This window comes from Devosia sp. Leaf64 (assembly GCF_001421945.1).
Classification (GTDB): domain Bacteria; phylum Pseudomonadota; class Alphaproteobacteria; order Rhizobiales; family Devosiaceae; genus Devosia.
In genome coordinates this window covers 1-55738 of sequence record NZ_LMLO01000017.1, presented here as the reverse complement: position 1 = coordinate 55738, position 55738 = coordinate 1, and the positions used below count along the sequence as shown (strand labels likewise).

General features: G+C 61.6%; 58 protein-coding genes and 1 riboswitch (1 of these 59 cut by a window edge). Of the genes, 27 read left to right on the top strand and 31 right to left on the bottom strand.

Translation table 11 applies throughout. From position 1 onward, the window contains the following. The 3 genes from zwf to edd form a co-directional block, all read left to right on the top strand. A protein-coding gene (zwf, locus tag ASE94_RS09010) for a glucose-6-phosphate dehydrogenase (RefSeq protein WP_062630138.1) crosses the window boundary here: on the top strand, positions 1 to 497 show its final stretch. 988 nt of this gene lie to the left of the window's left edge; only the last 497 of its 1485 coding nucleotides appear in the window; its start codon lies beyond the left edge, outside the window; its stop codon occupies positions 495 to 497. Further along, on the top strand, positions 494 to 1189 hold the full coding sequence (gene pgl, locus ASE94_RS09005; RefSeq protein ID WP_062630137.1) for a 6-phosphogluconolactonase: 696 nt from the start codon (positions 494 to 496) through the stop codon (positions 1187 to 1189). Before zwf ends, pgl begins: the two co-directional genes overlap by 4 nt. Before the next feature lie 122 nt (positions 1190 to 1311). Further along, a complete protein-coding gene (edd, locus tag ASE94_RS09000; protein ID WP_062630159.1) occupies positions 1312 to 3126 on the top strand; it encodes a phosphogluconate dehydratase in 1815 nt (604 codons plus the stop codon). 92 nt (positions 3127 to 3218) lie between these two features. Here the strand turns inward: edd and ASE94_RS08995 are convergent, their stop codons facing one another. Then, on the bottom strand, positions 3219 to 4367 hold the full coding sequence (locus ASE94_RS08995; protein ID WP_062630136.1) for a citrate synthase: 1149 nt from the start codon (positions 4365 to 4367) through the stop codon (positions 3219 to 3221). 84 nt (positions 4368 to 4451) lie between these two features. Here ASE94_RS08995 and ASE94_RS08990 point away from each other — a divergent pair, with 84 nt between their 5' ends. Beyond that, a complete protein-coding gene (locus ASE94_RS08990; protein WP_062630135.1) occupies positions 4452 to 5519 on the top strand; it encodes a citrate synthase in 1068 nt (355 codons plus the stop codon). A 2-nt stretch (positions 5520 to 5521) separates the two neighbouring features. Here ASE94_RS08990 and ASE94_RS08985 read toward each other — a convergent pair whose 3' ends face one another. Genes ASE94_RS08985 through mutL form a run of 3 tightly spaced genes read right to left on the bottom strand, consistent with a single transcriptional unit; the run spans position 5522 to position 9377 of the window. Then, positions 5522 to 7054: a VOC family protein gene (locus tag ASE94_RS08985; protein WP_062630134.1), complete on the bottom strand. Its 1533-nt coding sequence runs from the start codon at positions 7052 to 7054 to the stop codon at positions 5522 to 5524. Next, the gene (locus tag ASE94_RS08980; RefSeq protein ID WP_062630133.1) at positions 7051 to 7557 is read right to left on the bottom strand and encodes a metallophosphoesterase family protein; all 507 of its coding nucleotides are present in this window, start codon (positions 7555 to 7557) and stop codon (positions 7051 to 7053) included. Before ASE94_RS08980 ends, ASE94_RS08985 begins: the two co-directional genes overlap by 4 nt. Further along, on the bottom strand, positions 7557 to 9377 hold the full coding sequence (gene mutL, locus ASE94_RS08975; protein ID WP_062630132.1) for a DNA mismatch repair endonuclease MutL: 1821 nt from the start codon (positions 9375 to 9377) through the stop codon (positions 7557 to 7559). Before mutL ends, ASE94_RS08980 begins: the two co-directional genes overlap by 1 nt. A gap of 109 nt (positions 9378 to 9486) precedes the next feature. Between mutL and ASE94_RS08970 the strand changes: the two genes are divergently transcribed. After that, the gene (locus ASE94_RS08970) at positions 9487 to 9936 is read left to right on the top strand and encodes a nucleoside deaminase (protein ID WP_062630131.1); all 450 of its coding nucleotides are present in this window, start codon (positions 9487 to 9489) and stop codon (positions 9934 to 9936) included. A 4-nt stretch (positions 9937 to 9940) separates the two neighbouring features. Here ASE94_RS08970 and ASE94_RS08965 read toward each other — a convergent pair whose 3' ends face one another. Next, positions 9941 to 10636, bottom strand: a complete 696-nt coding sequence (locus ASE94_RS08965; RefSeq protein ID WP_062630130.1) for a helix-turn-helix transcriptional regulator — start codon at positions 10634 to 10636, stop codon at positions 9941 to 9943. A 201-nt stretch (positions 10637 to 10837) separates the two neighbouring features. Between ASE94_RS08965 and ASE94_RS08960 the strand changes: the two genes are divergently transcribed. Continuing rightward, entirely contained in the window at positions 10838 to 11173 is a 336-nt protein-coding gene (locus ASE94_RS08960; RefSeq protein WP_082461118.1) for a LuxR C-terminal-related transcriptional regulator, read from the top strand. Positions 11174 to 11272: 99 nt separating this feature from the next. On the opposite strand, the gene ASE94_RS08955 is transcribed toward ASE94_RS08960, so the two are convergent. From ASE94_RS08955 to ASE94_RS08940, 4 genes are all read right to left on the bottom strand, one after another. Next, complete coding sequence (locus tag ASE94_RS08955; RefSeq protein WP_156352084.1) at positions 11273 to 12151, bottom strand: patatin-like phospholipase family protein; 879 nt, start codon at positions 12149 to 12151, stop codon at positions 11273 to 11275. Between the two features lie 142 nt (positions 12152 to 12293). Continuing rightward, complete coding sequence (gene purD, locus ASE94_RS08950; RefSeq protein ID WP_062630127.1) at positions 12294 to 13565, bottom strand: phosphoribosylamine--glycine ligase; 1272 nt, start codon at positions 13563 to 13565, stop codon at positions 12294 to 12296. A gap of 72 nt (positions 13566 to 13637) precedes the next feature. Next, on the bottom strand, positions 13638 to 15008 hold the full coding sequence (locus ASE94_RS08945; RefSeq protein ID WP_062630126.1) for a glutamate--cysteine ligase: 1371 nt from the start codon (positions 15006 to 15008) through the stop codon (positions 13638 to 13640). Positions 15009 to 15083: 75 nt separating this feature from the next. Then, on the bottom strand, positions 15084 to 15833 hold the full coding sequence (locus tag ASE94_RS08940; protein ID WP_062630125.1) for a 16S rRNA (uracil(1498)-N(3))-methyltransferase: 750 nt from the start codon (positions 15831 to 15833) through the stop codon (positions 15084 to 15086). A gap of 121 nt (positions 15834 to 15954) precedes the next feature. Here ASE94_RS08940 and ubiA point away from each other — a divergent pair, with 121 nt between their 5' ends. Continuing rightward, positions 15955 to 16884, top strand: coding sequence for a 4-hydroxybenzoate octaprenyltransferase (gene ubiA, locus ASE94_RS08935; protein WP_082461128.1), 930 nt, complete (start codon positions 15955 to 15957; stop codon positions 16882 to 16884). 265 nt (positions 16885 to 17149) lie between these two features. On the opposite strand, the gene ASE94_RS08930 is transcribed toward ubiA, so the two are convergent. Next, the gene (locus ASE94_RS08930; RefSeq protein WP_156352083.1) at positions 17150 to 17665 is read right to left on the bottom strand and encodes a DUF6101 family protein; all 516 of its coding nucleotides are present in this window, start codon (positions 17663 to 17665) and stop codon (positions 17150 to 17152) included. Positions 17666 to 17936: 271 nt separating this feature from the next. Between ASE94_RS08930 and ASE94_RS08925 the strand changes: the two genes are divergently transcribed. Continuing rightward, entirely contained in the window at positions 17937 to 18791 is an 855-nt protein-coding gene (locus ASE94_RS08925; RefSeq protein WP_082461116.1) for a 3'(2'),5'-bisphosphate nucleotidase CysQ, read from the top strand. Between the two features lie 3 nt (positions 18792 to 18794). Then, complete coding sequence (locus ASE94_RS08920; RefSeq protein ID WP_061907796.1) at positions 18795 to 19034, top strand: DUF4170 domain-containing protein; 240 nt, start codon at positions 18795 to 18797, stop codon at positions 19032 to 19034. On the opposite strand, the gene ASE94_RS08915 is transcribed toward ASE94_RS08920, so the two are convergent. From ASE94_RS08915 to ASE94_RS08900, 4 genes are all read right to left on the bottom strand, one after another. Further along, positions 19035 to 20192, bottom strand: a complete 1158-nt coding sequence (locus ASE94_RS08915) for a glycosyltransferase (protein ID WP_062630123.1) — start codon at positions 20190 to 20192, stop codon at positions 19035 to 19037. Between the two features lie 2 nt (positions 20193 to 20194). Beyond that, entirely contained in the window at positions 20195 to 20416 is a 222-nt protein-coding gene (locus ASE94_RS08910) for a DUF2093 domain-containing protein (protein ID WP_062630122.1), read from the bottom strand. Between the two features lie 48 nt (positions 20417 to 20464). Continuing rightward, positions 20465 to 22081: an exodeoxyribonuclease VII large subunit gene (gene xseA / locus ASE94_RS08905; RefSeq protein WP_062630121.1), complete on the bottom strand. Its 1617-nt coding sequence runs from the start codon at positions 22079 to 22081 to the stop codon at positions 20465 to 20467. 70 nt (positions 22082 to 22151) lie between these two features. Beyond that, positions 22152 to 23039, bottom strand: coding sequence for a LysR family transcriptional regulator (locus ASE94_RS08900; RefSeq protein ID WP_162236071.1), 888 nt, complete (start codon positions 23037 to 23039; stop codon positions 22152 to 22154). Positions 23040 to 23179: 140 nt separating this feature from the next. Between ASE94_RS08900 and ASE94_RS08895 the strand changes: the two genes are divergently transcribed. From ASE94_RS08895 to ASE94_RS08885, 3 genes are all read left to right on the top strand, one after another. Beyond that, positions 23180 to 23443 carry a DUF1127 domain-containing protein gene (locus ASE94_RS08895; protein ID WP_062630119.1) on the top strand — a complete coding sequence of 88 codons (264 nt, stop codon included), beginning with the start codon at positions 23180 to 23182 and terminating at the stop codon, positions 23441 to 23443. A gap of 204 nt (positions 23444 to 23647) precedes the next feature. Beyond that, a complete protein-coding gene (blaOXA, locus tag ASE94_RS08890; protein WP_062630118.1) occupies positions 23648 to 24463 on the top strand; it encodes a class D beta-lactamase in 816 nt (271 codons plus the stop codon). 1 nt (position 24464) lies between these two features. Further along, on the top strand, positions 24465 to 25028 hold the full coding sequence (locus ASE94_RS08885; RefSeq protein WP_082461114.1) for a shikimate kinase: 564 nt from the start codon (positions 24465 to 24467) through the stop codon (positions 25026 to 25028). 3 nt (positions 25029 to 25031) lie between these two features. Here the strand turns inward: ASE94_RS08885 and ASE94_RS08880 are convergent, their stop codons facing one another. Both ASE94_RS08880 and ASE94_RS08875 read right to left on the bottom strand, forming a co-directional pair. After that, the gene (locus ASE94_RS08880) at positions 25032 to 25277 is read right to left on the bottom strand and encodes a hypothetical protein (protein ID WP_061907804.1); all 246 of its coding nucleotides are present in this window, start codon (positions 25275 to 25277) and stop codon (positions 25032 to 25034) included. A gap of 14 nt (positions 25278 to 25291) precedes the next feature. Next, on the bottom strand, positions 25292 to 25795 hold the full coding sequence (locus ASE94_RS08875; RefSeq protein ID WP_062630117.1) for an invasion associated locus B family protein: 504 nt from the start codon (positions 25793 to 25795) through the stop codon (positions 25292 to 25294). A 373-nt stretch (positions 25796 to 26168) separates the two neighbouring features. Between ASE94_RS08875 and coxB the strand changes: the two genes are divergently transcribed. From coxB to ASE94_RS08815, 12 genes are all read left to right on the top strand, one after another. Beyond that, positions 26169 to 27107 carry a cytochrome c oxidase subunit II gene (gene coxB, locus ASE94_RS08870; RefSeq protein WP_244484012.1) on the top strand — a complete coding sequence of 313 codons (939 nt, stop codon included), beginning with the start codon at positions 26169 to 26171 and terminating at the stop codon, positions 27105 to 27107. A 21-nt stretch (positions 27108 to 27128) separates the two neighbouring features. After that, complete coding sequence (ctaD, locus tag ASE94_RS08865) at positions 27129 to 28823, top strand: cytochrome c oxidase subunit I (protein ID WP_062630116.1); 1695 nt, start codon at positions 27129 to 27131, stop codon at positions 28821 to 28823. A gap of 95 nt (positions 28824 to 28918) precedes the next feature. Then, positions 28919 to 29827 (top strand): heme o synthase, encoded by a 909-nt coding sequence (locus ASE94_RS08860; RefSeq protein ID WP_062630157.1) that lies wholly within the window; start codon positions 28919 to 28921, stop codon positions 29825 to 29827. A gap of 14 nt (positions 29828 to 29841) precedes the next feature. After that, positions 29842 to 30006 carry a hypothetical protein gene (locus ASE94_RS08855; RefSeq protein ID WP_156352082.1) on the top strand — a complete coding sequence of 55 codons (165 nt, stop codon included), beginning with the start codon at positions 29842 to 29844 and terminating at the stop codon, positions 30004 to 30006. Beyond that, positions 30006 to 30572, top strand: coding sequence for a cytochrome c oxidase assembly protein (locus ASE94_RS08850; RefSeq protein ID WP_062630114.1), 567 nt, complete (start codon positions 30006 to 30008; stop codon positions 30570 to 30572). The genes ASE94_RS08855 and ASE94_RS08850 overlap by 1 nt, the downstream gene beginning before the upstream one ends. Positions 30573 to 30574: 2 nt before the next feature. Then, on the top strand, positions 30575 to 31411 hold the full coding sequence (locus tag ASE94_RS08845; protein WP_061907808.1) for a cytochrome c oxidase subunit 3: 837 nt from the start codon (positions 30575 to 30577) through the stop codon (positions 31409 to 31411). Between the two features lie 69 nt (positions 31412 to 31480). After that, positions 31481 to 31834 (top strand): DUF983 domain-containing protein, encoded by a 354-nt coding sequence (locus ASE94_RS08840; protein ID WP_062630113.1) that lies wholly within the window; start codon positions 31481 to 31483, stop codon positions 31832 to 31834. Next, on the top strand, positions 31831 to 32595 hold the full coding sequence (locus ASE94_RS08835) for an SURF1 family protein (protein ID WP_062630112.1): 765 nt from the start codon (positions 31831 to 31833) through the stop codon (positions 32593 to 32595). Before ASE94_RS08840 ends, ASE94_RS08835 begins: the two co-directional genes overlap by 4 nt. Positions 32596 to 32665: 70 nt before the next feature. Next, positions 32666 to 34060, top strand: a complete 1395-nt coding sequence (gene thrC / locus ASE94_RS08830) for a threonine synthase (protein WP_062630111.1) — start codon at positions 32666 to 32668, stop codon at positions 34058 to 34060. A 60-nt stretch (positions 34061 to 34120) separates the two neighbouring features. Then, positions 34121 to 35383, top strand: coding sequence for a pitrilysin family protein (locus ASE94_RS08825; RefSeq protein WP_062630110.1), 1263 nt, complete (start codon positions 34121 to 34123; stop codon positions 35381 to 35383). Positions 35384 to 35386: 3 nt separating this feature from the next. Continuing rightward, positions 35387 to 36004 (top strand): GNAT family protein, encoded by a 618-nt coding sequence (locus ASE94_RS08820; protein ID WP_062630109.1) that lies wholly within the window; start codon positions 35387 to 35389, stop codon positions 36002 to 36004. 182 nt (positions 36005 to 36186) lie between these two features. Beyond that, entirely contained in the window at positions 36187 to 39060 is a 2874-nt protein-coding gene (locus tag ASE94_RS08815) for an EAL domain-containing protein (protein WP_062630108.1), read from the top strand. A gap of 25 nt (positions 39061 to 39085) precedes the next feature. On the opposite strand, the gene ASE94_RS08810 is transcribed toward ASE94_RS08815, so the two are convergent. Then, complete coding sequence (locus ASE94_RS08810) at positions 39086 to 39661, bottom strand: YqgE/AlgH family protein (RefSeq protein WP_062630107.1); 576 nt, start codon at positions 39659 to 39661, stop codon at positions 39086 to 39088. A 109-nt stretch (positions 39662 to 39770) separates the two neighbouring features. Between ASE94_RS08810 and ASE94_RS08805 the strand changes: the two genes are divergently transcribed. The 3 genes from ASE94_RS08805 to ASE94_RS08795 all read left to right on the top strand — a co-directional run bounded on the left by ASE94_RS08805 (position 39771) and on the right by ASE94_RS08795 (position 41768). Further along, complete coding sequence (locus ASE94_RS08805; protein WP_061907815.1) at positions 39771 to 40589, top strand: protein-disulfide reductase DsbD domain-containing protein; 819 nt, start codon at positions 39771 to 39773, stop codon at positions 40587 to 40589. An 86-nt stretch (positions 40590 to 40675) separates the two neighbouring features. Next, the gene (locus ASE94_RS08800; protein WP_061907816.1) at positions 40676 to 41170 is read left to right on the top strand and encodes a peroxiredoxin; all 495 of its coding nucleotides are present in this window, start codon (positions 40676 to 40678) and stop codon (positions 41168 to 41170) included. A gap of 19 nt (positions 41171 to 41189) precedes the next feature. Further along, positions 41190 to 41768: a hypothetical protein gene (locus ASE94_RS08795; RefSeq protein ID WP_062630106.1), complete on the top strand. Its 579-nt coding sequence runs from the start codon at positions 41190 to 41192 to the stop codon at positions 41766 to 41768. A gap of 49 nt (positions 41769 to 41817) precedes the next feature. On the opposite strand, the gene gcvPB is transcribed toward ASE94_RS08795, so the two are convergent. The 14 genes from gcvPB to ASE94_RS08725 form a co-directional block, all read right to left on the bottom strand. Further along, positions 41818 to 43365, bottom strand: coding sequence for an aminomethyl-transferring glycine dehydrogenase subunit GcvPB (gene gcvPB, locus ASE94_RS08790; RefSeq protein WP_062630105.1), 1548 nt, complete (start codon positions 43363 to 43365; stop codon positions 41818 to 41820). Further along, positions 43362 to 44717, bottom strand: coding sequence for an aminomethyl-transferring glycine dehydrogenase subunit GcvPA (gcvPA, locus tag ASE94_RS08785; RefSeq protein ID WP_062630104.1), 1356 nt, complete (start codon positions 44715 to 44717; stop codon positions 43362 to 43364). The genes gcvPB and gcvPA overlap by 4 nt, the downstream gene beginning before the upstream one ends. Before the next feature lie 2 nt (positions 44718 to 44719). Next, on the bottom strand, positions 44720 to 45085 hold the full coding sequence (gene gcvH / locus ASE94_RS08780; RefSeq protein ID WP_062630103.1) for a glycine cleavage system protein GcvH: 366 nt from the start codon (positions 45083 to 45085) through the stop codon (positions 44720 to 44722). Positions 45086 to 45094: 9 nt separating this feature from the next. Then, entirely contained in the window at positions 45095 to 46252 is a 1158-nt protein-coding gene (gene gcvT / locus ASE94_RS08775) for a glycine cleavage system aminomethyltransferase GcvT (RefSeq protein ID WP_062630102.1), read from the bottom strand. Between the two features lie 146 nt (positions 46253 to 46398). Continuing rightward, positions 46399 to 46489, bottom strand: a riboswitch (glycine riboswitch). A 428-nt stretch (positions 46490 to 46917) separates the two neighbouring features. Further along, positions 46918 to 47406, bottom strand: a complete 489-nt coding sequence (locus tag ASE94_RS08770) for an ATP F0F1 synthase subunit B (protein ID WP_200913630.1) — start codon at positions 47404 to 47406, stop codon at positions 46918 to 46920. Between the two features lie 5 nt (positions 47407 to 47411). Beyond that, positions 47412 to 48050: a hypothetical protein gene (locus ASE94_RS08765; RefSeq protein WP_082461110.1), complete on the bottom strand. Its 639-nt coding sequence runs from the start codon at positions 48048 to 48050 to the stop codon at positions 47412 to 47414. Between the two features lie 101 nt (positions 48051 to 48151). Continuing rightward, positions 48152 to 48379 (bottom strand): F0F1 ATP synthase subunit C, encoded by a 228-nt coding sequence (locus ASE94_RS08760; protein WP_046103481.1) that lies wholly within the window; start codon positions 48377 to 48379, stop codon positions 48152 to 48154. Between the two features lie 65 nt (positions 48380 to 48444). Further along, positions 48445 to 49215 (bottom strand): F0F1 ATP synthase subunit A, encoded by a 771-nt coding sequence (locus ASE94_RS08755; RefSeq protein WP_061907823.1) that lies wholly within the window; start codon positions 49213 to 49215, stop codon positions 48445 to 48447. Between the two features lie 18 nt (positions 49216 to 49233). Beyond that, positions 49234 to 49617: an AtpZ/AtpI family protein gene (locus ASE94_RS08750; RefSeq protein WP_062630100.1), complete on the bottom strand. Its 384-nt coding sequence runs from the start codon at positions 49615 to 49617 to the stop codon at positions 49234 to 49236. 315 nt (positions 49618 to 49932) lie between these two features. After that, complete coding sequence (locus ASE94_RS08745) at positions 49933 to 50262, bottom strand: hypothetical protein (protein WP_062630099.1); 330 nt, start codon at positions 50260 to 50262, stop codon at positions 49933 to 49935. Further along, on the bottom strand, positions 50262 to 50525 hold the full coding sequence (locus ASE94_RS08740; RefSeq protein WP_062630098.1) for a ribbon-helix-helix domain-containing protein: 264 nt from the start codon (positions 50523 to 50525) through the stop codon (positions 50262 to 50264). The genes ASE94_RS08745 and ASE94_RS08740 overlap by 1 nt, the downstream gene beginning before the upstream one ends. A gap of 52 nt (positions 50526 to 50577) precedes the next feature. Then, complete coding sequence (locus ASE94_RS08735; RefSeq protein ID WP_062630097.1) at positions 50578 to 54039, bottom strand: AAA family ATPase; 3462 nt, start codon at positions 54037 to 54039, stop codon at positions 50578 to 50580. A gap of 56 nt (positions 54040 to 54095) precedes the next feature. Beyond that, complete coding sequence (locus ASE94_RS08730; protein ID WP_062630096.1) at positions 54096 to 54935, bottom strand: thioredoxin domain-containing protein; 840 nt, start codon at positions 54933 to 54935, stop codon at positions 54096 to 54098. 90 nt (positions 54936 to 55025) lie between these two features. Then, positions 55026 to 55544 carry a DciA family protein gene (locus ASE94_RS08725; protein WP_062630095.1) on the bottom strand — a complete coding sequence of 173 codons (519 nt, stop codon included), beginning with the start codon at positions 55542 to 55544 and terminating at the stop codon, positions 55026 to 55028. Positions 55545 to 55738 lie beyond the last annotated feature (194 nt).

Sequence of the window (55738 nt, the reverse complement as noted above, 5' to 3'; positions counted from 1 at the left end):
GCTGGGCCGGCGTGCCGTTTTATCTGCGCACCGGCAAGCGCATGGCCGAGCGCGTCTCGGAAATCTGCATCCAGTTCAAGCCCATTCCGCACTCGATCTTCGACCATGCCGAAGGCGCGCCCAAGCCCAATAAGCTGATCATGCGTCTCCAGCCCAATGAGGGCGTCAAGCTCCTCATGATGATCAAGGATCCGGGTCCGGGCGGCATGCGCCTTCGTGAAGTGCCGCTGAACCTCTCCTTTGCCGAGACCTTTGCCGAGCGTACGCCGGAGGCCTATGAGCGCCTCTTGATGGACGTGGTGCGTGGTAGCCAGACGCTCTTCATGCGTCGCGATGAGCTCGAAGCCGCCTGGATGTGGGTCGATCCGATCCGCGAAGCTTGGGATCGCTCGAGCGAGCCGCCGCAGACCTATACAGCTGGCACCTGGGGTCCAAGCGGCGCCGTGGCGCTGATCGAGCGCGATGGCCGCTCCTGGTATGAGGGTGCGCTCTCGTGACCCTCGATCGCCGCACCTTTGCCGACAGGCCGACCCTCGCCAAGGAACTGGCCGAAGCCGTAGCGGACCGCATTCGCACGGCCATTGCCGAGCGCGGCGAGGCGGCGATTGCTGTCAGCGGTGGCTCGACGCCCGGCAAATTCTTCATGGCGCTGGGCAAATTCAGGGACATCGACTGGACAAAGGTCATCGTGACCCTCGTCGATGAACGCTGGGTCGACGAAACCAGCGATCGCTCCAATGCGCTGCTGGTCAACGAGAAGATGCTGCAGGGCCCGGCGGCCGTCGCCCGGTTCGTGCCGCTCTATTCGGGTGGCGACGAGCCGACGTCCGATGCCGTGGCCAAGACCAATGCACTTGTCGGTGCGCTGCCAAAGCCTTTTGCCGCCGTGATCCTCGGCATGGGCAATGACGGTCATACGGCGAGCTTTTTTCCGGGCGGCGATACGCTCGACGAAGCGCTGACGGCAGCGGGCCCGACCCTTGCCATCCACGCGCCGGGCGCGGGCGAACCGCGCATCACCTTTACCCTGCCGCGCCTGTTGGAAACCGATGGCCTCTATCTCCACATCGAGGGAGAGGAAAAGGCCGCGGTGCTCGAAAAGGCGCTCGGCGACGGACCGGTCGATGAGATGCCGATCCGCGCTGTGCTGCGCTCGGGCGCGCCGCTTTCAGTTTACTGGTCTCCTTGAGCCCCTGGGGCGGTCCCCAATCGACCGCTCCGGCCGCGCCTGGTGGCTAGTCATCGTTGCAAGGCTTCTCCGCGCCAGCGGCCCCCCTTTGGTGCGTCCTTGCCTTATATGGAGAAATGACCATGACCGTCCGCCAGGCCATCAAGGACGTGACCGACCGCATTGCGGCCCGCAGCCAGGATACGCGCCGCGACTATCTCGCGCGCATCGAGTCAGCCCGGGAAGCAGGCGTGCATCGCTCGAGCCTTTCCTGCGGTAATATCGCCCACGCCTTTGCCGCCTGCGCGCCCTCAGAAAAGGCGGCTTTGGCCGGCAACAAGACGCTGAACCTCGGCATCGTCACAAGCTACAACGACATGCTCTCGGCGCATCAGCCCTACCAATTCTATCCCGACATCATCAAGGAAGCGGCGCGTGAAATGGGCGCGACGGCCCAAGTGGCGGGCGGCGTGCCGGCCATGTGCGACGGGGTCACCCAGGGCCAGCCGGGCATGGATCTCAGCCTCTTCTCGCGCGATGTGATTGCCATGGCGACGGCCATCGCGCTCTCGCACAATATGTTCGATGCCGGCGTCTATCTCGGGATTTGCGACAAGATCGTGCCCGGCCTCGTCATCGGCGCGCTGACCTTCGGGCATTTGCCGGCTGTGTTCGTGCCTGCAGGCCCGATGCCTTCGGGCATTCCGAACGACGAAAAGGCAAAAGTTCGCCAGCTTTACGCCGAGGGCAAGGTTGGCCGGGCCGAACTGCTCGAAGCCGAGAGCAAGTCGTACCATTCGGCGGGTACCTGCACCTTCTATGGCACGGCGAATTCGAACCAGATGCTCATGGAAATCATGGGCCTGCATCTGCCCGGCGCGAGCTTTGTCAATCCCGGTACGCCGTTGCGCGATGCGCTGACGCGTGAGGCGACCAAGCGGGCGCTGTCGCTGACGGCGCAGGGCAATGAATATACGCCCATCGGCCACATCGTCGATGAGAAGGCCATCATCAACGGGCTTGTGGGGCTCCATGCGACGGGCGGCTCGACCAATCACACCATGCACCTGATCGCCATGGCGGCAGCAGCGGGCCTGCAGGTGACGTGGGACGATATGAGCGACCTGTCTGACGCGACCCCGCTTCTGGCGCGCGTCTATCCCAATGGGGTGGCTGACGTGAACCATTTCCACGCTGCGGGCGGCATGGGCTTCATGATCCGCGAATTGCTCGAGGGCGGGTATCTGCACGAAGACGTCAAGACCGTCTGGGGTGCGGGGCTGTCCAATTACAGTGTCGAAGCCAAGTTGATCGAAGACAAGCTGGCCTTCGAACCAGCTCCGGCCGAGAGCGCGCTGCCCAAGGTGTTGACCAGCGTCAAGGCGCCGTTCCAGCAGACGGGCGGCCTCAAACTTCTTACCGGCAATCTCGGCCGCTCGGTGATCAAGGTGTCGGCGGTCAAGCCGGAGCATCGCGTGGTCGAAGCGCCGGCGCGCGTCTTCCACAGCCAGGATGGCATGCAGGCGGCGTTCAAGGCCGGCGAATTGACTGGTGATTTCATCGCCGTCGTGCGCTTCTCGGGCCCCAAGGCGCTCGGCATGCCGGAATTGCACAAGCTAACGCCTTCGCTCGGCATTTTGCAGGATCGCGGCTTCAAGGTCGCCCTTTTGACGGACGGCCGCATGTCGGGGGCTTCGGGTAAAGTGCCGGCAGCGATCCACATGACCCCGGAAGCCGTCGATGGCGGCCCGATCAGCAAGATCCGCGATGGCGACATGATCCGGCTCGATGCCAATGAAGGCACGCTGACCTTCCTCGGCGACGAGAAGGAATTCTTCTCGCGCACCCCGGCTCTGGAAGACCTGCGGCCGCAGCACTTTGGGATGGGGCGTGAGTTGTTTGCCGGGTTCCGGAGTCTGGTTGGTGTGGCCGATCGCGGGGCGAGTGTGTTCGGCTGAGGCTGAATAACCCCCACCTAACCTCCCCCTGGTAGGGGGAGGGATCTATCGAGTTTGCCGAAATTTTTGGGAGCCCAGATCCACTCCTCCCGCTAGAGGGGGAGGTTGGGTGGGGGTATCGGCACGCCCGCATACCGCGCCCTTGGCCTGATCAGGGCGCCGGTTTCGATCTGCTCTAGCGCATGGGCCAGCCAACCGACGCTTCTTGCCAGCGCGAAGATTTGCAGCGGGGCATCTTCAGGCAGATCATAGACCGCAACCAAGGCGGAGAGGGCGAAGTCGATATTCGGCTTTTCGCCACTCATTGCCTCGCCGACCTTGGCGAGTTCTGCAAAGAGTTTTGGGACTTCGAACGTCGCCATTAGTGCTGGTGCGCGGATGTCGTGGTCAGGATAAAGCCGGTGGCCGAAGCAGGGCAGGGGGCGGCCTTGGCGGAGGAGGCTCGAAATCGTGGCCTCGACGCCGTGGCGCTTGGCGTCACGGACGAGGGCGCCCATGCTGAGGCTGGCGGTGCCGTGGAGGGGACCAGATAAAGCTGCGAGGCCTGAAAGGACCGCGGCGGCCAAAGGTGCGCCGGTTGAGGCTGTGACGCGGGCGGCAAAGGTCGAGGCGTTGAGTTCGTGTTCGGCCAAGAGGACGAGGGCGCAGCGGAGGCTGTTTGCGGCGTCGGGGCGCTGCCATTGCATAGCGAGGCGCTCGTGGACTGGACCGGAACGGGCGCCGGTAATGGCCGAAGCGACGAGCGACACGACGAGGGTCGCGTCCTTGATCAAGACGCTGCGGGCGCGACCGATGGGCGGCATTTGCGTGGCGGCGAGTTCGGCGATCTGTCGATAGACCGCGATCAGGCCGGCGCTGCTGCCGCTGCTGGTGATGGCGGCGAAGTCGATGGGGCCGGACGTGTTCCAGAGTAACGCCGCCATGTCCTCGAGCGTGGCGGATTTGGCGAGCGCGGCGACGTCCTTACCGCGAATATAAAAGTGTCCATTGGCGACCGTTGAGATCGCCGTTTCGAGGACTGGCTCGCCCCAGGCGATGCTTTCGGCGGCGACGGTCGTTGCGGGGCGGCGGCCTTTTTGGCGCGCGGCGAGACGCTCGACATCGTCCTGACGATAAAGGCTGCGACGGGGATCATCGGGATCAGGACGCGCGGCGATGCGGCCGCGGCTGACATTGGCGTAGAGCGTCTGCGGCTTGGTGCCGAGTAGACTCAGGGCTTGATCGGCCGATATCCAGCTCACGGGGCCTCACATTGATCAATTGCGTCAAGATTGACGTCAATCTTGATAAGGCCAATCTATCGTCAAAGACGAAGGAGACGCAATATGTCTGGATTGGATGATGTCATCGCCGCTGAAACCACGCTGTCGGAGGTCGATGGGCTGAATGGACGGTTGGTGATCTGCGGATATACGCTCGAGGAGCTGGCTGGGCACAAGTCGTGGGAGGACGTGCTGGGTTTGCTTGGCGGCGACCTGCTGCCGGGTGCGACACTGAAATCCAAACTCGGTATGGCGCGGCTGCGCGCCTTTGCGGAGGTGGCCTGGATCGATGATGGCATCCTGGCGCTGTCGATCACCGAGGGGCTACGTGCGCTGATGGCGCGGCTGCCGGATGGCGAGGATGCGGCAACGGCGCTGCTCTTGGCGGCGGCGCCGGCCGTGTTCGTGCCAGCTTTAGTGCGGCGCAAAGCGGGGAGGGCGGCGATTGCGCCGAACCCGGAATTTGGTCATGCTGCCGATATGCTGGCCATGCTCAATGGTGCGGCGCCGAGCAAGGAGGCCGTCGCGGCGCTCGATGCTTATCTCGTGACCGTTTCGGATCATGGGCTCAATGCGTCGACCTTTGCGGCGCGCGTCGTCGCTTCGACGCGGGCGGGCTACACGTCGGCGGTCTTGGCGGCGCTCGGCGCGCTTAAAGGGCCGCTGCATGGCGGGGCGCCGGGGCCGGTGCTCGACATGCTTGATGCGGTGGGAACACCCGGCAATGCCGAGGCATGGCTTTCGGCCGAACTGGCGCGGGGTGAGCGGTTGATGGGCTTCGGGCATCGCATCTATCGTGTGCGCGATCCGCGGGCCGATGCGCTCAAGGCTGCTTTGGCGCGATTAGGTGCAGCGGGCGGGATGGATGCGGATAGATTGGCGCTGGCTGAAGCGGTGGAGCGTGAAGCGCTGAAACTGCTCAAGGCCAAGAAACCGGATCGGGTGCTTGAGACCAATGTCGAGTTTTTCACCGCACTCCTGCTCGAAGCACTGGGTTTTCCGCGGGAGGCGTTTACGGGCGTCTTCGCTGCTGGTCGTGTCGGCGGCTGGCTCGCGCATGCCCATGAGCAGGTGGAGAAGGGGCGCTTGATCCGCCCGCAGTCGCGCTATGTCGGGCCCAAGGCGGCTTAGGCTTAAAGCCAATTCCCAAACGCTGGCGCGTCCTCGTCACTGAGGTCGTGGCCCGCGGCGATAAGGCGAACCTCGACAGTTGCGCCATTGTTACGAAGCGCGTCAGCGAGTCTTTCGCCCTGAGGGCGGAAGGCATCGGTCTCGCCGAGGAGAATGAGGACGCTGGTGCCGGTGAGGTCGGTCTCCGGCACCGCGTCCAGCACCATGACGGGGCGGATCAGGACGGCGCGACGGACGACGCCGGGATGGAGAAAGAGGGCGGCGCCGAGGAGATTGGCGCCGTTGGAATAGCCAAGGGCCACGGTCTTTTCCGGGTCGAGGCGATAGGTGCTGCGGATTTCTTGGAAGAAGGCATCGAGGGCGCGGGATTCGAAACGGATATCCTTCTGGTCAAAGATCGAGGGGCCAAAGCTGCGGAACCAGCGCTGCACGCCGCTTTCGGTAGATCGACCACGGAGGCCGAGGAGAGTCGCCTTCGGCGCGGCCCCGTGCGCGAGCGGCATGAGGTCGGTTTCGTCGCCCCCGGTGCCATGGAGGAGAGCGATGGTGGTGCCGTCTGCATCCTCGGGCGTGAAGAAGCGGTGCTTGTAGATGAGGTCGCGATAAACGGTTCGCTCTTCGCCGGGCAGGCCGAACTGCGGCAGCATGACTTTCATCGCTTCCGGATCGGGCGTGTCGGGCGGCATGAAAAGCGTGTGGCCGAGTTTTTCCAGCGTTTCGTCAAGCGTGAAGCCGGGACCGTCACTGGCCATTTCGATCAGAACATTGCCGGGCTCGCGGACGTAGAGCGAAGTGAAATATTGCCGGTCGTGGAGATTGGTGAGGCTCGAATTTAGTTTTCGCAATTCGGTCGCGGTGGCTTCGACTGCTGCAGCGTCGCTGGCGCGGAGAGCGACGTGGTCGGCGGTGCCGGTGCCCGGTGCGCCAGGCCAGAAGCCGGCGGTGTCGCGGATGTCGAGGACATCGCCCACGTCAGAGACGAGGCGCTGGATGGGGCCTTCGACGGGACCGGGGCGGAAACCGAAATGGCGGGTGAGGAAGGCCGTGGTTTCTTCCTGCACTTCGGAGAGGAGCGTCACCCCGCGTATGCGGCGGATGGCGTGTTCGGCGGGGATATCGGTTGCAGGCATGGTCAGTGCGGGCAGGTTGGCGCTGACGAGTTTGACGATGACGCCATCGGGATCGCGAAGGCGGAGGACGGTCTCGCCGAATTCCTGGCTTGTCCCGTCGACCTTGACCTGATGGGTAAGGGCGCGTTCGAGCCAATAGCCGATTGAGCCGGGGGCGATGGCGAGCGCGAGTTCGCTGACCTGGCCGGCGCCGGCCTGGCCCGTTGAGCCGCCCTGCCAGACGAGGAAGGTGATGAGCGAGCCGGGGCTGGCGGCATAGTCGCCATAAAACAGATGAAGCTGGCGCGCGTCTTCATAGCCGCCGGTGCGCTTGACGAGGCGGAGGCCGAGGAAGCCGACATAGAAGTCGACATTGGCCTGGACGTCGCCCGTAATCAGGGTGACGTGGTGAATACCTGAGGTCATGTCTTTGCCTTGCGGCGCGGCCGCGCGATGATGTGTTCGATGCTCTGCGGGCGCAGGTCCTGGGCGTCGACGCCGACATCGAACTGGCGCGGGATAGGCGTCAGCTTGCCATGGGAATGGCCGTGAAGGTTGATCGACTTCTTGCCCATCTTGTTCCAGGTGCGGAAGGGATAGTGGCAGATGACGAAGAGCTGCCCGTCGATGGTAAGCTCGACATAATGCTGGATGCTAGCCCAGCCCTTCGCATCAAGCGTTGTTTGCGGATCGTTGTTGCCGATGATCAGGTGCTTCGTGCCGTTGAGCTGGGCGAGGAGCGCTTCGACCTCTTCGGTGGTGCCGCGCGCGAAGTCGCCGAGGTGCCAGACCTCGTCATCCGGCGCGACGACGGCATTCCAATTGGCGATCAGCGCTGCGTCATGCTCGGGCATGTTGCCGAAGGGTCGACGGTCGATGCGGAGGACGCGGGGATCAGCGAAATGATTGTCGCTCGTGAACCAGAGCATCAGCGGCTGCGCCCGAAAAGGCGTTCTATGTCGCCCTTTTTCAGTTCCACATAGGTGGGGCGCCCGTGGATGCACTGGCCGGAATGGGGCGTCGATTCCATGTCGCGGAGGAGGGCGTTCATTTCGTCGACGCGCAGGCGCCGGCCGGAGCGCACCGAGCCATGGCAGGCCATGCGGCCGATAATGGCTTCCATCCGGTCGCTGAGCGCGGCGGTGCTGTCCCATTCGGCAAGCCCATCGGCGAGGTCGCGGACGAGCCCGGAAATGTCGGTATTGCCGAGGAGGGCCGGGGTTTCGCGGACCGCAATGGCGCGGGGGCCGAAGCGGTCGAGATAGAGGCCGAAGCGTTCAAGTTCGGGGGCCGCCTCTTCGAGACGGGCACAGTCTTCTTCGGGGAGTTCGACGATGACCGGGATCAGTTGTGCCTGGCTCGCGATGGGGCCCGAGGCCATCTGGGCCTTGAAGCGTTCATAGACCAGGCGCTCGTGGGCGGCGTGCTGATCGACGAGGAGGAGGCCTTTGTCGCTCTGGGCGATGATGTAATTGTCGAACATCTGCGCCCGGGCGGTGCCGAGAGGATAGTCGACCGGCTCGGCGGGTTCGGTCACGGTTTCGACGCGGCCGCTGGGGGCGGTGAAGCCCGAGAGGCGGCCAGGGGCACGGTCGAGATAGAGTGGTGCGGTATCGGCGCGATAGCCGTAGCTCGTTGCGCGCGGCGCGTCGTTGAAGCCGGACGCGGGTTCGTAGACCGGAGCAGGAGCCTCGGCCATTTCCGGAGCAGTGAAGGCACCCAGAATGTCTTCTGCAACACTTGTAGATGCCTTGAAACCTGCGGCGACCAGCGCCGTGCCGATGGCGCGGATGACGGCGCCGCGAATGGCGCCTTGATCCTGGAAGCGCAGTTCGGCCTTGGCGGGGTGGACATTGATGTCCACCGCGCCGGGGTCGACGGCGAGATAGAGCGCGACGACGGGGAAACGGTCGCGAAAGACGTAGTCGGCATAGGCGGCGCGGATGGCGCCCACCAGCACCTTGTCGCGCACCGAGCGGCCGTTGACGAAGTAGAACTGGGAGAGCGAATTGGCCCGGGTATAGGTGGGCAGGCCCGCAAGCCCCGCGACGACGACGCCGTGGCGGGCCATGGCGAGGGGCACGGCATTGTCGATGAAATCGCCGCCCATGACCTGGCCGAGGCGTGCGGCGAGGGCGCTTTCGCCTGTGACGGCGGGCCAGTTTGATGGATTGCGGTCGCTGCCCTCGAGGATGAAATGGATCTCGGGATTGGCCATGGCGAGGCGCTTGACCACATCGGTGATCGCGGCCGTTTCCGAGCGGGCGCTCTTGAGGAATTTCCGGCGGGCAGGAATGAGCGCGAAGATATCGCGCACCTCGATGACGGTGCCGCGATTCATCGCCTGCGGCACGGGGCCCGAGCGGCGACCATTATCGACTGTGATGATGAGGCCAGACTCGGCGTCGGCGGGACGCGAGGCGACGGTGAGGCGGGCGACCGAACCGATCGAGGCGAGGGCTTCGCCGCGAAAGCCAAGGGTGCGGATATCGTCGAGATCGTCGGCCGAGAGTTTGGACGTCGCGTGCCGCTCGACCGAGAGGAGAAGATCGGTCCGGTCCATGCCGTGGCCGTCATCGGTAATTCGGATGAGATCGATGCCGCCGCCCGCTGTGGCGATGACGATGCGTCGCGCGCCGGCATCGATGGAATTTTCCACCAGTTCCTTGACGACGCTTGCCGGTCGCTCGACCACTTCGCCGGCAGCGATGCGGTTGATCAGGTCTTCTGGAAGCTGGCGAATGGGCAAGGGCGATTCTCCTTGAGGCCAATATAGGGAAAGCCGCGGCACTTTCCGACCCGCATCAGGATTTGTGCCCATTCTTGCTCGGCGGCAGCTTGCGGGCTAGTGAAAGGCCATGATCCCGCCTCTCTCACCCATGGACCTCGCACTCTCGCTCGCCGAAGAAGCAGCCGCGCATGGCGAGGCGCCGGTGGGGGCGGTGGTGATGGAGGGGGAGCGAATACTCGCGACGGCGCGTAACCGGATGCAGGCGCTGCGCGATCCCACGGCCCATGCCGAGATGATGGCGATCCGGGAAGCCCTAGAGGTGCGGGGCACGGGGCGGCTCGATGGGTGCGATCTCTATGTGACGCTCGAGCCCTGCGCCATGTGTGCGGGCGCTATCGCGCATGCGCGAGTGCGGCGGGTCTATTTTGCGGCTGAGGACACCAAGGCCGGAGCAGTCGAGAATGGGATTCGGCTTTTCGACCAGCCGACTTGCCACCATCGGCCGGAGGTCATCGGCGGGGTGTCTGCGTCTCGCGCCGAGACGCTGCTGACGGATTTTTTCAAAAAGCTGCGCTGACCGCTCAGAACATGCGGTGGCGGACGGCTTCGGCAACCGTGTGGGCGCGATTCTTGGTGCCGAGTTTTTCCGCGACATTATCGACGTGCTGGTTGACCGTGCGGGCGGAGAGGCCCAGGCGTTCCGCAATCTCGACGGACGTCAGTCCTTCGGCGCTTAAGGCAATGACTTCCTTTTCGCGTGGGGTCAGCGGTTCGGGCGCCGTGACGATGCCCATGCGGCGGTCGCGGCGGACATGGGCAAAGAGGGTATAAACGACCATCTGCAGCGCTGATTTCTGGCGGTCATCGAGATCAACCTCGCCGCAGAAGCCGGCCACGCCAACGATCTGGTTGCTGTGGCTCACAGGAAGCATGGTGAAATCCACCAGGTCCATACGCCGTGCATAACCGAGCAGCGGATCGTTAGGATCGGTGAAGCGGTCCAGGTTCAGCTTCTGGATCGATGCGCGGCCCATAAAATCCTGAATATAGGACGTCGATTGGCGCAACCCGCTCGATAAATAGTCTTTCCACCAATCAAGGCGCCGCGGGTCTGTATCCAGAACATGGACGACGGCTAGATGCCTCTCGCCATATTCCACCAGGAAGGCGCTGCGGAACCCGAAATCCCTGGCGAGACGACCAGCGATTTCAACGAAGTCGCCGTCCGTACGCGCTTGGGATATTGCAGTTAGATATGGTTCTGCCAGAGCAAGCATTGTGTCCGAAGTTGTTCGCGTTGGTCAGATTCGAATCAGCCGGCCCGGCGTAGAATCTGCCGCTAAGCCCCTCTCACTAGATAAAATAACGGCGTTAAAAATACCAATGTCAATTCTGACACTGGCATTCCTGACGATTCACAGACTTGTTCTTGCGCGCTACGGTGTGAGCATGGGGTTTTTCCGCTAGGAATTGATCAGATGTCTGCCCTTGGCATCGCACTAGACCGAGTTTCCACAGGCGTCTTGGACGCGCCGAATTTTGCAGAACGGCTGGAGCCGCGCGAATGGATCATTGCACGCGCTCTTGTCGACGGACAATCCATGCCAGCGATTGCCGCATCGATGCATATCTCCATGGAAGGGCTGACGTCGGATATTGCCAACATCTTCCGCCGTCTTGGTGTTGCGACGCTCGCGCATATGCTGCTGCTCTTTGCCGAAATGCCGGTTATGCAGCCGCGGGCGGATGTCGTCTATGTCGAGGATCTTGGGACGGCCTATGGGTTCGGCGCGCCATCGCGTCGGCTTGGATAGGGTCCCGGAAAGTTTGGGCCGGGTGTTCGTACAGCACCGGACCTGATTGGAGAGGCGTGTCGCGCTAGCGCATTCCCAGGCGCGCCTCTCCTCTAATCTTCAGCGCCGCGCGCTCCCGATCGGCTCCACCTTATTCTGGATATAGGCCTCGATCTTACGGGTCAGAATGTGTTTGAAGCGGTCTTTTTCCGTTTCCACATGGGTGAGCATTTCGCGCACGCGCCAGAATTCCATCGCGCCGAAGCTGGCGACATGCGGGCGGATGTAAATGTCGGGCGGATAGGCCGCCATCGAATGGGCGATCAGCGAATGCATCATGATCTGCGCTGAGCCGAACCAGATATCGAGCGGGCGGTGATCGGTCTTGGAAATGCCGGCCGAGGGGTCGCCATTGACGTCGATGCCGATGAGGAAATCGGTGCCGATATCGGCCTGATCGAGCGGCAGCGGATTGACCACGGCCCCATCGACAAGGATGTGATTGCCGTGGATCACGGGCTTGAAAATGCTCGGCATGGAGATCGAGCCGGCAATGGCCGGGCGTAGCGGACCTGAGTTGAACACCACCTGATGCCAGGATTGAAAATCCGTCGCGACCACATAGAGCGGGATCTTGAGTTCGCTGAACTCATTGGGAAAACTCGGTGGCGTGAAAGCATCGACGATATGCATGGGATCGAGCTGCATCGAGATGCCATTGCGGAGGAGCCCACCGAGGCCCTTCATCTGCGTCGACCAGAGGCGTGTCGCGATGGTGCGGAGCGTGCCCAGCACCTCGTAGGAATGCTCGCGCAATTCCTTGCCGGTCATCCCGGCGGCCCAACCTGAGCCGATCAGCGCGCCGATCGAGGTGCCCGAGATCACGGAGGGCCGAAGGCCAAGTTCGTCCATGGCCTCGATATAGGGAATATGGGTCAGCCCGCGCGCCGAGCCGCCGCCTAAGGCGACGCCGATGCGGGGGCCGGAAATCGTTGTCATTCCGCCTCGCTCCCTTCCCTTGGAGCGCAGCCGTTCAACCAATGCCTTGCCGCGCAATTGCAACGGGGTCGGCGGGCGTTCGGGCGGCGTCTCGTCGAAGTCGGTCCGCAAGGAGCTTAGGACGGTAAGATTGAAGAATGGTTCAGGCTTCGCGGGCGGCTTGACGCCATCCAATGTCGCTCCGGGCAAAGCCTTCGGGCCAATCAATCGCGTGAACGCCTTGGTAAGCACGGCCTTGCGCCTCTTTCACCGATGAGCCCAGCGCGGTGACATTCAGCACGCGCCCGCCATTGGCAATTAAACGCTCCCCTTCACGCTTCGTTCCGGCGTGAAAGACCGTCAGATCATCGGTGTCGAGGCCATCGACGCCACGGATTTCGCTGCCTTTTTCGTAGGAGCCAGGATAGCCCTTTGCCGCCATGATGACGGTCAAGGCATAGGCGTCTTTCCAGACGATATGCTGGCCTTTCAGCGCGCCCTTTGCAGTTGCCAGCAGCAGTGGCAGCAGGTCGCTGTCCATGCGCATCATCATGACCTGGGTTTCAGGATCGCCGAAGCGCGCATTGTATTCGACGAGTTTCGGTCCTTCGTCGGTGAGCATAAGGCCGGCATAAAGGACGCCCTGATAGGGTGTGCCGCGCTTGGCGAGACCCTTGGCCGTCGGCTCGACGATCCGCGTCATGGCAAAGTGAAAATCCTCTTCGCTCATGACGGGCGCGGGCGAATAGGCGCCCATGCCACCGGTATTGGGGCCGGTATCGCCATCATGGGCCCGCTTGTGGTCCTGGGCCGTGGTCAGCGGTAGCAGCGTTTCGCCGTCGCATAGGACGAAAAGGCTGACTTCTTCGCCTTCCATGAAATCTTCGATGACGACGGCGGCGCCTGATTCGCCAAAAGCGCCGGAAAAGCAATCGATAATGGCTTCTTCGGCCTCTTCGACGCTCATGGCGACGGTGACGCCTTTGCCCGCAGCAAGGCCATCGGCCTTGATCACGATCGGCACGCCTTGCGTATAGATATAGGCAAGGGCGGAGGCTTCAACTTCGAAGCGCGCATAGCCAGCGGTCGGGATATCGAATTCGTCGCAAAGGGCTTTGGTAAAACTCTTCGAGCCTTCGAGCTGGCCGGCGGCTTTCGAGGGGCAGAAGCAGGTGATCCCGGCGGCGCGGACATCATCGCCGAGCCCGGCGACCACCTGGGCATCGGGGCCGACGACGACGAAATCGACGTTTTGGGATTTGGCAAAGGCTATGACGGCAGCGTGGTCGGTGATGTCGAGGGCGACATTTTCCGCAACGTTGGCGGTGCCGCCATTGCCGGGGGCGCAATAGAGCTTGGTCAGGAGCGGCGACTGGGCGATTTTCCAGGCCAGAGCATGTTCACGTCCACCCGAACCGATGACCAAAACCCGCATTCTCGCCTCCACGCCATTGCTTTGGGCGTGATGCAGGAAAGTGGCGGGGAGGGCAAGGAATTCCTGCCTTCCCTACATTTCCGCTCCAGAAAAGACCGGCGTCACATCTTCATTCCATGCGCCGCGGAATTTTTCGAGCCAGCGCTCTGCGGGGGCTTTGCCTGTGCGGATGGTTTCTTCGAGCGGGGCGAGGTGGATGGTTTCGTCCTGGCCCTTGGCGTTAAGGCGGTTGCGGCGGACGAGGCCGGCTTCGGAAATGCCGACGGCCTGGGCGGCGACGTCGAAAATACTCGACCGATCGAAAGCGGTGGAGAGGCCCGTGCGCGGCACTTCGCGACGGAGATAGTCGCGGTCTTCATCGCTCCAGTTGCGGATCAATTCCCAGGCGGCTTCGAGCGAGACGCTATCGTAGAGAAGGCCGGTCCAGAAAGCGGAAAGGGCAACGACGTGGGCTTCATCGCCCATATCGGCGCCGCGCATTTCGAGGAATTGCTTGAGGCGCACTTCCGGGAAAAGGGTCGACAGATGATCTTCCCAATCCTTGATCGTCGGCTTTTCGCCGGGGAGCTGCGGCAGTTCACCCTTCAAGAAGGCGCGGAAACTTTCGCCGGCGACGTTGACGTATTCGCCGTTGCGAATGACGAAATACATCGGCACGTCGAGCGCATGGTCGGCATATTGCTCGAAGCCAAAACCTTCATCGAAGGCGAAGGGCAGCATGCCGGTGCGAGCATTGTCGGTATTGAGCCAGATATGGCTGCGGAAACTGAGATAGCCGGTGTCGCGGCCATCGGCGAAGGGCGAATTGGCAAAGAGCGCGGTTGCGATCGGCTGCAGCGCAACCGAGACGCGCAGCTTCTTGACCATGTCGGCTTCGCTCGAAAAATCGAGATTGGTCTGGACCGTGCAGGAGCGGTACATCATCGACGTACCGAGACTGCCGACCTTGTCCATATAGGGCGTCATGATGCCATAACGCGACTTGGGCATGGCCGGAATGTCCTTGACTGCCCAGAGCGGGGTGACGCCAAGGCCAAGGAAATGAATATCGAGCGGGGCCGCGACCTTTTTGGCGACGCGCATATGCTCGGCCATTTCGTCGGCGGTCTCATGCAGCGTCGCCATCGGCGCGCCGGAGAGTTCGAACTGGCCGCCGGGCTCGAGCGAAATTCCACCGGCGACGGCGTCATTGCGGAGGCCAATCGGGTTTTCGCCATCATAAAACGGCGTCCAACCGGTTTCTTTTTCGACGCCATCGAGCAGAGCGCGAACGCCGTTCGGACCTTCATAGGTCACGGGGCGCAGCGGATTGGTGTGAAAGACGTGCTTTTCGTGCTCGGTGCCGATGCGCCATTCCGCTTCCGGCTTGGCACCGCGCGACATGGCCTCGATGAGGTCGGCCCGCGATTCGATCAGTGGCGAAAAACTATCGGCGCCGGCCATGGCATCCTCGTTGCATAAGTGAGGCTTAAACTGGGCCGGCAAGATAGCGAGCGCAAGCCGGAATGCAATCGGCTTTTATCGCCAATCACCGATGGTCGATTGGATGACCGCGAGGGCCGCGACGGCCGCCGTGTCGGCGCGCAGGATTCGGGGGCCAAGGCTGATCGGAGTGACGAAGGGGAGCGAGAGGAGCTTTTCGCGCTCGCTGGGCGAGAACCCGCCTTCGGGGCCGATGAGCAGGCCCAGCTTTTTGGCCTTGAGACCCTGCAGCGTTTCGAGCGGGGAGGCCGAGGCTGCGGCCTCGTCGGCGAAAATGAGCTGACGGTCAGTATGCTCGGCCGGCCAGTCGGAAAGAAGCCGCTCGAGCGTAATCTCGGGGGCAATTTTGGGCACGTTGAGCACTTCGCATTGCTCGGCGGCCTCGATGGCATTGGCGTGGAGCCTGTCGGTCTTGAGGCGGTGGACTTGGGTGAATTGGGTCATCACGGGTTGGATTGTACCGGTGCCCATTTCCACAGCCTTTTGGATGACATAGTCGAGCCGCTCGTTCTTGAGCGGGGCAAAGCCATACCAAAGGTCGAGGCGCGGCGGCTGCGGCGCGATCTGTTCGACGCAATTCAGGGCAACCGATTTTTTCGAATCAGACGTCAGCCGGCAGAGCCAGGCGCCGTCGCGGCCGTTGAAAAGCACGACTTCGTCGCCCACGGCTTTACGAAGGACGGCGGCGAGATAAAGAGACTGGTCCTTGTTGAGCGAGATGGCGCTCGATTGGGCAAGGTCGGCGTCGACGAACAGGCGGGGCAGGGTAGCGTGGGTGCGTGGCATTTCTTCCTTCGGGCATGGTCGAGCCACGCCCTCGTCCTTCGACTAGCTCAGGATGAGGTCTACTTTGTCTCAAGCGTTTAGAGTAGACCTCGTGGCGAGTCGAACCATGAGGCTTGGCAAGATGTCCGAGATCCATTCCGCCCCAGTCGCCGATGCCCAGAAGGATAATTGGGTGGATCGCTATGCGCCGGCCATTGCCAAACCTTATCTGCGCCTCGCGCGGTGGGATCGGCCGATCGGGGTCTGGCTGCTGTTCTGGCCCTGCATCTGGGGCCTGGCCTTGGCGGCGGTCGCCCAGCCAGATTGGGGCTTTGGTTGGTACCATGCCATTTTGATGCTGATCGGCGCGGGGCTGATGCGCGGGGCGGGGTGCACGTTCAATGACATCGTCGATCGCGACATCGACGATAAGGTGGCGCGCACACGATCGCGGCCAATTCCATCCGGGCAGGTGACGGCCAAGGAGGCGCTGGCCTTTCTCGTCGCGCAGGCGCTTTTGGGTGCCATCATCCTCTTTCAGTTCAACCGCTTCACGGTTTGGGCTGGCGTTGCCTCGCTGGTGCTGGTGGCCATTTATCCCTTTATGAAGCGGATCACCTGGTGGCCGCAGCTTTTTCTGGGACTGGCCTTTTCCTATGGCGCATTGGTGGGCTGGTCGAGCCAGACCGGTGGCCTCGCCTGGCCGGCCGTGCTGCTTTATCTCGGCACGATCCTTTGGGTAATCGGCTACGACACGATCTACGCCCTGCAAGATGTCGAAGACGATGCGCTGGTCGGCGTCAAATCTACGGCCCGGCTTTTCGGGGAGAATGTCCGTCCGGCTGTTGCTGTGCTTTACATCGCAGCATTCCTCCTCTGGCAGGCGGCGAACCTGCAAGCGGGTGGTGGAGCGCTTTTCGTTGTGCTTTCGCTGGTCGCGGGCGGCTTGATGGCCTGGCAGGTTTATACGCTCGATCCTCAAAACCCAGGCAATCCGCTCCTGCGGTTTCAGAACAACCACTATGTCGGCATCGCGATATCCCTCGCGCTGCTGGCGGAGTGGGCTTGGTAGCCGTGCGGTATCGCAACCGCTGACTGTCATCCCCGCAAAGGCTAGGATCCATCTAGAGATTTCTGGATGCACTCCCGATCAAGTCCGGGGTGACAGCCGCGGATGAGGGACTTCAACAATCCGTCGTGCCTTAGTGCCCGCGACGGCGCTCAAACAAGTGACCAACATAAAAAACGCCAAAAGGACCAGCCGCACCACCAGCTGATCCCGTCGACGTGCCCTTGGAGGGGGATTTGTTCGTTGCGCCGTTTAGCGGCGCAGACGACTAATTGACTTCGGCTTCGCCGGGCTTGCGGCGGTTGAGGAAGCGGGGGCGGCGAGCGGCGTCGGCGGCGAGCTTGCGGCGCGGTGCCGTCTGTCCGACCATGACGCCATCGACCTGCTGGCTATAGGGGAGATAAGCGCCATCGCCGGCCTTGATGAAGAGCGGCAGGCGGAGCTTCTTGCCCCAGTTCTGCCATTCGGCGACGACGTTGTGATTGCCCTCTTCTTCGAAGACCTTGTAGGTCAGCTCACCATCGGGATGAACCAGTTCGATCGCGCTCGTCAGCAGGCCTTCTTCTGAAATTCTTGTGGCAACGGCGACACCGATGAATTCGGTGACCGGAACCTTGATCTTGATCGCGACACCGCTCTGTTCGAGCTGTTTGCGCACGGTCACTGTCTTGACGGGATCGCGCGGCCCATTGTCGTTCGCCGCAATGAAGCGGCGTTCCGCCAGTGCAGGCTTGCCGAAAGCAAGAACGACTGACGATCCTTCCATCGCTACGCCATGAACCATTTTGATGCCTTCCTGTAACTTCGAGAGCTGTTTTTTGCGCTCCGTTTGTGAGGGCAATCTAGCGCGTCGGATTACCAGCCGCCTTAATGGGTTCGGTTAAGTTTATGTTGTTTTCAGCGGTGGTTAGCGGGGTCTTGCACCCGGTCATGATGAGTTTACCCAATCGGATCGCAGCTTGTTTACCTCAACTGTGGCCGGTCTTCGCCAATCAAGAGGGGACCATGATCCCCCGGGCCTTGTCCGAAAGTCGTAGGAGGCATAAAAGCCGCGCATGCCGGCCTTTGCCCCCCCTTATGAAGACGATCTCGAATTGCTCCGCGCCACTGCCGTTTCGGCAGGCATTATTGCTGCGGGCTATTTTCGGCGCGATATAAAGAGCTGGAACAAGGAAAACGCCTCGCCGGTGAGCGAAGCCGATATCGTCGTCGATCGCTATCTGGCGGCGAGCCTTCTCAATGCGCGGCCCAACTATGGCTGGCTGAGCGAAGAAACCGCCGACAATCCCAGCCGGCTCGATTGCGATCGGGTCTTTGTGGTCGATCCAATCGACGGCACGCGAGCCTTTCTGCGCGGCGAGGATTGCTGGACCATTTGCATCGCGGTGGTCGAAAAAGGCATTCCGGTCGCTGGCGTCGTTTATGCGCCGGCGCGCGACGAGATGTATGAAGCAAGCCTTGGCGGTGGGGCGAGGCTCAATGGTGTGGAGCTCGTGCGGAACCGTCGCGCAGGATCCGCGCCGCTCATTCCTGCGCCTGGTGCCGTGCATCAGGAATTGCAGGCCGCAGGGCTCAATTATACGCGCGGGCCAATGTATCCCTCGCTCGCCTATCGGCTGATCCAGGTCGCGACCGGCAAGCTGGATGCGGCCGTGGCGCGGCGCGGCAGCCAGGATTGGGATATTGCCGCGGCGGCCGTGATCCTCAGCGAATGCGGGCTCGACTTTGCCGATGTCTGCACCGGGTTCCCACAATTTAACAGACGAGATGTGCGCCATGGTGCGCTTGCGGCGCTCAGCGACATGAGCCTAAAACCCCTCGTCCACGCGGCTTTGATCACGGTTTACGGCTGTCCCGCCGAGCCGATGGGCGAGGCCGAACACATTTCCTCAACCTCGATGGACTCTTGAGCGATGGCTGAAGCGACTGAAAAACAACTCCTCCACCTGGTGATCGGCGGCGAACTGTCGAGCATCGACGGCATCACCTTTGCCGATCTCGACAAGGTCGACATCGTGGGCCTCTATCCCAATTATGCGTCGGCGCTGGTCGCCTGGAAGCAGAAGGCGCAGATGACTGTCGATAGCGCGCAGACGCGCTATTTCATCGTGCACCTGCATCGCCTGCTCGATCCGCAGACACCCGCTGCCTGATCAGGCAGCCTGACGATCGGTAATCTCGGCGACGATCTTGTCCATCGCGCCGGGATTGCCAATTCGAATATGGCCCATCTGGGCCAGATGCCGGCGCTTGGTTTCGTTGAGCAAAAGCTCGCGCAGGGCCTCCGCCACCTCTTCCGGTTTTGCTTCCGTCACTTTGCGTGCATCGCCAAAAAGGTTCTGCTCGTCGGTAAAGCGCGAGCGCCTGTCGCGCGGATTGATGAACGTGATGGCGGGCCGTCCGAGGCCGAGCGACTGGATGGTCGCGGTGCCGGCCTGGCTGAGGACGATATCTGAATCGAGCACCAGATTCCCCATGGCGATGCCGCGGGCCATGTGGACGGTCAGGTTGCCATCGCTCAGTTCGCCGAGATCATCGGATTCGGTGCTGAGGAGCGCAGTACGCCGCAGGCTTGCTGCCTTGGCCAATTCTTCGACATTGACGCTGCCGGCAACGGCAAGAAAAACGTCGGGACGTTCTTCCTCGGGGAGAAGGCGAAGCGCGCCGACCTGGATGGCAAAGCTCTCCGCAGTCAGCGCGCGGCTGCCGGGCAGGAGCGTGACGGCCATGGGGCGTTTGCGACGGGTAGCAACGTCATAGTCGCCATAAGGAATGGCATCCATCATGATATTGCCGACGGCGCGAGCGTCTACGCCTTCGGTCTTGAGGCGATCGGCGAGGTTGGCGGCGCGGCAGAAAACCGTTCGGCAGCTTTTCTTGATGGCCCAGGCCTCGGCGGATGAATAAAGCCGGGCGGCGCCGGTCTTATAGACATCGAGATAAATGAGATCGCGCAGTCCCATGGCGAGAGCTGCAATAACGCCCACCATGTCGCCGACGACGATGGTCTTGTCATAATGGCCGCGCACGGAGCGCAGGAATTTGAGAGCCGGCGGCACAGTGAGAAGTCCGCCGGTGACGATGTCGCGGCGGAGCGAGCCTTTGACATTGCGCCAGCCTTCGGAGGCGAGCGTGGCGCGCGGGCCGACGACGCGGCAGGCGCCTTCATAGGCCTTGCCGCTGCCGATCATGGGATAAGCTTCCACTTGGGCGGATTGGGAGAGGCGCTTGACGAGCGCTGCCCCGATGGCGTCTTCGCCGTGCCCATTGGAAATGACGAGGTAGCGCTGACGCGTCGCCGCCTCTGTCACGATCAGTTGCCTCTGCCGTAGCGGAGGAACGCTTCGTGCGCGGTGGTCGCGTCGACATAGGGCTCTTGCCGGTCGACGCTCCAATAAGTCAATTCATCGAGCGCAATGGGTTTGCCGGTTATGGCGCAGCGGACGAACGTGCCTTGTTTGATAACGACATAATCGCCATCGAGGTAACGGACGCTCGCCTCGGAGGGCGTAAACCCCTTGTCGAAGATATTCACCGCCGGGCTCCTTCTAATGACTTACGCTATAGAGGCAAAACCGGAGTTTCAAAAGAGACTTTCCTGCGAGCCGTCATCGGATGAAGTTCGTCCCGGCTTGCGTTTCTGCGGTGGGGCGCCAGCAACATTGGCGCCCACTTCACCATCGGCAAAAGTCAGCTTCAAAACATCACCGGGCTTGACCTGCGCGGCTGCGCTGACTACCTCGCCAGCCTCGTCCTGCACCAGCGCATATCCTCGAGCGAGAACGCTGCGATAGGAGAGGGTATCGAGCAGTTTTGTCAGTTGGGAAAGCTGTTGGCGTCGGTCAAGCGTAAGACGTGCCGGAATGAGACCGAGGCGTTGCGCTAACGGGTGAAGTTGCGCCTGGGATTGCCGGAGTTCGGCGCGGAGCGGCTGTGGGGTGAGGCGCGGGGTGACCCGGGCAAAGAGCGCGCGCTTGCGTTCGAGCGCCTGGCCAACGCTGCCGGGAAGACGCGCGGCGCGGGGATCGAAGGTCAGCCTGGCGCGCTCGATGGTTTTATTGAGGCCCGCGAGCGCGCGATGATCGATATGGTCGAGACGCTTGGCGAGATCGTCGTGACGCTGGCGCACAAGACGCGGCTGCATGGCGCCGGCAGCCTTCGAAAAGGCCAGTCGGCGTGCTTGGACGAAATGGCGAAGGCCGCTCGACAACTGGGCTGAGGCCATGTCGAGGCTCTGACGCTGAGTGGCAACCAGATCGGTCGCGCGGGGAAGCCCGGCACCCGCGGCGCGGAGGCGGTCTTTAAGGCTCATCAAGCTGCGGCGCGCGGCCTGTCGCTGGCGGCTGCCCTGGTCCTCGACATAGGCGATGAGTTCGGCGCGCACAGGGACCGCAGCTTCGGCAGCCGCCGTCGGGGTCGGCGCACGCATGTCGGACGCATAGTCGATCAGTGTCGTATCGGTCTCGTGGCCGACGGCGGAGATCACCGGGATGCCGGAAGCAGCGACGGCGCGAACCACGGCCTCTTCGTTGAAGCCCCAGAGATCCTCGATCGACCCGCCGCCGCGTGCCACGATCAGGATATCAGGGCGCGGGATGCGGCCGCCGGGCAGAAGGGCATTGAACCCCTCAATGGCGTTGACGACTTCGGGTGCGCAGGTATCGCCCTGCACGCGCACCGGCCAGACGAGCACATGGCTCGGGAATCGATCGTCGAGGCGGTGGAGGATATCCCGGATAACAGCGCCGGTCGGCGACGTAATGACCCCGATGACGCGGGGCAGATAGGGTAGCGCCCGCTTGCGCTCCCGATCGAACAGCCCCTCCGCCAGAAGCTTCTTCCGGCGTTCTTCGAGGAGCGCCATCAGGGCGCCGGCGCCCGCCGGTTCGATCTGCTCGATGACGATCTGATATTTGGACGAGCGCGGGAAGGTCGTCAGCCGGCCTGTCGCGATTACCTCGAGCCCTTCTTCGGGCTTGAAGGCGAGGCGTCCATAACTGCCCTTCCAGATCACCGCATCGATCGCTGCGGCGTCATCCTTGAGGGTGAAGTAAGCATGACCCGACGAATGCTGGCCGCGAAACCCTGAAATTTCGCCGCGCACGCGCACATGGCCAAATTCATCTTCGACCGTCCGCTTCACCGCCTGGGCGACTTCGGAAACGGTGAACTCGGCGGCATTTGTCAGAGCTTGAGGCATGGGTTCTTGGTGGTCGAAAGCAGACGGGAGGTCAAGGGGCGACCATTACTCAACGCCGGACCTTTCGGTCCTACTCAGCGGCCTCCGCTTCAGTGGGGCGTTCGAGGTTGCCCATGGATTGGACGATGTGTGTGGCGAGCGCGTCGTAGATGCCGCCATAGGCGTGGCTGCCGCGCATGAGAGCCATTTGGGCATCCGGGAGCGGCGGCAGGCCGCGATTGTCGGAGACGACGCGCATGCCGGGCTGCAGGGCGCTTTCCGGCAGGAAGCCGATAGCGAGATCGGAGAGCACGGCTGATGAAATGGCAGTGGCGTTAGATGACGTGTAGGCGATGCGATAATCGGTATTGCTGCGCTCAAGCGCATCCATGGCGTCCTTGCGCCAGATGCAATATTGGGGCCCGCAGGCAATAGCGATGGGTTCGCTGGCAAGCGCGCGGCCACCGTGGCTTGCGACCCAGAACATCTTTTCGGTGCGGAACAATTCGCCGAAATTCTGCTCGGTGCCTTGGGTGAAGACGATGAGATCATAGCGCCCGGCGCGCATGCCTTCGAGAAGGTGCTCCGAGGCCATGCAAGAAACGTCGACAACGATCTTGGGATGGGTGCGCTGGAAGCTCGAGAGGATAACCGGCAAAAGGCGCACGGCGTAGTCGTCTGGCACGCCGAAGCGGATCGAGCCGGCTAAGTCGCCGTCGTTGAAGTGATCGAGGATTTCAGCATTGGTGCGCAGCATTTTTCGCGCGCGCTCATAAAGCACTTCGCCATGATGGGTGAGCGCAACGGTGCGGCCATCGCGTGTCAGAAGCGAGTGGCCCAGCCGCTCTTCGAGCCTCTTGATCTGCATCGAAACGGCGGACTGCGTCTTGTTCACGCGGCGTGCCGCTTCGGTGAAGCTGCCGCAATCGGCGATAGCGCAAAAACTTTGCAACTGGTCGAGATCAAGCGGCGCAGCCATCGCCATCTCCATCACTCAATTTGATTGAATGGATGAAATCTATTTGTTGGACGAATAGAAGTCCAGAGCGCTAATTCAACAGCGTCGCCAATGACGGCGATTGCCGACCTCCCCCCGGCTCAGTTTTTTGGAGATTTGAAATGGCTCTCTCGCTTCCCGGCGAGCGGTCAGTTACGGCCGCCATGCCGAATACGCCTTTGCGCACCGTCTTTGCATGGTTCGCCAAGGCCAATGCTGATCGTACCCGCCGGACCGCGCTGCAAAGCCTGCTCGAATTAGATGCCGATCGTCTCGACGATCTGGGTCTCTCCCATGCAGATATCCATGAAGCCATGACGGCGCGCGGTGGCCGCACCGCGACCATGGTTCTCAATACGGCGCGGGCTCGACGGTCCCTGCGCTAAGTTCTTCGCTCTGCCCCTCTGTGGAGCGCAAGCCTTGGAACGAACATGTTTATGCTCGTTCCATCTCCCGGGCCAGTTTTGCCGCTGGTCCCGTTTCCTGAAGACTTGCCGGGCTTGTGCTTGCACTCGCCCGGCTTTTTTTCGCCGCGAGTGTCGTCTAGAGGCTCCTCGTGCCAAGCCTTGGCAGCGTCTCCGGAGTTTTTCATGAAGCTTGCTTTCGCGGCCCTTTCTGTCTGCCTTCTCTCCGTTACGGCTGCCGAAGCGAAAACGCTCTGCACGGTTGTGGCCGATGCCAGGACGGGCGAATTGCTTGAGGAAAACGGCGTTTGCCGGACGCGCGTCACCCCGGCGTCGACCTTTAAAATACCACTGGCCGTCATGGGCTACGATGCGGGTTTTCTGAGCGATATCACGACGCCGGCAATTCCGTTCAAAGAAGGCTATGCCGATTGGGGCGGACCCGAATGGCAACAGACGACTGACCCGACGCGCTGGATGAAATATTCCGTCGTCTGGTATTCGCAGCGGATCACCGAGGCCCTGGGCGTCGCAACGCTCGAGAATTATGCGGCAAAATTCGGCTATGGCAATGCCGATTTTGCAGGCGATCCAGGCAAGAACAATGCGCTCGAACGCGCCTGGATTTCTTCCTCGCTCAAGATCTCGCCTGTGGAGCAGGTCGCTTTCCTGCGCAACCTCGTCAACCGCACGCTGCCGGTCAGCACAGATGCAATGGATATGACTGCGGCCGTGCTTGAAAGCTCGTCTACACCAAACGGCTGGACGGTGACCGGGAAAACCGGCTCGGCCTTTCCGCGGCTTGCCGACGGGACGTTCGATCGTGCCAAGGGCTGGGGCTGGTTCGTTGGATGGGCGGAAAAGGACGGTAGGACCCTTGTTTTCGCGCGTCTCAACCAGGACGAGCAGCGTCACACCGTTGGCGGCGGTGTGCGGGCGCGCGATGAGTTGCTTGAGGGCTGGGATATGATGGTCGACGCTCTTCCGGCAGAGGCACTTTAGCGTGGTCTATATAAATTGCCGTCGGCCCTGGCAGTCTGGAGAGACCCTTGTTCTCTTGGGCCCGGGTGGGGTCGGAAAGTCGACGCTCGGCTGCGAGCTTTCGCGTCAACTGGGTTGGGTGCTGATCGATCTAGACGAACTCTTCTGTTCGGTCATCGGCAATATCGGCGAGGTCATTGCCCAAAAGGGCTATGATCACTATCGCGCTGAAAATCTGGCCTTGGGCGAGCGGTGCTTTGCCGATCTCAAATCGCCTGCGATTTTCGTCAGTTCGTCAGGCTTTCTGGCCGCGCCGCCGGATTCGAGTGATTTTACGCGCGCCGCCGCTCTCGTTCAAAAGGGGTATGGCGTGACGCTGCTGCCTTCGCTCGATATCGACCGCGCCACCGACATCGTCGTCGCGCGGCAATTGATGCGGGGCTTCGGGTTTATCGAAAGCACCGAAGAGCGCAAATTCCGCCAGCGGTTTCCGATTTATCAGACGATCGGCGACGCGTTGGTGGTGTCAACTGCGGACGCGCCGGCAATTGCAGACGCGTTGATCACCACGCTCGCGATCACCTAGCGGCTACAAAAACCGCACGCCGATTTCGGTTTCCGTATGCCAGATGGTCTCGCAGGCATAGCTGCGGCCATCATGCATGGTCAGCCCAAAATGCTGGGGAATGCCGATGATGCTGGCAACGACAAGTTTTGCGCCGCTGTCGGAGTGATTGCGCACCGTGCAATCGAAGGTGGAGTGGCCGTCATTGGTGACGATGCGTCCACCCTTGAGGGTACGATTGCGATATACCTTGCGCCGTTCTTCGGTCATGGCGTTTGCCGGGATCAGGGCAGGGCGGCAAAGCCTTCCGAGAAGCCTTCAAGCGAAACGGGGATGCCGACGCCCTCTTCAGGGGTCTTGAACACGACGAAAATCGCGCTCGTGCCCTTGGAGAGCACATCAATCAGGTCATCATCGAGCTCGACTTCGGCAACACAACCATTGGGCAGGCAACGCACGAAGGCGACGCGGCCCATATCCTTGCCATCGACATTGAGCCCCAAGCCATTGGGGAGGAGCACGCCAAGCGGGGCGAGAACGCGCAGCAGCCGGGCTTCACGATCGGCGGTGCGCAATACGATGACCGAGAGGCCGACATTGGGCTGGTCCTCGGCCATCACATTCTGGATGATCGCACACTGTTCTGCGCTCGCGCCAGGAGGAGTGTCGCAGCTCATCTGCCAGTCGCCATATTCGCCGCGCACCGTGCCCTGCGCCATGGCAGGGGCCGCGCTCAAAGCAGCGGTCAGCGTGAGGGCAAGGCCCATCAGGTGCTTCGAAAATTGCATCACTTTGCTGGTCTCCTGCCGATTCGCGGATCTGCGGCACGCCCGGCCTGTTTCCGTTACAGCGTTCCGGCTGTCAACCAAGCCCGCTTTTGCGGCATTCTGGCAGCGGAACTGCGGCGCCCTTGAGGCAAAGACGGCTCAATTTGTCCAGTTTTAAACCGCAATATGTGAGCTTGGCCGCAATAGACTCGGGCCAATCAATGTGATTTAGGTCGAAATTGAGTTTTGCGCTCCGAGGTTGAGTCGGGGCGGCGTGAGCTATGCCGCTTTTTGCCCTCTTCTTCCCGGTGTGCGTGCACCAGAATTGGTATTTAGGGGGTTTATGGTGACCGGTCAGTTCGTTAGGAAGTTGGGTGCAGCAGCGACTGCCGCCCTGGCGCTGGTGCCGTCTTCCCTTTTTGCCCAGGAAATCGGCAAGGGTCATCCCGAGCCAGGTCAGTTCCATCTGCAGCAATCGGTAACGCCGATCATGGATTCCATCGTGGCTTTCCATGATGGCCCGCTGATGTGGACCATCACGATCATCGTGCTGTTCGTCCTGGCGCTCCTGATCGCCGTTGCCGTTCGCTTCAATGCCAAGGCCAATCCGGTCCCAGCGCGCTTTACCCACAACACGCTGATCGAAGTGATCTGGACCGTGGTGCCGATCATCGTCCTGATCGTTATCGCGATCCCGTCCTTCGGCGTTCTCTCCGATCAGATGACGACGCCTGATGGCGAGCGCAAGTATCTGGGCGCCAATATTTTCACCTTCGGCGAAGTCGAAGTTCCTGCTGCGAGCCTGACGATCAAGGCGACGGGTCAGCAGTGGTACTGGGACTACGAGTATGTCGATTACTCTAATTTCGTCCCCGATGCGCCAGCCGACCAGCCGCTCGGTTTCACCCAGAATATCATGCAGGAAGAAGACGTTCCGGGCGTGAATGGCGGTGCGCCGACCCCCGGTCGCAAGAGTGCGAAGCCGAACCAGCCGCGTCTTCTGGCCGTCGACAACGAGCTCGTCGTGCCGGTCAACACGACTGTCAGCATGCAGATCACAGCCGATGCTGCCGGCGTCATCCACGCGTTCGCCGTGCCGTCTTTCGGCATCAAGGTCGACGCGGTTCCCGGCCGTTTGAACGAGACCTGGTTCAATGCCCGCGAGACCGGCCTTTACTATGGCCAGTGTTCGGAACTGTGCGGCAAGGACCATGCCTTCATGCCGATCGCCGTTCGCGTGGTGACCGCAGACGAATTCCAAACCTTCATTTCGGCATATGCAGAAGGTCGTGACTATGCCGCCGCCGCTGCCCTGCTGCCGGCAATTCAGTAATCTGGGTCAGGGGAGACCATAATGTCAGAAACACACCTCGAGGCCCGTGCCACCGGGCATGACTACGCATCGCAGCACGACCATCACACCCCGACCGGCTGGCGCCGTTGGGTCCTTTCGACCAACCACAAGGACATCGGGATCATGTATCTCGTGTTCTCGATCGTGGCTGGTGTGATCGGCGGCATCCTTTCCGGCTTCATGCGCATGGAGCTGCAGGAGCCTGGCATCCAGATTTTCCATGGCCTTGCGTCCATGGTCTACGGCGTTCAGGGCGATTCCGCTGTCGACGCCGGTAAGCAGATGTACAACGTCTTCACGACGGCCCACGCCCTCATCATGGTGTTCTTCACTGTCATGCCGGCAACCATGGGCGGCTTTGCCAACTACTTTGCCCCGCTGATGATCGGCGCGCCCGACACGGCCTTCCCACGCATCAACAACATCGCGTTCTGGCTTTTGCCGGTGGCGTTCATCCTTCTGCTGATGAGCCTCTTCTTTGAAGGCGCTGGTGGCGTCGGTGGTTTTGGTGGCGGCTGGACCGTCTACCCGCCGCTCTCGACCGCTGGTCACCCTGGCCCGGCACTCGATTTTGCCATTCTGTCGCTGCACGTGGCAGGTGTGAGCTCCATCCTTGGCGCCATCAACCTGATCACCACCATTCTCAATATGCGCGCCCCCGGCATGACCATCCACAAGATGCCGCTCTTTGCCTGGGCTGTTCTGACCACCGGCTTCCTGCTCTTGCTGGCGCTTCCGGTTCTTGCCGGCGCGATCACCATGCTGCTGACCGACCGCAATTTCGGCACCACCTTCTTCTCGCCAGAGGGCGGTGGCGATCCGGTATTGTTCCAGCATCTGTTCTGGTTCTTCGGTCACCCTGAAGTTTACATCATGATCCTGCCGGGCTTCGGCATCATCAGCCACATCGTGGCAACCTTCAGCCGCAAGCCGGTGTTCGGTTATATGGCTATGGCCTATGCCATGGTCGCCATCGGCTTCGTCGGGTTCGTCGTGTGGGCGCACCACATGTATACGACCGGTCTTAGCCTCAACGTGCAGCGCTACTTCGTTGCGGCCACAATGGTTATCGCCGTGCCGACGGGCGTGAAGATCTTCTCCTGGATCGCCACCATGTGGGGCGGCTCGATCACCTTCCGCATTCCCATGCTCTGGGCCATCGGCTTCATTTTCCTCTTCACCGTTGGCGGTGTGACGGGCGTGGTGCTGGCCAATGCCGGTGCCGACCGTGCCCTCCACGACACCTATTACGTCGTGGCGCACTTCCACTACGTGCTCTCGCTCGGTGCCGTGTTCTCGATCTTTGCCGGCTGGTACTACTGGTATCCCAAGATGTTCGGTCACATGTATTCCGAATTCCTGGGCAAGCTGCACTTCTGGGTCATGTTCGTTGGCGTGAACCTGATCTTCTTCCCGCAGCACTTCCTGGGCCTTGCCGGCATGCCGCGCCGTTACATCGACTATCCGGATGCCTTCGCACTCTGGAACCGCGTGTCCTCGATCGGCTACTACATCACCTTCGTTGCCATGGTCATTTTCTTCTACGCGACCTGGGAAGCTGTTCGTAAGAAGCGGCCGGCCGGTGACAATCCATGGGGTGAAGGCGCGACGACGCTGGAATGGACGCTGAGCTCGCCTCCGCCGTTCCACCAGTTCTCGACGCTGCCCAAGATCGAATCGACCAACGCGCACTAAGTCGTGGTTTGAGAAATCCGTGGATCGCGCCCAAGGGTGCGGTTCACACCAAAGTTTGGAAGAGTTCAGTGACCTATATCGACGACAGCAAGGGAATGCCTGCTTTGGCAGGTGAGGCACGGGTCGAGGATTACCTCGCCCTGCTCAAGCCTCGTGTCATGTCGTTGGTTGTCTTCACTGCACTCGTCGGCATGCTGGTCGCGCCTGGCGGCATCAACCCGATCATCGGGCTCATCGCCATCATCTGCATCGCTATCGGTGGCGGCGCTTCGGGCGCGCTCAATATGTGGTACGATGCCGATATTGACGCCATCATGAGCCGGACGCAGAACCGACCGATCCCGGCGGGGCGGATTTCCGAAGGCGAAGCGCTAAGCTTTGGGCTCGTTCTCTCGGCCTTTTCAGTGTCGCTTCTTGGCCTTGCGACCAATTGGGTGGCAGGTGGGCTCCTCGCCTTCACCATCTTCTTTTATGCCGTCATCTATACGATGTGGCTCAAGCGCTCGACGCCGCAGAACATCGTTATTGGTGGCGCGGCCGGTGCCTTTCCAGCCATGATTGGCTGGGCTGCGGTCAGCGGTACGATCACCTGGGAAAGCCTATCCCTGTTCCTCATCGTCTTCCTCTGGACCCCGCCGCATTTCTGGGCCCTGGCTCTCTATAAGCAGAGCGACTATGCCGCGGCCGGCGTGCCGATGATGCCGAACGTGGCTGGCGAGGCATCCACCAAGCGCCAGATTTTCGTCTATTCGGTAATCCTCGCCGTGTCGTCTTTCGTGCCGATTTATCTGGGCATGGGAAGCTGGATCTACGGTGTCGTTGCGGCGGCAACCGGCGCTGCCTTCATCTATCTTGCGGTCCGCATTCTTCGCGCGCCAAACAGCGTCGACATGAAGAAGGCTGCACGCCGCCTTTTCACCTACTCGCTGAGCTACCTTTTCGTGCTGTTCCTTGCGCTGCTCGTCGATACTTTCGTTTCGCGCCTCGGAGGGTTCTGGCTGTGAGCACTGAGACCCCCGTGAGCCAACCAAACGCTGCCGATCTGCAGGCTGCCGAAGCCCTGAAGCGTGTACGCCGCCGCCGGTCGCTTGCCCTTGCCGGTGCCCTCGCGCTGTTCGCGATCACCTTTTATGTGCTGACCATCGTCAAGATGGGCCCGGCGCTGTTTGACAGGGCGCTGTAATGACTTCTGTCGCACCTGACCATCGAGACAATCTCAGCGAACGCAAGAACCGCCGCATCGGCGTGAGCCTTGCCGTGCTGGTTGCCGGCATGGTGGGCCTCGCATTCGCCTCTGTGCCGCTCTATCAGTTGTTCTGCCAGGTCACTGGCTTTGGCGGCACGACGCAGGTGGCGGAGGCCAATCCGAAGGGTGTCATAGCGCGCGAAATGCGCGTGCGCTTCGACGTCAACGTCGAAAATACGCTGCCCTGGACCGTCAAACCGGCCGCCTCGATCACCGACAAGATCGGCGCCGTCGATACGGTCAACTACGTGGCGACCAATAATTCGGATAAGCCGATAACCGGCCAGGCGATTTTTAACGTCGTGCCCGAGCAGGCCGGTATCTACTTCAACAAGATCGAGTGCTTCTGCTTTACCGAGCAGACGCTGCAGCCGGGCGAGACGGTCGATATGCCGATCGTCTTCTTCGTCGATCCCGATATCGCGGACAACCGCGAACTCAACACGATTAAAGAGATAACGCTCTCTTATACATTCTACGCTTCAGACAGTGAGGGAAGCTGAACATGGCCGCCATTGAGAAGAACCATGATTACCATATGGTAGAGCCGTCGCCCTGGCCCTTTGCGATGTCGGCCGCGGTACTGGTCATGATGATCGGTGCCGTGTTCTGGATGCACCAGTGGACCCCTTGGCTGTTTTTCATCGGCCTCGCCGGTGTTCTCTACGTTTTCTACGCCTGGTGGGCCGATGTGGTGAAGGAAGCCAATAACGGCGTCGACCACACCCCGGTCGTGCAGATGCACCACCGCTATGGCATGATCCTCTTCATCGCTTCCGAAGTCATGTTCTTCGTCGCGTGGTTCTGGGCCTATTTCGATGGCTTCTTCCGCCTCGACGACGTCGAGCAATATGCCCGCGTCGCGGCCACTGGTGGCCACTGGCCTCCGACCGGCATTGAGCTGTTCGATCCCTTCCACCTGCCCCTGTTCAACACGCTGATCCTCCTGACCTCGGGCACGACCGTCACCTGGGCGCACCATGCGCTCCTCGAAAACGATCGCAAGGGACTTCGCTGGGGCCTCGCGATCACCGTTGCGCTCGGCGTGCTGTTCTCGTTCGTTCAATATCTCGAATATACCCATGCCGGTTTCTCGTTCGCCGGCAGCATGTATGGCGCGACCTTCTTCATGGCGACCGGCTTCCACGGTTTCCACGTTCTGATCGGCACCATCTTCCTCGCGGTCTGCTTGATCCGCGCCGAACGTGGTGATTTCACTCCCGAGCGTCACCTCGGCTTCGAATTTGCCGCCTGGTATTGGCACTTCGTCGACGTGGTGTGGCTGTTCCTCTTTGCCTCGATCTATGTTTGGGGCAGCTGGGGTGTGGCGCTCAGCCACTGATAGGGCAGGTAGCCCGGAATTTGGGGGCGCGGCCAAGGCTGCGCCCCTTTTTGCATCAAGAAGCAGTTTATGGCGCAGCCCAATCCCATCCTGACTGGCCTTCTTTGCCGCTGTCCTCGCTGCGGCGAGGGACGGCTCTTCGCTGGTTATCTCAAGCTGGTGCCGCAATGCGAAAAGTGCGGCCTTGATCTCGCCTTTGCCGATAGCGGTGATGGCCCCGCCGTGTTCGTCATCTTTCTCGTTGCTCCTCTGGTGCTCGTTATGGCGCTGATCCTCGGCGCTGTCGCCACCGTGCCACCCTGGATGCATCTCGTGATTTGGATTCCGGTAACCGTGTTTTTGAGCCTCGCGCTGCTGCCGCCGTTAAAAGGCGTGCTCGTCAATCTGCAGTTTCGCCACGATGCGCACGAGGGACATCAATGACCACGCGTCGCCTCGGGCTAAAAGAATGGGTTTTTGCCGCCCTCATGCTGGTGCTGGCGGCCGTCTGCGTTTTTCTCGGCAACTGGCAGATGCAGCGAATGGCCGAAAAGGAGGCGCTCATCGCAGCGGTCGATGCGCGCCTGACCGCGGCCCCTGTTCCCGTGCCTGGCCCGGAATCGTGGTCGACGCTTGATCCGCAAACGATCGTTTATCAACCGGTGACGCTCACCGGCGCCTATCGCTATACCCAGACGTCGACCGTGTTCACGAGTCTTGCCAGTGCGAAGGGGCAATATTCAGGCCCCGGCTATTGGGTGATGACGCCGTTCGAGCTGCAAGGCGGCGGCACGGTATTCGTCAATCGTGGCTTCGTACCGCAGCAATATCAGGAAGCGGCGGCGCTCGGCGATCTTCACGGCGAAGACCCTGGCATCGTCACCATTACAGGCGTGGTCCGTACGCCCGAGCAGGCTGATTTCATGACGCCTGAGGCAGATACATCCAATCGGATCGAGTGGGTGCGCGATCCCTTGCGGTTGGCCCAACTTGCCGATCCAGCGCTTGCGCCGATCGCGCCCTTCTATATCGATCTGCCGGCCGGCGCCCCAGGCGATCTGCCTCAGGCGGGCGAGACCGTCGTTACCTTCCCCAACAACCATTTCGGTTATGCTCTGACCTGGTATGGCTTTGCCATTGTCGCTGTGGTCATGCTCGGCTTTTGGCTGTTTCGCCAAAGCCGCCAGCCGTCAAAACCGGCGTGATCGGCAAAACCTTGCGGCGAAGCGTCGCTTTCACTAGGTTGCAACAATTCTAAAAGGGCTTTCCCTTCCGATGCAGTTTGTTTCGACGCGTGGCCAGGCGCCTGCGCTTGGTTTCTCAGATGCGGTCCTTGCGGGCCTGGCTTCCGATGGCGGTCTCTATGTGCCAGCCAGCTGGCCTCAGTTTTCCGCAGATGAAATCGCGGCCTTTGCAGGGAAACCCTATGCTGATGTCGCCTATGCCATCATCTCGCGCTTTACCGGCGACGAAATTCCGGCCGCGACGCTGAAGTCGATCATCGATGGCGCCTATGCGAGTTTCCGTCATCCGTCGGTGACGCCGCTGGTCGAACTCGAGCCTAATCATTTCGTGCTTGAGCTTTTTCATGGTCCCACCTTGGCCTTCAAGGATGTGGCGATGCAGTTTTTGAGCCGCATCATGGACCATATCCTGTCGTCCCGTGGCCTCCGCGCCACCATCGTCGGCGCGACATCGGGTGATACGGGCTCTGCGGCCATCGAGGCGTTCCGCGGCCGTGACACCACCGATATCTTCATTTTGCACCCCGAGGGTCGCACCTCGGAAGTGCAGCGCCGGCAGATGACGACGGTGCTCGATGCCAATGTGCACAATATCGCGCTCAACGGTACGTTCGACGATTGCCAGGATGCCGTGAAGGCGATGTTCAATCATCACGCCTTCCGCGATCGCGTGCGCCTCTCAGGCGTCAATTCCATCAACTGGGGCCGCATCGTCGCGCAGATCGTCTATTATTTTACGGCCGGCGTATCGCTGGGCGCGCCCTATCGACCAGTCAGTTTTACGGTGCCGACCGGGAATTTCGGCGATATCTTTGCCGGCTATTGCGCTAAGCGCATGGGCCTGCCGATCGAGAAGCTCGTCATCGCCACCAATTCCAACGATATTCTGCGCCGCACCATCGATACCGGCCGCTATGAGATGCAGGGTGTTGCCCCTACCATCAGCCCGTCGATGGACATCCAGATCTCATCCAATTTCGAACGGTTGCTGTTCGAATCGGCTGGGCGCGACGCCAGTGCCGTCGGCCGGATGATGGCCGCGCTCAAGCAATCGCGTGGGTTCGATCTGCCGGAAAGCGCCATATCCGCCATCCGCTCCGAATTTGCGGCGGGTACGGCCAATGAATCGGCGACGAGCGAGACGATTGCCCAGACCTGGGCGAAGTCGTCTTACCTTCTCGATCCACACACTGCTGTCGGGGTCAGCGTCGCGCGCAGCCTTTCGGGCTCTGCAACGCCCATGATCACGCTCGCAACGGCTCATCCGGCCAAGTTCCCGGCGGCCGTAAACGCCGCCTCAGGCATCGAACCGCCCCTGCCGGCATGGCTTGCCGATCTTTATGAGCGGCCCGAACGGGTTGAACTGCTGGCCAATGACCAGCGTATTTTGGAAGACTTTATCGGGGCGCGCACCCGCGCGGCCTGAAGCATAATCGGACCATGTTGGGAGAGCCCAAAGGCCCCCGCACGGTTCAGGAGGAAGAGTGTGACGGTACAAACGACGACTCTCGAAAACGGCATGGTGGTGCTGACCGATGACATGCCGCATCTCGAGAGTGCCTCGCTCGGCGTCTGGGTAAAGGCCGGTGCTCGCTCGGAGCGTAAGGCTGAGCACGGCATTTCGCACCTTCTCGAACACATGGCCTTCAAAGGCACCAAGAGCCGCACCGCGCTTGAAATTGCCGAGACCATCGAAAATGTCGGCGGCGACCTCAATGCCGCGACTTCGATCGAGCATACCGGCTATTTTGCGCGCGTGCTCAAGGAAGACGTTGTTCTCGCGGCTGATATCCTCTCGGATATTTTGCAGAATTCGACCTTCGACGAAAACGAAATGACCCGCGAGCAGCAGGTTATCGTTCAGGAAATTGGCGCGGCGCGCGACAACCCCGATGACCACGTCTTCGATCTGTTTCAGCAGGCGGCCTATCCCACCCAGCCCATCGGCCGCACCATTTTGGGTACCGTCGATTCGGTGCGGGATTTTTCCCCCGAAATGGTCCGCAAATATATGCGCCGCAATTATGTGGGCGACCACATGGTCATGGCCGCTGCGGGCAATGTGGATCATGAGGAGCTCGTCGAAGTCGCCAAGCAGCGCTTTGCCGATCTGACGCCGAATGGCGCCCCGGCACCGCAGCGCGCCGAATATCAAGGCGGCGAAGAGCGGCTGATTTCGGACCACGAACAGGCCCATATCGTTCTAGGCTTTGAGGGGCGCGCCTACAATTCCGATGGCTTTTATGCCGCGCAGGTGCTTGCCTCCGTGCTCGGCGGCGGCATGAGCTCTCGCCTTTTCCAGGAGGTGCGCGAAAAGCGCGGCCTCTGCTATTCGGTCTATTCCTTCCACTGGGCCTTTGCCGATAGCGGCGTTTTTGGCGTTGCTGCGGCGACGGGCGAAGACGAAGTTTCCGAACTGGTCCCCGTCGTGCTCGATGAACTCAAGCGCGCGGCCGAAACCATTTCGGAAGAGGAAGTGGTGCGCGTGCGCAACCAGATCCGCGCCGGTCTCCTCATGTCGCTCGAAAGCCCTTCGGCCCGCGCCGGTCAGCTGGCACGCCAGCAGATCCTCTGGGGCCGTCCTATCCAGATGGCAGAGACGGTCGAGCGCATCAACCGCATTACCGCGCAGCGTGTGCGCGAGGTGGCCGAACAGATTTTCACCAGCTCGACGCCGACACTTGCCGGTATTGGGCCGATCAGCCGGCTGGCCGATGTCGAAAGCATCGGCGAGACGCTCAAGCGCTAAATCATGCTCTGGCCCTGGTCGTCGCCGGAGCAATTGATCACGCTACGCGGGCGCAGCATCGCTTTGCGCCTGCCGCAGATGCGCGACTATACGGCTTGGTATAATCTGCGCCGCTCCAGCCAGGATTTCCTCAAACCCTTCGAGCCGCGTTGGACCGAGGCCGACCTTGGCCGTCGCGTGTTCTCCATGCGGGTGCGCCGGGCGCGGCAGGAAGCCGAGCAGGGAACCGACTACACGTTTTTTATTTTTCTCGATGACGGCAGCAATACCTTGGTTGGCGGGATAACCCTCTCCAATGTCCGGCGTCGTGCGGCGCAATTCGTCAATCTGGGCTACTGGATGGGCCAGTCTTATGCCGGCAAGGGGCTGATGAGCGAAGCCGTCGAGGTGTCGCTCGCCTTCACCTTCGAAACGCTCGACCTCCATCGCGTCCACGCTGCTTTCCTACCGCACAATATTGCATCGCGGCGGGTGCTCGAAAAAAATGGCTTTGTCGAGGAAGGCTTTGCCGAAAGTTACCTGCAGATCAATGGCCGCTGGGAAGACCATGTGCTGATGGGGCTGACGCGCGAGCGCTGGGACAGTTTCCGCTTCGCAAGTCCACATCATCGTGTTGCCTGACCGGTGGGACGTCCATCACGTTCCACATCGCACTGCGCCACCCCGCTTGCCGCAAGGGTCAATCTCTCGTACCAAAGGTGCGCCCCCTTTGGAGGTTACCAAAGCCAAAGGCTTGTCCCCCCGCGTTATCCGCGGCCGACTGCCGCCACAATGAAGCCTTGTGTGGGAATTAGCTGCTCTTGATGCGTCCGTTTCTTGTTCTCGCAATCATCCTTGCGTTCGCTTTCTCGCAGCCAGCCCGGGCTTTCGAAGTCATTTCGGTCCCCGAAGACGTCAATGCCGTCAACCTGTCCGATATCGTCGAAATCGTGCCGGGCACGAATGGGCGTCTGCAGCTTTCGACCGCGCCTGACGCCGACGGCATCATCCGGCGCATCGAGGTTCTGGCAAGCGAGCAGGGCACCAACCCGTCTTTCGCGTTATTTGCGCTCCGCAATGATTCCGATCAGCAGATCGAGCGCCTTCTCGTCGCGCCATTCTACCGGCTACCGGCGTCAGGCGTTTTCCAGCCCGATCTCGGCAATGCGCGCATTTCGGCGGTGACCCCAAGCGCCGGCATTCGTCCGGTGCAATTGGCCGACCCTGAAGCCGACGTTTACGAGGTCACGCTCGATCCCGGCGCGACTGTGACGCTGATTGCCGAGCTAACCTCGGGCGAATTGCCGGAGCTTTACCTCTGGCAACCCAACGCCTATCGCGACTACGTCAATTCCTTCACGCTGTTCCGGGGCGTGGTGCTAGGCGTTGCATCGCTCGCGGCCGTGTTTCTGACCATCATGTTTGTGGTCAAGGGCAGGGGCGTATTCCCGGCCACGGCCGCTTTCGCCTGGGCGGTGCTCGCGTATCTCCTCATCGACTTCGCCATCCTTGGCCGCCTTTTCGGCATATCGGCCGGCGGGCTCCAACCACTCAGGGCCGCGGCGGAGGCGGGCATAGCGACGACGCTTGCCGGCTTCCTCTTCATCTATCTCAATCTCCACCGGTGGCATCTGCGCTTCATCCATCTGGCGCTCGGGCTCTCGGCGCTTTTTCTCGCGCTCTTCGGCTTTGCCTTTTTCCAACCCGCAATTGCCGCCACCATCGCGCGTCTCGTTCTAGCGCTGCTCGGCCTTTCCGGCTTCTTCCTGATCCTGTTGCTGGCGCTCCGCGGCTATGATCGCGCCGTGCTGCTCGTCCCGACCTGGATCATCTTCATTGCTTGGCTGTTCTATTCCTGGCTCGTCATTTCAGGTCAGGTCACCAATGACGTTGCCCAGCCGGCCGTGGGCGGCGGTCTCGTGCTCGTCGTCATGCTTTTAGGCTTCACGGCCGTTCAACACGCCTTTGCCGAAGGGCAGGTGACCATCGGCACCCTGAGCGAGGTCGAGCGTCGCGCTTTGGCGCTGACCGGTTCGGGTGATTTCGTTTTCGATTGGAATATCGATCGCGACCGGGTCACCGTCAGCGACGAACTGACAACCCGTCTCGGCGAAAAGCGCGGGGCGTTGCGCGGCGCCATCAAGCGCTGGCTTGACCGGGTCCATCCCGATGACCGCGACCGCTTCCGCACCGCTTTTGATACGCTGGTCGAACTGCGCCGCGGCAAGGTCTCTTCGGACCTGCGCGTGGCGGGCCATGATGGCAATTACCGCACTTTCCGCATGCGCGTAAAACCGGTGCTGGGCGGCGATGGTCAGGTCAACCGCATTGTCGGCACCCTGCAGGACGTCACCGAGGATCGCGCCGCGCGCGAACGCCTGCTGCATGATGCCGTGCACGACAGCCTCACCGGCCTGCCCAATCGCCAGCTCCTGCTTGATCGGCTTGAGCGTTCGCTGGCCCGCGCGCGCACGCCGGGCGGCATCAAGCCGGCAGTCTTCCTCATCGATATCGACCGGTTCATGGAGCTCGAAGAGCGCATCGGCCATTCCGCGGCCGATTCGGTGCTGCTCGCCATTTCCCGGCGCATTTCCCGCGTCATGCGGCCACTCGATACCGTGGCGCGTATTTCTGGCGATCAGTTCGCGGTGATCTTGGCGTCGGAGCAGACGGCAGGCAAGATCGCCGAAAGCGCCGAGCAGATCCGCAAGGCGCTGAAGGCACCGTTCAATTTCGGCGACCGCGACCTCACCATTACCGCTTCGATCGGCGTCACGATCTACGACGGCAATCCCGCAGAGGCCCCCGACGTGCTACGCGATGCCGAACTGGCCATGTATTACGCCAAGCGCCTCGGCGGAGACCGTATCGAAGCCTATCGCGCCTCGGCGCGCTCCATCGCCAACTACAACCGCGCCAGCGAAGAAGATCTCGAACGCGGCATGCGCCAAGGCGAACTCTCGGTGCAATATCAGCCGGTGATGAACATCGCGTCGGGCCAAATCGTTGGGGCCGAAGCGCTGATGCGCTGGAACCATCCGACGCGTGGCGTGGTCAACCCGGACGAATTCGTGCCGCTTGCCGAACGCTCCGGCCAGATCGAAAAGCTTGGTCGCCTGGCCTTCGAACAGGCGGCCACGCAGGCCCGCGAATGGTCGGCGACGATTGGGCTCGGCGAAGAATTCTTCATCTCGGTCAATCTCTCGCCGACGCAGTTGGCGACCGAGACGCTGCTCAACGACATGCGCAATCTCGTCGCGCAGGACAAGACGCTGGCCACCCATCTCAAGCTCGAGATCACCGAAGGCCAGGTGATGAGCAATCCCGAGCACTCCGCCTACATGCTTGAAGCGCTCCGTAGCTTGGGCTTGGGGTTGGCGCTCGACGATTTCGGCACGGGCCACTCGTCGCTGAGCTACCTGCATCGCTTCCCGTTCGACACGATCAAAATCCCGGCCGCTTTCGTGAAGATGGGCACCGAGACGGGCAATCCGCACACGCAAGCACCGATCATCCGCGCCATCGTCGGGCTTGCCGAAGATCTGGATCTGATGGTGATTGCCGAGGGTGTCGAAACGCTCGACGAAATCGAGCGGCTGCGGCAAATGAACTGCCGTTTTGCGCAAGGCTTTGCGTTTGGGGCCGCTATGACTGGGCAGGAATTGGCCAAGAAGCTGATGGCGCAGGCGGGGCGATAAGGCTCGACGCTAACGACAGTTTGGCTTAGGCGTGGCCTGCGTCGCTACTCAGCGTTGCCCGCGTGATGTGGAGGCTTTCCAGCGCCTTCTCATAGCGTTTTTCAACTGGCGTGCTGAACACCAGCTCCGGCGTGAACGGCACAGTCAGCCAACCGTTCTCGGCGATTTCCCGTTCGAGTTGTCCGGGGCTCCAGCCGCAGCAGCCAAGCGCAAAAAATGAGGCTTTCGGTGCCGGGCCGAAAGCCATGGCGCGGAGCACATCTAGGGTGGCGGTAAGGCCAATATCTTCGGTGACCTTATAGGTATTGCCGCTGTGATAATCGGCCGAATGCAGAACGAAGCCACGTCCCTTCTCGACCGGCCCGCCGCGCATGACCGTGCGGTCACGGATCGTGTCCGGCAGGCGAATGACGGCATCGGGATCGCCCAGATCGAGTTCGTCGAGAATGTCGGCAAACCTCAGATTGGCCAATTTCTGATTGACCACCAGACCCATCGCGCCTTCTTCTCCATGACCCACAAGCAGGATCACGCTTTCGGCGAAGCGCTCGTCTTCCATGCCCGGCATGGCGACCAGGAATTGTCCTTCAAGATAAGTCATCAACCAAGTCTATGCGCTGGGCGGGGTGAAGCCAAGTCTCGTGCCTCTTCACGAAGGCCTGAAGGCGCGTCAGCTATTCCTTCACCATCTCCTGCGTTAATGCCGAGCCATGCGATCAATTGCTCTTGCCGCCGCCTTTTTGCCCGCTCTCGTTGCCCCGGTTTTTGCCGGCGAAACGCCGTGGCAAGAGGTAACGCCGGGCGTAAAGTTGCGGCTTGTCAGCACCGGCGTCGTTAAGCCCGACGGCACGACCCTGTTCGGCCTCGAAATCGACATGCCGGAAAACACCAAAACCTATTGGCGCGTGCCGGGCGAAACGGGTTTTCCGACCGAGCTCGATTTTTCCGCGTCTCGCGGTGTCAGCGCGGGCAAGATTCTCTGGCCGCACCCGATCGTCGATCTCAGCTCCGGCTATCTCGACTTTGCCTATTTTGGGCCAACCCTGTTGCCCATCGAACTGACCGTGGCCGACAAGACAGCCGAAGTGGATATTTCGGCGCTGCTTGGCATTTGCTCCGATATATGCATTCCGGCGCAAGCGAGTTTCAGCCTCCCTGCAGCGGATGCGGCGCCTGATCGGCCCAATGGCCTCCGCATCAAGCAGGCAGTGGCCGAAGCGCCCATTCCGTGGAACGACGGCCCGGCACCAATCGGCAAAGTCGAATTTATCAAAGACGAACAGACCCTGGCGGTGTCTCTCGCAACGGACGATATCGACCCCGGCTCAATCATCGTTGCGACCGATAGTGGCGAGCCGCTGTTCGGCATGCCGCAAAAAAGCCCGCAAGCGAACCTAGTGCTGCTTCCCATTCTGGCGAAAACCGAGAATATTGACCTGACCGGCCAAGACGTTCAGTTGTCATTCATGACCGGTATGGGAGCATTCGAGCTTCGCCGGACAGTCGGGGCAGAGCCGGCGAACGAGTAGTCCCGGAGACGAGCGGCCAAGCCGCCAGCGGGATGGTTTTGGAGTAAGGCGATCGAATTCGCCTGGGGCATGGGGCAAATCCTCGCATGATTGAACGTGGCAATGCGATTCCGGCTGTTGGGATCAAGCTCGTAACGGCTTCCGGCACGCACGACACCACCAGTGACGTGGTCCTTGGCTCGGGGACCGTGGTCTTCTTCGCGGTGCCCGGGGCGTTTACACCCACCTGCCACGTCAACCATTTGCCAGGCTTCCTTGCCAATACAGAAAAGTTCCGGGCGCACGGCGTCGAGCGCATCGTCTGCGCCTCCGTCAACGACGCTCATGTGATGAAGGCATGGGCCGAAGCCAGCGATGCCCTCGGCAAGGTCGAGTTCATCGCCGATGGCAATGCCGATCTCGCCAAGGCGCTTGGCCTCGCCAAGGATTTCTCCGCCAATGGCATGGGCACGCGCTATGCGCGCTCGGCCATGATCGTGCGGGACGGCAAGGTGCTCGACATTTTTGTGGAGGACGCCCCCGGCGTCAACGCCAGCGGTGCGCCGGCCATCCTGATGGCGCTAGAAGCAGCCAATGCGTAATTTGAGGCAGGAAGTGACCATGACCAAGCCGACCGTTCTGCGACTTGTCGCCCTTGCCGGTCTCTCTGCGGCTCTCGCCGGGTGCTCCATGGGCAGCATGTTCGGCGGTGGGCCATCGACCAGCGCCAATCTCCAGAATGCGACGGCATCACCCCAAGCTGTGGCTCAGGCACAGACCAATGCGCTACCAGCGATCGCCACCGAATGTCCGCCGATCAAGGTGCGCGTTGGCGGCGAGGCCATGTTCTATTATGGCGGCGGCCGCACGGGCGATGCCAAATCGCTGCAATATCAGGGTGTGATCGACGAAGTGACGCGCAATTGTGTCGTCTCCAACGGCGTCATCACCGTCAATATGGGCGCTTCGGGCCGCGTGTTGCTCGGGCCTGCCGGCAGCCAGAGTTCGGTCAACGCCCCAATCCGTTTCGCCGTAGAGCGCGATGGCCAGGCAATCTTCTCGGAAAAATACACCATCCCCGTCGCGTTGACGCCGCCGGCCCAATCGGCGGAATTCGTCAAGGTCGTCGAAAACGTCGCTATCCCCTATCTCGGTGGGGAGAGCATCACGATCTGGGTCGGTTTCGATACGCGGGGCTGATTTCGCCGACTAAGGAAATGAAAATGGCGGCCTTTTGGGCCGCCATTTTCTATTCTGCCGCCTGCGGCAAATCCGCAGGTTTTTCCCATTTGAGCACGGGCTGACGCGCGGCCCGGGTTTCGTCCAATCGTCGCCGCGGCGCCTTGGCCGGAGCTGCGGTGAATCGGGCGGCGTTGCCGGCCTTGGCGTCTGTCGCCAGTTCCACCATCACGTCGCAGAAGCGGTCAAGCGTCTGCTTGCTCTCGCTTTCCGTGGGTTCGACCAGCATGGCGCCATGGACGACCAAGGGGAAATACATGGTCATCGGGTGGAAACCCTCGTCGATCATCGCCTTGGCGAAATCGAGCGTCGTGACACCGGTATCTCTCAGGAAGCTGTCGTCGAACAGCGCCTCGTGCATGGTCGGATAATCGGGGAAAGGCACCGAGAAGATGTGCTGCAAACGCGCCTTGATATAGTTGGCGTTGAGCACCGCATCCTGCGCGGCCTGGGCCAGACCATCGCCGCCATGGCTCAGCATATAGGTCAGGGCGCGGACATACATGCCCATCTGGCCGTGGAAGGCCGTTACGCGGCCCAGCGCATGCTCTCCAATATGTTCGACCAGCTCCAGCCCCTTTTCGCCCTTCCGCACGAAAGGAACCGGCGCGAAGGGCGCTAGAGCCTCGGAGAGAACCACTGGACCCGCACCCGGCCCGCCGCCGCCATGGGGCGTCGAGAAGGTCTTGTGGAGGTTGATGTGCATGGCGTCGATGCCGAGATCGCCTGGACGAACCACACCCATGATGGCGTTGAAATTGGCGCCATCGCAGTAAAAGAACGCGCCGGCATCGTGCACTGCCTTCGCAATCTCAATCACCTGTGGCTCGAAAAGGCCGCAGGTATTGGGATTGGTCAGCATGATCGCCGCGACTTCGGGCGAGAGCGCGGCTTTCACCGCTTCCACATCGACCGTGCCATCGGCCTTGGCGGGCACGGGCTTGACCGTGTAGCCGAGGAAAGCCGCAGTCGCCGGATTGGTGCCATGGGCGCTTTCAGGGACAAGGACGATGGTGCGGTGCGCCTGGCCGGCAGCTTCCTGAGCCGCCTTGATGGCCATCATGCCGAGCAGTTCACCATGGGCGCCGGCCTTGGGTGAGAGGGCTACGGCAGCCGTGTTGGTGAGGGTGAGAAGCCAGTGGCTGAGCTGGTTCATCAGCTCGAGCGCGCCTTGCACGGTCGAGACCGGCTGCAGCGGATGAATGTCCGAAAAGCCCGGCAGACGAGCCATTTTTTCGTTGAGGCGCGGATTGTGCTTCATCGTGCAGGAACCGAGCGGATACATGCCGCTGTCGATCGAATGGTTCATGCGGGAGAGGCGCACATAGTGGCGCATGGCTTCGGGCTCGGTGAGCCCGGCGAGATCGAGCTTGGTCTTGCGCTCGAAACCGCCAAGATAGCTGCCGTCGATTTTGACTTCGGGGAGGTCGACACCGGAATGCTCGGTGTCACCGATTTCGAACAGCAGTGGTTCATCGGGGATGAGCGCCGAGCCTGACGCGGCGGTGCTGCCACTGGTGCCGATGCCGGTTGGGCGGCCTTGGGTGTTCATGCTCATTGCGCGTCCTCCTCAATGGCGGCGTGGAGGCACTCGGCCAGCATTTCGATATCGGCGTGGGTGGTCAGTTCCGTCGCGGCCAAGACGATCAAGTTCTCGACATCCGGATAGCCCGGTTCGAGCCGGCTGACCGGCACACCGGCCAAAACTCCAGCTTGCGCCAGCATTTCGACGACTGGAGCAGCCGGAACAGGCAGTCGGATCGTCATCTCGTTAAAGAAGCTCTTGTTCAGCAATTCCACGCCTGGAAGCGTGCCCAGCATGCGGGCGAGCTTGACCGCGTTGTGGTGGTTGAGGCGAGCCAGGCGGGTGAAGCCGGCTTCGCCGAGGAGCGACATGTGGATGGAGAAGGCGAGGGCGCAAAGGCCGGAATTGGTGCAGATATTGCTCGTCGCCTTCTCTCGGCGAATATGCTGTTCGCGGGTTGAGAGCGTCAGCACGAAGCCGCGATTTCCATCGGCATCAACGGTTTCGCCGCAGAGGCGACCGGGCATCTGGCGGATGAATTCCTTGCGGGTCGCCATGAGGCCGAGATAGGGGCCGCCAAAGTTGAGGGCGTTGCCGATCGACTGGCCCTCGCAGACGACGATGTCGGCGCCGAGTGCGCCCGGGGCTTCGAGGAGGCCGAGAGATACGACCTCGGTAATCACGACGATCAGCAGCGCGCCTTGGGCGTGGGCGGCATCGGCGGCGGCTTTGAGGTCGCGGAGATGGCCATAGAAATCAGGGGTTTGGACGACGATGGCAGCAGTGTTGCCGTCGATCTGGCTCACGATATCTCCCTGGCCCTCCGGGGAAGGCGAGAGGCAGACGAGATCGGAATCGTCCTTGAGATAGGCTTTGACGACGTCGCGATAGTGCGGGTGGAGGCCGCCGGAGAGAAGCACTTTGTTCTTTTTCGTCAGGCGCTTAGCCATGAGCACCGCTTCGGCGGTGCCGGTGGAGCCGTCATAGAGCGAAGCGTTGGCGACGTCCATGCCGGTGATCTTGGCGACCTGGGTCTGGAATTCGAACAGCATCTGCAGGGTGCCCTGCGAGATTTCTGGCTGGTAGGGCGTGTAGGCCGTAAGCCATTCGGAACGCTGGATTAAATGATCGACCGTTGCCGGCACGTGGTGGCGATAGGCACCGGCGCCGACGAAGAATGGACCATCGCCAGCGGCGTGGTTCTTGGCCGCGAGCGCGCGCATATGGGCTTCGACGAGGAATTCCGGGCTATGCGCGGGCAAGCCAAGATCGAAGCTTTTGAGGGCGGATTTGGGGACGGCGGAGAACAGCGCGTCGATATCGGCGGCGCCGATGACGCCGAGCATTTCGGCGCGCTCGGTTTCAGAATGGGGAAGGTAGCGCATGATCAGAGGGTCAATTCCGCATAGCCGTCGGCATCGAGGAGGGTGTCGATTTCGCTGGCATCGGCGATTTCGATCTTGAACATCCAGCCCGCATTTTCGGGGTCTGTGTTCACCAAACCGGGCTCTTTTGTTAGCATTCCGTTAACTTCGACGATCGTTCCGGTTACTGGCGCGTAGATCTCGGAGGCGGCCTTTACGGATTCGACAACGGCGGCTTCCTCACCCTTCTTGAGCACCTTGCCGACGGCGGGGAGTTCGACGAAGACGATGTCGCCGAGTTGCTCCTGCGCATAGGGCGTGATGCCGACAATGCCGGTCGAACCCTCGACGCGGATATATTCGTGGTCGGGTGTGAACTTGGTGGTCATGAGCGGGCCTCAGATGGCTTTGCGGAAATAGCGGTGGGGAACGAAAGGGGTCTGGACGACTTCGGCCGGCTGCGCGCGGCCGCGGACGGAGACCTGAAGTTTGGTGCCGGGTGTCGTAAGGGCAGGGGGCACGAAGCCGAGGGCGATGGCCTTGCCCAGCGACGGCGCAAAACCGCCGCTGGTGACCACGCCGACGACGGCGCCAGACGCATCGAGGATTTCGGCGCCTTCGCGGGCGGGGGCGCCCTCGACAAGGAGTCCGACGCGCTTGCGGGTGAGTTGGCCATCGCGTTCGGCGAGAATGCGCTCGGCGCCGGGGAAGTCGGCGGCCTCGCGACGGCGCTTGGAGACGGCAAAGCCGAGATCGGCCTCGATGGGGGAAATGGTTTCGTCGAGGTCGTGGCCATAGAGCGGCAGGCCGGCTTCGAGGCGGAGGCTATCGCGGGCGCCTAGGCCTATGGGCTTTACGCGCGGATCGGCAAGGAGCGCGTCCCAGAGGGCGGAAGCCGAGGTGGCCGGAGCCAGGATTTCAAAACCATCTTCGCCTGTATAGCCGCAGCGCGAAATGGTGACCGAAACACCGTTCCAGTCAAAGTCGCCGAACTGCATGAACCCCAGATCGGTCGCCTCGGGCAGGAGCGCGGCCATCACGTTGACGGCCTCGGGGCCTTGGAGGGCTAGGAGGGCGCGATCGTCGGCTCGGTGTAGCATAGCCTTGTCACCAACTGTCTTGGCGATCAGGTCAAAATCACCGTCTTTGGTGCCGGCATTGACGATCACGTAGAGCGTGCCGCCTTGGGCAGCGCGACCGATCATCAGATCGTCCACCGTGCCACCCTTGTCGTTGAGAAGAAGCGTGTAGCGCAATTGGCCTTGCTTGAGGCCAGCGATGTCGCCACAGACCAAGGGCTCGATCAGCGCAGAGATTGCAGCGTGGTCTGCGGCGGTGTCGCCCGTTGGTGCGCTGAGGGTCAGAAAGCTTGGGCCCATATGGCTGACGTCGAAGAGGCCGGCGTGGTCGCGGGTCCACTTGTGCTCGGTCATGATGCCGGTGGGATATTGCACGGGAAGGGCATATCCGCCGAAAGGCACGATGCGGCCGCCGGCACTGACATGGCGCTCATAGAGAGGGGTCTGCTTGAGGTCTTCGGTCGAAAGTTCGGCCATGGGTCTCTCGGGTTCAAAGGCGACACGACTATGCTCTGCCGAAATGGCGGAGTGCGTGCCCCCTCTGTCCTTGCCCTGAGAGATTTCCCGGCTGAGCGCCGGTTGCTCCTTCGGAGAGGCCGTGAGGGCCTGCTTTCCAGAGTTTTGACCAGACTGCGGTCCGGTTGCCTGAGAGTTTCCGGGGCGGTTGCTCCTTCGGCGCTGGCATTTTCAGCCAGTCTCTCCCGCAGTCGTAGGCACCATGAGGGAGATTTGTGGTGGCGTCAACGGCAGGCGTGGGGATGTGCACGGGAGGCGTGGGCATGGTGAGGAGACAGTCTAGGCGCCTTCAGCTGTCAGGGCGCTTTTTCGTCGGTCGTCACGACCGGGCTTGTCCCGGTGGTCCATGCGGAGGCGAGATGGATTGCCGGGACAAGCCCGGCAATGACGGCGGTGGGTAGGAGGGGGGAAGGGCAGCAGTTAGGGACGGGCTGCGTTCTGCCGCCTGCTCCTCTGCGGAGGAGAGAATACCCCTCACCCTGGAATTTCTTCTGAACGAAGAAACTCCTGTCCCTCTCCCTCAAGGGGCGAGGGTAAGGCTGGTTGGTGTGGCGCCAAATGCGACAAACAAACAAAAAAGGCGGACCCGAGGGCCCGCCTTCAAAAATCCAAAAAAACCAAAAAAATCAGTTCAGGCGGCCGGCGACGTCGGCGATGGCTTTGTCGACGATCTGGCTGCCTTTGGCGTTCATTTCGTCGGTGAGGACAACGCGGGCAGCTTCGACGGCGAGGTCGGCGGAGCGGGCGCGGACGTCGGCGATGGCCTGGGCTTCGGCCTGGGCGATCTTGTCTTCCACGGCCTTGGTGCGGCGGGCGACGAGGTCGGTCAGCGCGGTCTGGGCCTCGGCGGTCATGCGTGCCGCTTCTTCCTGGGCCGCGGCGATGATGCCTTGGGCTTCGCTTTCGGCAGCGACGCGCTTGCGCTCATACTCGGCGAGGAGAGCAGCGGCTTCTTCGCGAAGGCGCTTGGCTTCGCTCAGGTCCGTTTCGATCTTCTTGATCTGCTTGTCGAGCATGCCGCCGATGATGCGGGGGACGCCGACATAGATCAGCACGCCGATGAAGATGACGAGGCCGACAAGCGCGAAAAAGCTGTTATCCATCCAAGTGGGCATGGCGATTATCCCTTCACCTTGGCAACGGCAGCGCGGACGCTGTCGGCGGAAACGTCACCCACGAACTGACCGACGACGGCCTGGGCCGTTTCGGCAGCGATCTCGTCGACATGGGCGAGAGCGGCGTTCTTGGTGGTCGTGATGCGGGCTTCGGCTTCGCTGACCTTGGTGGCGAGCGTGGCTTCAGCCGCGCTGCGCTTGGCAGCGAGATCAGCCTGCATGGCATCGCGCGACTGTGTGGCGATGGCCTGAGCCTTGGACTTGGCTTCAGCGAGTGCCTTTTCATAGGAAGCGATGGCCGCGTCGGTCTTCTGACGGTCGGCATCGGCTGCCTGCAGATCGGCGTCGATGGTTGCCTGGCGCTTTTCGATGATGGAGCCGACCTTGGGCAGGGCGACCTTGCTCATCAACAGATAAAGCGCGGCAAAGGAAATTGCGAGCCAGAGCAACTGGCTGGGGAAAGTTGCCGGATCGAAGGGCGGGAAGACATCGGAATGCCCCTCGCCATGCGCTTCGGTCGTGGCATGGGTGTCAGCGGTCGGATCGTGCGCGTCCACGCCTTCGCCATGGGTGGCGTCGACAGCGTGGTCGAGGTTTTCCTCGGTCGGCGTTACCGCTTCTTGAGCGTAGGCTTGCGTTACCATCTGGTCGAGATCCCGTTAAATCCGGTCATCCAGCGCGGGCGCTGAATGCAACCGCAGCCGAACCCTTGTGTCCGGCTGCGATAAAATTCGTTGGTCGCGAATTAGGCGACGAACAGCAGGATCAGAGCAACCAGGAACGAGAAGATGCCCAGAGCTTCGGTCATGGCCATACCGAAAATCAGGTTACCGGTCTGGCTCGGAGCTGCGGATGGGTTGCGCAGGGCACCCGAGAGGAAGTTTGCGAAGATATTCGACACGCCGAGGGCGGCACCAGCCATACCCAGGGTTGCGATACCAGCGCCGATCATCTTTGCGGCTTCAACATCCATTTGTTTGTCCTTTCGAGGGTCAAAGTATTACCGGCGAAAAGCCGCCGTTTGAGGGACTCAACGTCTTAGTGTGATGGGTGGACCGCGTCGTTGAGGTACATCGACGTCAGCACTGCAAACACATAGGCCTGCACCACTGCGACGAGCAGTTCTAGCGCCGTGATTGCCACCGTCATGATGAGCGGGAGCAGAGCGCCGAGCCAACCAAGAGCGCCGAGGGCACCAAGGCTGACCACGAAACCAGAGAACACCTTGAGGGTGATGTGACCGGCAAGGATATTGCCGAACAGACGAACCGAAAGGCTGATCGGGCGCGACAGGAACGAAATGATTTCGATCGGCACCACGATAGGCAGCACATAGCCCGGAACGCCTGCCGGAACGAAAAGCTTGAGGAATTTCGGACCGTGGCGGAAGAAGCCGTAGAGGATCACCACCGAAATCACGAGCAGTGCGAGCGCTGCGGTGACGATGATGTGGCTCGTGACGGTGAAGAAATAGGGGAACATCCCTAGAAGGTTCGCCACCAGCACGAAGCCGAAAAGCGAGAACACGAACGGGAAGAACTTCATGCCTTCAGTGCCCGCCGAGCTTCGCAGCATATTGGCCACGAAACTATAGGCCAATTCGCCAGCGAGCTGGAAACGGCCCGGCACCATGCTGGCCTTGGAGGCCGACATCGCCATGAACGCGGTCAGGACAGCGACGGTCACGACCATGAACAGGGATGAATTGGTGAAGGAAAGATTAAGGGCGTTACCCGCAGCCTCGTCCCCGATATGAATCGGGAAAAGGTCATAGATGACAAACTGGTGGATCGGGTCAGTACCGGCCATGGAGCCCTCTAAGCGTCATCAACTATCGGTCCGCTTCTCGTCTTCCGCGCCCGATGAAGGCGGGGGAGGCGATGCGGCATTCAGGTCCGTCACCACGCGGATGACGTTTCGGATTCCAGCGGCGAAGCCCACCATGAACAGGATGAGCAAACCCCAAGGGCTGGTCCCCAGGCCAAGATCGATGAGATACCCGACAAAGGTCCCCACCAGAATGGCAGCTATGAATTCGGTGGCGATGCGCATGCCGCGCGCCATTCCGCTCATATCGCCCGAGACACCACCCGAGGCTCTAGCGTCCTTGAGTACCTGTTCCCGCTTGGCAGAAGCAATGCGCGATGCAAGATCACGCGTCACTTCGCTGTCTTTTTCCGGCTGGCCCTGGATATTGGGCGGCTTTGCCATCCCGTTCCTCCCTGGCCCGCCTGTTCCGGAATTTCCGGTGCCTTTTCAGGTCGGGCGCAACATAGTGGTGGCCCCAAAAGGTGTCAAGGCAAGTGACGAAGATGTAAGTTCTTGATTTTGCGTTATGTTTTCGCGAAATCCACGGGTGCGGCATGCTGTCCACAGGTCAATTGTGGTAAAGCCGTGGCTCAAGGAGAGATTCCCGGGAGGGGCTGGGTTGCAAAGCGGGCAACTTGTGCGGCCATGTCGGTGGTGGCAGGCGGTAGGTAGACCACGCAATCATGGCGTTCCACCGCGGGCCGATCGCGCGATGGTCTAACTGTCCGGATCGTCTTTTTCGTAATCGAAGTCGTCGTCGTATTTCAACGAGGGTGTAGCAATCGAGTGCGTCACGCGCTGTAGCCAGACCGAGCCGTCAATCACATCATAATCGAAGCACCAGCCATCGACTATGATGCGCTGCGCGCCGCGGATCGGGAGGCTGCTCGGCCGCACTCGACCTGCAGATGGCTGACTTGCGAGAAGCTGCCTAGCGCGCTCGATAATCGAGCGAAAGGTTAGGATGCCGGAGATCGTCTTACCCTTGAGGTAATCGATCTCACGCTGAATATCGCGCTTGGCTTCTTTCGAAACCTTCACGCGCATTAGGCCGCTTTGCCCTTGCGAATAATCTCGTCCAGTTCGGCGATGACATCTTCCAGGTCTTCGCCACCGCCCTCGGCCGCTTCTTCACGGCCGCGCAGCACCGAAAGGCAGATACCGCCCTCTGCCTCTTGTGCGAGGTAATATTTGAGCGCGCGCACGATGACCCAGCTTCGCGTTCGCTCAGAGCCGGCGGCGATTCTCTCGACGTCTCGCAGGATGTCTTGCGGGAGACGCAAGGTAACGGGATCGGAAAGCTCAGCCATCACGGTTCTCCTTTGTATTACAAGTAATACGGGCATGCCCGCGCGGCAATGGCTAGGCTTGCTCGACTTCTCGGAAACTTTCCGCCGTCTGCAAATCGACCGAGACCAACTGGCTAACGCCGCGTTCGGCCATGGTGACGCCGAAGAGGCGGTCGACGCGGCTCATGGTGATGGGATTGTGGGTGATGACCATGAAGCGGGTATTGGTGCGCTGGCGCATGCTCTCGAGGAGATTGCAGAAGCGCTCGACATTGGCGTCGTCGAGGGGCGCGTCGACTTCGTCGAGGACGCAGATCGGCGCGGGATTGGTGAGAAAGACCGCAAAGATTAGGCTCATGGCGGTCAGGGCCTGTTCGCCGCCGGATAGGAGTGTCATGGTCTGCGGCTTCTTGCCGGGCGGACGGGCGATGATTTCGAGACCGGCTTCGAGCGGGTCGTCGCTTTCAACAAAGGTGAGCTCGGCCGTGCCGCCGCCGAAGAGCGTGGTGAAGAGTTCCTGGAAGAAAGCGTTCACTTTTTCAAAGGCCTCGGAGAGGCGGGCGCGGCCTTCGCGGTTGAGGGCGGAAATGCCGCTGCGGAGTTTGGCGATGGCTTCGATCAGGTCGTCGCGATCGGCGACCATGGTGTCGCGCTTTTCCTGGACCTCGGCGGCTTCCTTTTCGGCGGAAAGATTGACGCCGCCGAGGCGTTCGCGCTCGGATTTGAGGCGTTCGAGCTTTTGCTCGATGCTTGATTCCGGCGGGAGCGCTTCTTCGGGGCGGATGCCGGAGGCTTCGAGGGTTTTGCTGGCGGGGATGCCGAGGGTTTCTTCGATCTGGCGCTCGATCTGCTGGCGCTGAGCCATGGTGCCCTTGAGGCGCTCTTCGATGCGGGTCAGCTCGATCCGGACTTCGGAAAGGGCATCGGCGGCGGTGCGGAGGCTCTTTTCGTGGTCGCGCCAAGCCGTTTGCGCCTTTGAGAAACGGTCGCTGGCTTCCTGATAGTCGAGGGTGGCGTCGCTGATCTGGTCTTCGAGCTGTGCCTGGCGATTGGCGAAGCCATCGGGGGCGGTGTCGAGTTCGGCGATCTGGGTATTGATGGCGGCGACGCGCTGGTCAAGTGTCGCCAATTGGGCGGACGTTGCTTCATGGCGGCGGCGCCAGGCGGCGCTGTCGCGGGCGATCTGGTCGAGCCGGGCGCGGCGCATACGGGCGGCGTTTTCGAACGAGCCAAGGCGGAGACGGGCTTCGTCGGATTTTTCGCGAAGGCGGGCGAGGTGCGCCTGCGCGGCGCCGAGCTGGGCGCTGTTGTCGTCTTCGTCGCCGAGGTCTTCGAGTGCGATTTCGGCCTCTTCGCGGATCGCAACGGCTTCATCGAGACTGACGCGGAGGCGGGCTTCGGCTTCCTCTAAGGCTGAATGACGGGTGGCGATTTCCCCCTGGGCTTTGAGGGCCGTATCGAGTTCGGTCTGGGCCACGCCGATGCCATGCTGGGCTTTACGCCAGTCTTCGCGGCGGAGGCGCTCTTCCTGGCGGGCGAGGTCGAGTTTTTGCGTTTGCGCGTCGATGTCCCGGCGATAGGCGTTGCGCTCGGCCTTGGCGCGGAGGATTTCCTCGTCGAGTTCGGCGAGACGATTGCGCTGGGCGAGGCGGAGGGCGGCAGCGGTCGGGGCATCGGCGGCGGCAACAAAGCCGTCCCAGCGCCACATGGCGCCGTTGAGCGTCACGAGGCGCTGGCCGGGCCAGAGGGCGGGCATAAGGCCTTCGCCATCGAATTCGCTGACGAGACCGATCTGGTCGAGGCGGCGCTTGAGGAGCGGCGTGCCAGTGACGTAGCGCGAGAGGGGTTCAGCGCCCTGGGGGAGGGGCGGATCGTCATAGCCTTCGATGGCAATGGACCAGTGAAGCGGCGCACCGGCATCGGAAGAGGCGTCGAGATCATCGCCTAGCGCGGCGCCTAGGGCGGTTTCGTAGCCGGGCTCGACCTTGAGTTCATCGACGATGGCCGGCCAGAGGCTGGAGCCGACATTGAGCATCTTGCCCAAGGTGGACGCTTCCGATTCGAGGCCGGCGAGGAAGGCGTCGAGTTCGGCAAGGCGCGGGCGCATGTCGTCGAGTTGCGCCTGGGCTATGGCGGCGTCTTCCTCGGCGGTAAGGGCGGCTTCTTCGGCGGCTTCGGTGATGGCTTGCGCTTCGGCGAGACCTTCGCGGGCGGTAATGACGCGATCGTCGCTGTTAAGGCTCAGGGCGAGCTCGGATTTCTCGGCTTCGACGGTGGATAGTTCGCGTTCGAGCCGTTCGAGGCGGATCTGGGCATCCTGCGCCGCGCGCAGGAATTGGGTGCGGCGGGCGCGGATTTGGGCGAGGGCGTCGGTGAGGCGGCGCACGTCGGCTTCGGCGGCAAGGGATGCGTCGCGGGCTTCGTCGGCGGCGAGGCGCGCGGTTTCGATTCCGGCCTCGGCTTCTTCTTCTTCGGCAAAAAGCTGAGCTTCTTCTTCGGCGAAGGCGGCAAGGCTTTCTTGGCTTTCTTCGACAAGGGCGCGTTCGCGGGTGCCGTCTTCGCCGATCTGGCGGAGGCGTTCTTCGAGTTCGGCGCGGCGCTGGCTCATGCGGCGCGCTTCATCGCTCAATTGCTCGTAGAGGATTTTGTAGCGCTGCAGGATGGCGCTGGTGACGGCTTCTTTTTCGCGTAGCGGCTGCAGAGCGGCTTCGGCTTCTTCGACGTTTTTCTGCGCCAAGCGCTCGGCATGGGTGGCGTCGGCGAGCTTGCGGATGAGCACGGCCTGGGCCGCTTCGCCGTCCTTTTCGGCAACGCGGGTGGCGACCCAGCGGATGTGAAACAGCGTGGCTTCGGCCCGGCGAATATCTCCCGAGAGGCCGCGATAGCGGATGGCGAGGCGCGCCTGGCGTTTTAAGGTTTCGAGTTGGGTCTCAATCTGGGCGATGACGTCGTCGACGCGCTCGAGATTGGCTTCGGCGGCCTTGAGGCGCAGTTCGGCTTCGTGACGGCGCGAGTGAAGGCCGGAAATGCCGGCGGCTTCTTCGAGAAGGGCGCGGCGGGCAGTGGGCTTGGCGGCAATAAGCTCGCCGATCTGGCCCTGGCGAACCATGGCGGGGGAGTGGGCACCGGTCGAGGCATCGGCAAACAGCAATTGCACGTCGCGGGCGCGCACTTCCTTGCCATTGACGCGATAGACCGAGCCCTGTTCGCGCTCGATGCGGCGGGTGACTTCGAGGACATCGGCAGTGTTGAGGGCGGCGGGGGCCGTGCGGTCGATATTGTCGAGGACGAGGGTGACTTCGGCACTGTTGCGGCCGGGCCGATTGCCGGAGCCGGAAAAGATGACGTCGTCCATGCCCGAGGCGCGCATGGCCTTGTATGAATTTTCGCCCATGACCCAGCGCATGGCTTCGACAAGGTTGGACTTGCCGCAGCCATTGGGGCCGACAATGCCGGTCAGCCCAGGTTCCATGACGAGCACTGTCTCGTCACAGAACGATTTGAAACCGTGGAGTTTGAGGCGGGTGAACATCATGGAGCCACCCCAATAGCATAATCCCCGCCACTAGGGGCGGGGATCTTGCAAAGGTCTTACTGAGCCGGGGTGACCGGCGTCATGGTATCGGCCGGGGCCATCGTATCGGTCGGGGTGACGGGCGTTGCCGGTGCCGGCGTGGTGGCCGCGGGAGCAGGCGTTGCCGGCGTCGTCGCATCGGTGGCCGGAGCAGCCGGGGTGGTTGCGGCCGGAGTTTCGGTGGTGGTGCCGGTGGTCGGCTGAAAATCGGCCGGGACCAGCGGGTCGATCTCGGCAGAAAGCTGTTCCAGCGTCTGGGCGCCCGACAGCGTCTTGCCATTGATATAGAAGGTCGGCGTGCCCTGGAGGCCGAAGTCATTCAGTGCCTGATCGCGCATGGCTTCCATGCCAGCGAACAGGTCCTGATTCGTCAGGGCAGCGTCAAAGGTCTCCTGGGTGAAACCAAGCTGAGTTGCGATGGTGAAGATCGCGTCGCGCGGCGTCTGCGACACGCCCCATTCGCCCTGGGTGCGGAAATAGGTGGCGAGGACGTTTTCGTAATTCGTCTCGCCGGCAGCTTCGGCCAGCATGAAAATGGCAGCGTCGAGCACGTTGCGCACGAATGGGCGAACGACAAACTTGACCTTGCCGGTGTCGATATAGGCAGCCTTGAAGGGCGCATAAGTGTTGTTGTGGAATTCAGCGCAGTGCGGGCAGGTCGGCGAAGCATATTCGTAGACGGTGACCGGGGCGTCGGCGGAGCCTTCGACCTTGTCGGCGATATTGCCAGCAGGAGCGGCAAGCTTAGCCGGATCGACCACATCGCCGTCCGCGGCTTGCGTTGCGCTGATGCCCGAAAGGCTGAGCGCCGAAGCGGCCGCACCAAGAATAAGGGTCTCACGGCGATTGAATTTCACGGCTTTAGGCTCCTGAACATTGTCTGCGCGACACTACACATGGCGTTGATGTCGGCAAGTGGGCACGATTATCACTTGGGGGTGAACGGACTATCCGTCCTTACGCTCCGATCGGCCGGCTAGAGCCAGGCCCAGATCACGCAAGGCGGCCTTTAAATCTTCATCGTCGATTTTTTCAACTGCGGCGCCCACCTTGGCGATCTCGTTCTGGCTTGGCTCACGGGTTTTTTGCCGCTTGGCGCCTGAACCAGGGGTGAATGGCTCGGCCGAGAGCCGCACTTCGTTGACGAGGAGATAGCCGAAATAGCGATTGACCGCCGTGGCGATCTCGGGCGCGGCATGCTGCACGAAGAGGGCTTGGCCGGGACCGAAGCGGAGATAGAGCACCGCGCCCTCATGGCCATGGCCGGCGCTGCGGGGCCAGACCAGTTTGTCCGGCATGGTCGTCTGATCATAGGGCGGGGGCGCGATGACCCGCCAATGGGTGATGATGTCGCGCGTGGCGAAACCACGCTTTTTCAGCACCGGATCGAGCGCGCCCGAAAGCACATCGGCCACGCTGAGCGTGCGATTGCGGCGTTTTGGTTCGGGCAGCTTTTCTTCGGCCATGGATGGGAAGTAGCGAGTGGGGCGGGTTGGGGCAAGGGGAGACCGCTGGGTATATGGTGCGTGGGGCTTCACCCCTTCCCAGCCTCGCCCTAGATGGGGAAAGACAAATCTGACCTACCACCGGACTTCCGTCGGGCTTGACCCGAGCAACTGTGTTGTTGGTTCAGGTTTTGAAGGGCGTTTGGTCTCTCAGA

Excerpts from the sequence above, each read along its gene's own strand:
- ASE94_RS08820 (WP_062630109.1), top strand. The coding sequence starts at position 35,387 with ATGCTCTGGCCCTGGTCGTCGCCGGAGCAATTGATCACGCTACGCGGG.
- ASE94_RS08920 (WP_061907796.1), top strand. The coding sequence starts at position 18,795 with ATGGCTGAAGCGACTGAAAAACAACTCCTCCACCTGGTGATCGGCGGC.
- ASE94_RS08945 (WP_062630126.1), bottom strand. The coding sequence starts at position 15,008 with ATGGCCGGCGCCGATAGTTTTTCGCCACTGATCGAATCGCGGGCCGAC.
- ASE94_RS08970 (WP_062630131.1), top strand. The coding sequence starts at position 9,487 with ATGATCCCGCCTCTCTCACCCATGGACCTCGCACTCTCGCTCGCCGAA.
- ASE94_RS08850 (WP_062630114.1), top strand. The coding sequence starts at position 30,006 with ATGACTTCTGTCGCACCTGACCATCGAGACAATCTCAGCGAACGCAAG.
- ASE94_RS08980 (WP_062630133.1), bottom strand. The coding sequence starts at position 7,557 with ATGCTCTGGTTCACGAGCGACAATCATTTCGCTGATCCCCGCGTCCTC.
- ASE94_RS08930 (WP_156352083.1), bottom strand. The coding sequence starts at position 17,665 with ATGGTTCATGGCGTAGCGATGGAAGGATCGTCAGTCGTTCTTGCTTTC.
- ASE94_RS08745 (WP_062630099.1), bottom strand. The coding sequence starts at position 50,262 with ATGCGCGTGAAGGTTTCGAAAGAAGCCAAGCGCGATATTCAGCGTGAG.
- ASE94_RS08750 (WP_062630100.1), bottom strand. The coding sequence starts at position 49,617 with ATGGCAAAGCCGCCCAATATCCAGGGCCAGCCGGAAAAAGACAGCGAA.
- ASE94_RS08755 (WP_061907823.1), bottom strand. The coding sequence starts at position 49,215 with ATGGCCGGTACTGACCCGATCCACCAGTTTGTCATCTATGACCTTTTC.
- ASE94_RS08845 (WP_061907808.1), top strand. The coding sequence starts at position 30,575 with ATGGCCGCCATTGAGAAGAACCATGATTACCATATGGTAGAGCCGTCG.
- ASE94_RS08985 (WP_062630134.1), bottom strand. The coding sequence starts at position 7,054 with ATGACCTCAGGTATTCACCACGTCACCCTGATTACGGGCGACGTCCAG.
- ASE94_RS08765 (WP_082461110.1), bottom strand. The coding sequence starts at position 48,050 with ATGGTAACGCAAGCCTACGCTCAAGAAGCGGTAACGCCGACCGAGGAA.
- ASE94_RS08860 (WP_062630157.1), top strand. The coding sequence starts at position 28,919 with ATGCCTGCTTTGGCAGGTGAGGCACGGGTCGAGGATTACCTCGCCCTG.
- ASE94_RS08840 (WP_062630113.1), top strand. The coding sequence starts at position 31,481 with ATGGCGCAGCCCAATCCCATCCTGACTGGCCTTCTTTGCCGCTGTCCT.
- ASE94_RS08815 (WP_062630108.1), top strand. The coding sequence starts at position 36,187 with ATGCGTCCGTTTCTTGTTCTCGCAATCATCCTTGCGTTCGCTTTCTCG.
- ASE94_RS08900 (WP_162236071.1), bottom strand. The coding sequence starts at position 23,039 with ATGGCTGCGCCGCTTGATCTCGACCAGTTGCAAAGTTTTTGCGCTATC.
- ASE94_RS08795 (WP_062630106.1), top strand. The coding sequence starts at position 41,190 with ATGACCAAGCCGACCGTTCTGCGACTTGTCGCCCTTGCCGGTCTCTCT.
- gcvPA (WP_062630104.1), bottom strand. The coding sequence starts at position 44,717 with ATGCGCTACCTTCCCCATTCTGAAACCGAGCGCGCCGAAATGCTCGGC.
- purD (WP_062630127.1), bottom strand. The coding sequence starts at position 13,565 with ATGCGGGTTTTGGTCATCGGTTCGGGTGGACGTGAACATGCTCTGGCC.
- ASE94_RS08760 (WP_046103481.1), bottom strand. The coding sequence starts at position 48,379 with ATGGATGTTGAAGCCGCAAAGATGATCGGCGCTGGTATCGCAACCCTG.
- ubiA (WP_082461128.1), top strand. The coding sequence starts at position 15,955 with ATGTCCGAGATCCATTCCGCCCCAGTCGCCGATGCCCAGAAGGATAAT.
- gcvT (WP_062630102.1), bottom strand. The coding sequence starts at position 46,252 with ATGGCCGAACTTTCGACCGAAGACCTCAAGCAGACCCCTCTCTATGAG.
- ASE94_RS08990 (WP_062630135.1), top strand. The coding sequence starts at position 4,452 with ATGTCTGGATTGGATGATGTCATCGCCGCTGAAACCACGCTGTCGGAG.
- ASE94_RS08875 (WP_062630117.1), bottom strand. The coding sequence starts at position 25,795 with ATGCAATTTTCGAAGCACCTGATGGGCCTTGCCCTCACGCTGACCGCT.
- ASE94_RS08770 (WP_200913630.1), bottom strand. The coding sequence starts at position 47,406 with ATGCCCACTTGGATGGATAACAGCTTTTTCGCGCTTGTCGGCCTCGTC.
- blaOXA (WP_062630118.1), top strand. The coding sequence starts at position 23,648 with ATGAAGCTTGCTTTCGCGGCCCTTTCTGTCTGCCTTCTCTCCGTTACG.
- edd (WP_062630159.1), top strand. The coding sequence starts at position 1,312 with ATGACCGTCCGCCAGGCCATCAAGGACGTGACCGACCGCATTGCGGCC.
- ASE94_RS08960 (WP_082461118.1), top strand. The coding sequence starts at position 10,838 with ATGTCTGCCCTTGGCATCGCACTAGACCGAGTTTCCACAGGCGTCTTG.
- ASE94_RS08810 (WP_062630107.1), bottom strand. The coding sequence starts at position 39,661 with ATGACTTATCTTGAAGGACAATTCCTGGTCGCCATGCCGGGCATGGAA.
- gcvH (WP_062630103.1), bottom strand. The coding sequence starts at position 45,085 with ATGACCACCAAGTTCACACCCGACCACGAATATATCCGCGTCGAGGGT.
- ASE94_RS08735 (WP_062630097.1), bottom strand. The coding sequence starts at position 54,039 with ATGATGTTCACCCGCCTCAAACTCCACGGTTTCAAATCGTTCTGTGAC.
- ASE94_RS08895 (WP_062630119.1), top strand. The coding sequence starts at position 23,180 with ATGGCTCTCTCGCTTCCCGGCGAGCGGTCAGTTACGGCCGCCATGCCG.
- ASE94_RS08800 (WP_061907816.1), top strand. The coding sequence starts at position 40,676 with ATGATTGAACGTGGCAATGCGATTCCGGCTGTTGGGATCAAGCTCGTA.
- ASE94_RS08880 (WP_061907804.1), bottom strand. The coding sequence starts at position 25,277 with ATGACCGAAGAACGGCGCAAGGTATATCGCAATCGTACCCTCAAGGGT.
- gcvPB (WP_062630105.1), bottom strand. The coding sequence starts at position 43,365 with ATGAGCATGAACACCCAAGGCCGCCCAACCGGCATCGGCACCAGTGGC.
- ASE94_RS08835 (WP_062630112.1), top strand. The coding sequence starts at position 31,831 with ATGACCACGCGTCGCCTCGGGCTAAAAGAATGGGTTTTTGCCGCCCTC.
- xseA (WP_062630121.1), bottom strand. The coding sequence starts at position 22,081 with ATGCCTCAAGCTCTGACAAATGCCGCCGAGTTCACCGTTTCCGAAGTC.
- ASE94_RS08965 (WP_062630130.1), bottom strand. The coding sequence starts at position 10,636 with ATGCTTGCTCTGGCAGAACCATATCTAACTGCAATATCCCAAGCGCGT.
- ASE94_RS08940 (WP_062630125.1), bottom strand. The coding sequence starts at position 15,833 with ATGCCACGCACCCACGCTACCCTGCCCCGCCTGTTCGTCGACGCCGAC.
- ctaD (WP_062630116.1), top strand. The coding sequence starts at position 27,129 with ATGTCAGAAACACACCTCGAGGCCCGTGCCACCGGGCATGACTACGCA.
- ASE94_RS08725 (WP_062630095.1), bottom strand. The coding sequence starts at position 55,544 with ATGGCCGAAGAAAAGCTGCCCGAACCAAAACGCCGCAATCGCACGCTC.
- thrC (WP_062630111.1), top strand. The coding sequence starts at position 32,666 with ATGCAGTTTGTTTCGACGCGTGGCCAGGCGCCTGCGCTTGGTTTCTCA.
- ASE94_RS08925 (WP_082461116.1), top strand. The coding sequence starts at position 17,937 with ATGCCGGCCTTTGCCCCCCCTTATGAAGACGATCTCGAATTGCTCCGC.
- ASE94_RS08740 (WP_062630098.1), bottom strand. The coding sequence starts at position 50,525 with ATGGCTGAGCTTTCCGATCCCGTTACCTTGCGTCTCCCGCAAGACATC.
- ASE94_RS08805 (WP_061907815.1), top strand. The coding sequence starts at position 39,771 with ATGCGATCAATTGCTCTTGCCGCCGCCTTTTTGCCCGCTCTCGTTGCC.
- ASE94_RS08955 (WP_156352084.1), bottom strand. The coding sequence starts at position 12,151 with ATGACAACGATTTCCGGCCCCCGCATCGGCGTCGCCTTAGGCGGCGGC.